The sequence below is a fragment of the Roseitranquillus sediminis genome (assembly GCF_016918935.1).
Taxonomy (GTDB): domain Bacteria; phylum Pseudomonadota; class Alphaproteobacteria; order Rhodobacterales; family Rhodobacteraceae; genus Roseitranquillus; species Roseitranquillus sediminis.
Map to the genome: position 1 here is coordinate 8,237 of NZ_JAFFOB010000025.1, position 55,638 is coordinate 63,874.

53 protein-coding genes and 2 pseudogenes (1 of these 55 running past the window's edge) are annotated in these 55,638 nt (G+C 67.1%); 18 read left to right on the forward strand and 37 right to left on the reverse strand.

Annotation, left to right across the window (positions count from 1 at the left end; genetic code table 11):
• Positions 1-137: 137 nt before the first annotated feature.
• Positions 138-449, forward strand: coding sequence for a cytochrome c oxidase subunit II (locus JM664_RS16210; RefSeq protein ID WP_319637552.1), 312 nt, complete (start codon positions 138-140; stop codon positions 447-449).
• On the opposite strand, the pseudogene JM664_RS19070 reads toward JM664_RS16210, so the two are convergent.
• Positions 344-813, reverse strand: a pseudogene (locus JM664_RS19070) (transporter substrate-binding protein); the annotation flags it as partial. The gene JM664_RS16210 and the pseudogene JM664_RS19070 sit on opposite strands and share 106 nt — an antisense overlap.
• 121 nt (positions 814-934) lie before the next feature.
• Positions 935-1,372, reverse strand: a pseudogene (locus JM664_RS19075) (transporter substrate-binding protein); the annotation flags it as partial.
• A gap of 243 nt (positions 1,373-1,615) precedes the next feature.
• Between JM664_RS19075 and JM664_RS16220 the strand changes: the two are divergent.
• The gene (locus JM664_RS16220; RefSeq protein WP_227420972.1) at positions 1,616-2,011 is read left to right on the forward strand and encodes a (R)-mandelonitrile lyase; all 396 of its coding nucleotides are present in this window, start codon (positions 1,616-1,618) and stop codon (positions 2,009-2,011) included.
• Between the two features lie 373 nt (positions 2,012-2,384).
• On the opposite strand, the gene JM664_RS16225 is transcribed toward JM664_RS16220, so the two are convergent.
• Positions 2,385-2,693: a hypothetical protein gene (locus JM664_RS16225; RefSeq protein ID WP_227420973.1), complete on the reverse strand. Its 309-nt coding sequence runs from the start codon at positions 2,691-2,693 to the stop codon at positions 2,385-2,387.
• A gap of 212 nt (positions 2,694-2,905) precedes the next feature.
• On the opposite strand from JM664_RS16225, the gene JM664_RS16230 reads away from it, so the two are divergent.
• The 6 genes from JM664_RS16230 to JM664_RS16255 all read left to right on the forward strand — a co-directional run bounded on the left by JM664_RS16230 (position 2,906) and on the right by JM664_RS16255 (position 8,850).
• Positions 2,906-3,871: a 2-hydroxyacid dehydrogenase gene (locus JM664_RS16230; protein WP_227420974.1), complete on the forward strand. Its 966-nt coding sequence runs from the start codon at positions 2,906-2,908 to the stop codon at positions 3,869-3,871.
• A 220-nt stretch (positions 3,872-4,091) separates the two neighbouring features.
• Entirely contained in the window at positions 4,092-5,234 is a 1,143-nt protein-coding gene (locus JM664_RS16235; RefSeq protein WP_227420975.1) for a TRAP transporter substrate-binding protein, read from the forward strand.
• A gap of 63 nt (positions 5,235-5,297) precedes the next feature.
• Complete coding sequence (locus JM664_RS16240) at positions 5,298-5,882, forward strand: TRAP transporter small permease subunit (RefSeq protein ID WP_227420976.1); 585 nt, start codon at positions 5,298-5,300, stop codon at positions 5,880-5,882.
• Positions 5,883-5,925: 43 nt separating this feature from the next.
• A complete protein-coding gene (locus JM664_RS16245; RefSeq protein ID WP_227420977.1) occupies positions 5,926-7,344 on the forward strand; it encodes a TRAP transporter large permease in 1,419 nt (472 codons plus the stop codon).
• 1 nt (position 7,345) lies between these two features.
• Entirely contained in the window at positions 7,346-8,695 is a 1,350-nt protein-coding gene (locus tag JM664_RS16250; RefSeq protein WP_227420978.1) for an amidase, read from the forward strand.
• A complete protein-coding gene (locus tag JM664_RS16255) occupies positions 8,692-8,850 on the forward strand; it encodes a hypothetical protein (protein WP_227420979.1) in 159 nt (52 codons plus the stop codon). Before JM664_RS16250 ends, JM664_RS16255 begins: the two co-directional genes overlap by 4 nt.
• An 8-nt stretch (positions 8,851-8,858) precedes the next feature.
• Here JM664_RS16255 and JM664_RS16260 read toward each other — a convergent pair whose 3' ends face one another.
• The 12 genes from JM664_RS16260 to JM664_RS16315 all read right to left on the reverse strand — a co-directional run bounded on the left by JM664_RS16260 (position 8,859) and on the right by JM664_RS16315 (position 19,755).
• Entirely contained in the window at positions 8,859-10,067 is a 1,209-nt protein-coding gene (locus tag JM664_RS16260; protein ID WP_264465765.1) for a glycerate kinase type-2 family protein, read from the reverse strand.
• Positions 10,068-10,154: 87 nt separating this feature from the next.
• On the reverse strand, positions 10,155-11,093 hold the full coding sequence (locus JM664_RS16265; RefSeq protein ID WP_227420980.1) for a 2-hydroxy-3-oxopropionate reductase: 939 nt from the start codon (positions 11,091-11,093) through the stop codon (positions 10,155-10,157).
• Positions 11,094-11,975: an HpcH/HpaI aldolase family protein gene (locus tag JM664_RS16270; protein ID WP_227420981.1), complete on the reverse strand. Its 882-nt coding sequence runs from the start codon at positions 11,973-11,975 to the stop codon at positions 11,094-11,096.
• Positions 11,976-12,066: 91 nt separating this feature from the next.
• On the reverse strand, positions 12,067-12,363 hold the full coding sequence (locus JM664_RS16275; RefSeq protein WP_227420982.1) for a putative quinol monooxygenase: 297 nt from the start codon (positions 12,361-12,363) through the stop codon (positions 12,067-12,069).
• Between the two features lie 131 nt (positions 12,364-12,494).
• Positions 12,495-13,343: a FadR/GntR family transcriptional regulator gene (locus JM664_RS16280; RefSeq protein ID WP_227420983.1), complete on the reverse strand. Its 849-nt coding sequence runs from the start codon at positions 13,341-13,343 to the stop codon at positions 12,495-12,497.
• A gap of 107 nt (positions 13,344-13,450) precedes the next feature.
• A complete protein-coding gene (locus JM664_RS16285) occupies positions 13,451-14,347 on the reverse strand; it encodes a metal ABC transporter substrate-binding protein (protein ID WP_227420984.1) in 897 nt (298 codons plus the stop codon).
• Positions 14,344-14,718 carry a hypothetical protein gene (locus tag JM664_RS16290; RefSeq protein ID WP_227420985.1) on the reverse strand — a complete coding sequence of 125 codons (375 nt, stop codon included), beginning with the start codon at positions 14,716-14,718 and terminating at the stop codon, positions 14,344-14,346. The genes JM664_RS16285 and JM664_RS16290 overlap by 4 nt, the downstream gene beginning before the upstream one ends.
• A 3-nt stretch (positions 14,719-14,721) precedes the next feature.
• Positions 14,722-15,465 carry a DUF4198 domain-containing protein gene (locus tag JM664_RS16295; RefSeq protein WP_227420986.1) on the reverse strand — a complete coding sequence of 248 codons (744 nt, stop codon included), beginning with the start codon at positions 15,463-15,465 and terminating at the stop codon, positions 14,722-14,724.
• 26 nt (positions 15,466-15,491) lie between these two features.
• Positions 15,492-16,670 carry an ABC transporter permease gene (locus JM664_RS16300; protein WP_227420987.1) on the reverse strand — a complete coding sequence of 393 codons (1,179 nt, stop codon included), beginning with the start codon at positions 16,668-16,670 and terminating at the stop codon, positions 15,492-15,494.
• Positions 16,667-17,335 carry an ABC transporter ATP-binding protein gene (locus JM664_RS16305; RefSeq protein WP_227420988.1) on the reverse strand — a complete coding sequence of 223 codons (669 nt, stop codon included), beginning with the start codon at positions 17,333-17,335 and terminating at the stop codon, positions 16,667-16,669. Before JM664_RS16305 ends, JM664_RS16300 begins: the two co-directional genes overlap by 4 nt.
• Positions 17,332-18,414, reverse strand: a complete 1,083-nt coding sequence (locus JM664_RS16310) for a hypothetical protein (protein WP_227420989.1) — start codon at positions 18,412-18,414, stop codon at positions 17,332-17,334. Before JM664_RS16310 ends, JM664_RS16305 begins: the two co-directional genes overlap by 4 nt.
• Positions 18,415-18,429: 15 nt before the next feature.
• On the reverse strand, positions 18,430-19,755 hold the full coding sequence (locus JM664_RS16315; protein ID WP_227420990.1) for a HupE/UreJ family protein: 1,326 nt from the start codon (positions 19,753-19,755) through the stop codon (positions 18,430-18,432).
• Positions 19,756-19,922: 167 nt separating this feature from the next.
• Between JM664_RS16315 and JM664_RS16320 the strand changes: the two genes are divergently transcribed.
• The gene (locus JM664_RS16320; RefSeq protein WP_227420991.1) at positions 19,923-21,242 is read left to right on the forward strand and encodes an NHL repeat-containing protein; all 1,320 of its coding nucleotides are present in this window, start codon (positions 19,923-19,925) and stop codon (positions 21,240-21,242) included.
• Positions 21,243-21,406: 164 nt separating this feature from the next.
• Here the strand turns inward: JM664_RS16320 and JM664_RS16325 are convergent, their stop codons facing one another.
• Entirely contained in the window at positions 21,407-23,329 is a 1,923-nt protein-coding gene (locus tag JM664_RS16325; RefSeq protein ID WP_227420992.1) for a glycoside hydrolase family 15 protein, read from the reverse strand.
• Positions 23,330-23,440: 111 nt separating this feature from the next.
• Positions 23,441-24,415, reverse strand: coding sequence for a calcium/sodium antiporter (locus JM664_RS16330; protein ID WP_227420993.1), 975 nt, complete (start codon positions 24,413-24,415; stop codon positions 23,441-23,443).
• A gap of 207 nt (positions 24,416-24,622) precedes the next feature.
• Between JM664_RS16330 and JM664_RS16335 the strand changes: the two genes are divergently transcribed.
• Positions 24,623-25,624 carry a 2-hydroxyacid dehydrogenase gene (locus tag JM664_RS16335; protein ID WP_227420994.1) on the forward strand — a complete coding sequence of 334 codons (1,002 nt, stop codon included), beginning with the start codon at positions 24,623-24,625 and terminating at the stop codon, positions 25,622-25,624.
• Between the two features lie 5 nt (positions 25,625-25,629).
• The gene (locus JM664_RS16340) at positions 25,630-27,111 is read left to right on the forward strand and encodes an L-lactate permease (protein ID WP_227420995.1); all 1,482 of its coding nucleotides are present in this window, start codon (positions 25,630-25,632) and stop codon (positions 27,109-27,111) included.
• Between the two features lie 164 nt (positions 27,112-27,275).
• On the opposite strand, the gene JM664_RS16345 is transcribed toward JM664_RS16340, so the two are convergent.
• Complete coding sequence (locus tag JM664_RS16345; protein ID WP_227420996.1) at positions 27,276-28,775, reverse strand: CoA-acylating methylmalonate-semialdehyde dehydrogenase; 1,500 nt, start codon at positions 28,773-28,775, stop codon at positions 27,276-27,278.
• A gap of 131 nt (positions 28,776-28,906) precedes the next feature.
• Between JM664_RS16345 and JM664_RS16350 the strand changes: the two genes are divergently transcribed.
• Both JM664_RS16350 and coaD read left to right on the forward strand, forming a co-directional pair.
• The gene (locus JM664_RS16350) at positions 28,907-29,341 is read left to right on the forward strand and encodes a CBS domain-containing protein (RefSeq protein WP_227420997.1); all 435 of its coding nucleotides are present in this window, start codon (positions 28,907-28,909) and stop codon (positions 29,339-29,341) included.
• A gap of 59 nt (positions 29,342-29,400) precedes the next feature.
• Positions 29,401-29,901, forward strand: a complete 501-nt coding sequence (gene coaD / locus JM664_RS16355) for a pantetheine-phosphate adenylyltransferase (RefSeq protein ID WP_227420998.1) — start codon at positions 29,401-29,403, stop codon at positions 29,899-29,901.
• Here the strand turns inward: coaD and JM664_RS16360 are convergent.
• The 3 genes from JM664_RS16360 to tkt form a co-directional block, all read right to left on the reverse strand.
• Positions 29,889-30,053 (reverse strand): hypothetical protein, encoded by a 165-nt coding sequence (locus JM664_RS16360; protein ID WP_227420999.1) that lies wholly within the window; start codon positions 30,051-30,053, stop codon positions 29,889-29,891. The two genes, coaD and JM664_RS16360, sit on opposite strands and share 13 nt — an antisense overlap.
• Before the next feature lie 163 nt (positions 30,054-30,216).
• Entirely contained in the window at positions 30,217-31,218 is a 1,002-nt protein-coding gene (gene gap, locus JM664_RS16365) for a type I glyceraldehyde-3-phosphate dehydrogenase (RefSeq protein WP_227421000.1), read from the reverse strand.
• Between the two features lie 94 nt (positions 31,219-31,312).
• On the reverse strand, positions 31,313-33,331 hold the full coding sequence (gene tkt / locus JM664_RS16370) for a transketolase (protein WP_227421001.1): 2,019 nt from the start codon (positions 33,329-33,331) through the stop codon (positions 31,313-31,315).
• A 163-nt stretch (positions 33,332-33,494) separates the two neighbouring features.
• On the opposite strand from tkt, the gene JM664_RS16375 reads away from it, so the two are divergent.
• Positions 33,495-33,965: a hypothetical protein gene (locus tag JM664_RS16375; protein WP_227421003.1), complete on the forward strand. Its 471-nt coding sequence runs from the start codon at positions 33,495-33,497 to the stop codon at positions 33,963-33,965.
• Positions 33,958-34,335 carry a cell division protein ZapA gene (zapA, locus tag JM664_RS16380; protein ID WP_227421004.1) on the forward strand — a complete coding sequence of 126 codons (378 nt, stop codon included), beginning with the start codon at positions 33,958-33,960 and terminating at the stop codon, positions 34,333-34,335. The genes JM664_RS16375 and zapA overlap by 8 nt, the downstream gene beginning before the upstream one ends.
• A gap of 17 nt (positions 34,336-34,352) precedes the next feature.
• On the opposite strand, the gene grxD is transcribed toward zapA, so the two are convergent.
• Genes grxD through purL form a run of 3 tightly spaced genes read right to left on the reverse strand, consistent with a single transcriptional unit; the run spans position 34,353 to position 37,187 of the window.
• Entirely contained in the window at positions 34,353-34,718 is a 366-nt protein-coding gene (grxD, locus tag JM664_RS16385; RefSeq protein ID WP_227421005.1) for a Grx4 family monothiol glutaredoxin, read from the reverse strand.
• Positions 34,715-34,975, reverse strand: a complete 261-nt coding sequence (locus JM664_RS16390) for a BolA/IbaG family iron-sulfur metabolism protein (protein WP_227421006.1) — start codon at positions 34,973-34,975, stop codon at positions 34,715-34,717. Before JM664_RS16390 ends, grxD begins: the two co-directional genes overlap by 4 nt.
• A gap of 31 nt (positions 34,976-35,006) precedes the next feature.
• The gene (gene purL / locus JM664_RS16395; RefSeq protein WP_227421007.1) at positions 35,007-37,187 is read right to left on the reverse strand and encodes a phosphoribosylformylglycinamidine synthase subunit PurL; all 2,181 of its coding nucleotides are present in this window, start codon (positions 37,185-37,187) and stop codon (positions 35,007-35,009) included.
• 827 nt (positions 37,188-38,014) lie between these two features.
• On the opposite strand from purL, the gene JM664_RS16400 reads away from it, so the two are divergent.
• Entirely contained in the window at positions 38,015-38,173 is a 159-nt protein-coding gene (locus tag JM664_RS16400) for a hypothetical protein (RefSeq protein ID WP_227421008.1), read from the forward strand.
• A 4-nt stretch (positions 38,174-38,177) separates the two neighbouring features.
• On the opposite strand, the gene JM664_RS16405 is transcribed toward JM664_RS16400, so the two are convergent.
• A complete protein-coding gene (locus JM664_RS16405; RefSeq protein WP_227421010.1) occupies positions 38,178-38,606 on the reverse strand; it encodes an FKBP-type peptidyl-prolyl cis-trans isomerase in 429 nt (142 codons plus the stop codon).
• Positions 38,607-38,863: 257 nt separating this feature from the next.
• Here JM664_RS16405 and JM664_RS16410 point away from each other — a divergent pair, with 257 nt between their 5' ends.
• The gene (locus JM664_RS16410; RefSeq protein ID WP_227421011.1) at positions 38,864-39,349 is read left to right on the forward strand and encodes a COG4315 family predicted lipoprotein; all 486 of its coding nucleotides are present in this window, start codon (positions 38,864-38,866) and stop codon (positions 39,347-39,349) included.
• Between the two features lie 47 nt (positions 39,350-39,396).
• Here JM664_RS16410 and JM664_RS16415 read toward each other — a convergent pair whose 3' ends face one another.
• The 7 genes from JM664_RS16415 to JM664_RS16445 form a co-directional block, all read right to left on the reverse strand.
• The gene (locus JM664_RS16415; RefSeq protein ID WP_227421012.1) at positions 39,397-40,662 is read right to left on the reverse strand and encodes an autotransporter outer membrane beta-barrel domain-containing protein; all 1,266 of its coding nucleotides are present in this window, start codon (positions 40,660-40,662) and stop codon (positions 39,397-39,399) included.
• 134 nt (positions 40,663-40,796) lie between these two features.
• Positions 40,797-42,581, reverse strand: a complete 1,785-nt coding sequence (locus JM664_RS16420) for a gamma-glutamyltransferase family protein (protein ID WP_227421013.1) — start codon at positions 42,579-42,581, stop codon at positions 40,797-40,799.
• Positions 42,582-42,602: 21 nt separating this feature from the next.
• A complete protein-coding gene (locus JM664_RS16425; RefSeq protein ID WP_227421014.1) occupies positions 42,603-43,484 on the reverse strand; it encodes an ABC transporter permease in 882 nt (293 codons plus the stop codon).
• On the reverse strand, positions 43,484-44,428 hold the full coding sequence (locus JM664_RS16430; RefSeq protein ID WP_227421015.1) for an ABC transporter permease: 945 nt from the start codon (positions 44,426-44,428) through the stop codon (positions 43,484-43,486). The genes JM664_RS16425 and JM664_RS16430 overlap by 1 nt, the downstream gene beginning before the upstream one ends.
• 53 nt (positions 44,429-44,481) lie before the next feature.
• The gene (locus JM664_RS16435) at positions 44,482-45,990 is read right to left on the reverse strand and encodes an ABC transporter substrate-binding protein (protein WP_227421016.1); all 1,509 of its coding nucleotides are present in this window, start codon (positions 45,988-45,990) and stop codon (positions 44,482-44,484) included.
• Positions 45,991-45,993: 3 nt separating this feature from the next.
• A complete protein-coding gene (locus JM664_RS16440) occupies positions 45,994-47,115 on the reverse strand; it encodes an ABC transporter ATP-binding protein (protein ID WP_227421017.1) in 1,122 nt (373 codons plus the stop codon).
• Complete coding sequence (locus JM664_RS16445) at positions 47,112-48,119, reverse strand: ABC transporter ATP-binding protein (RefSeq protein ID WP_227421018.1); 1,008 nt, start codon at positions 48,117-48,119, stop codon at positions 47,112-47,114. The genes JM664_RS16440 and JM664_RS16445 overlap by 4 nt, the downstream gene beginning before the upstream one ends.
• A 375-nt stretch (positions 48,120-48,494) precedes the next feature.
• Between JM664_RS16445 and JM664_RS16450 the strand changes: the two genes are divergently transcribed.
• A complete protein-coding gene (locus tag JM664_RS16450; RefSeq protein WP_227421019.1) occupies positions 48,495-49,715 on the forward strand; it encodes a DEAD/DEAH box helicase in 1,221 nt (406 codons plus the stop codon).
• Between the two features lie 16 nt (positions 49,716-49,731).
• On the opposite strand, the gene JM664_RS16455 is transcribed toward JM664_RS16450, so the two are convergent.
• The 5 genes from JM664_RS16455 to JM664_RS16475 form a co-directional block, all read right to left on the reverse strand.
• Positions 49,732-51,138 (reverse strand): 3'-5' exonuclease, encoded by a 1,407-nt coding sequence (locus JM664_RS16455; RefSeq protein WP_227421020.1) that lies wholly within the window; start codon positions 51,136-51,138, stop codon positions 49,732-49,734.
• Between the two features lie 2 nt (positions 51,139-51,140).
• Positions 51,141-51,659 carry a hypothetical protein gene (locus tag JM664_RS16460; protein ID WP_227421021.1) on the reverse strand — a complete coding sequence of 173 codons (519 nt, stop codon included), beginning with the start codon at positions 51,657-51,659 and terminating at the stop codon, positions 51,141-51,143.
• A gap of 26 nt (positions 51,660-51,685) precedes the next feature.
• Positions 51,686-53,494, reverse strand: a complete 1,809-nt coding sequence (locus tag JM664_RS16465) for a DUF294 nucleotidyltransferase-like domain-containing protein (protein ID WP_227421022.1) — start codon at positions 53,492-53,494, stop codon at positions 51,686-51,688.
• Between the two features lie 91 nt (positions 53,495-53,585).
• Positions 53,586-55,355, reverse strand: a complete 1,770-nt coding sequence (locus JM664_RS16470) for a sodium:solute symporter family protein (RefSeq protein WP_227421023.1) — start codon at positions 55,353-55,355, stop codon at positions 53,586-53,588.
• 6 nt (positions 55,356-55,361) lie between these two features.
• Positions 55,362-55,638: the 3' portion of a DUF4212 domain-containing protein gene (locus tag JM664_RS16475; RefSeq protein ID WP_227421024.1), read on the reverse strand. Its footprint extends 20 nt past the window's final position; 277 of the gene's 297 nt are visible here — the last part of the coding sequence; its start codon lies off the right edge, out of view; its stop codon occupies positions 55,362-55,364.

Consider the following 55,638-nt stretch of genomic DNA (forward strand, 5'->3'; position numbering starts at 1 on the left):
CCTTCCGGGCGAGGACGAGCGCCTCGGCCAGTCGGATGAGCGGCCGGGAACCCGCTGGGAATCAACCCGTACGACCGCTTCGGTCAGAATGACGTCATTGTCGAGTTCGCGGACCTCTACCTGCCGGACGACAACCGGTGAAGGTGGTGCTGCGGTCGATCAACGTGCTGCACGAATTCTACGTGCTCGAGTTCCGCGCCAAGATGGACATGGTGCCGGGCACGGTGACCTATTTCTGGTTCACTCCGACCCGGACGGGCGAGTCCGAATATCTTTGCGCCGAACTCTGCGGTACCGGCCACGCCTACATGCGTGGCTTTGTCCAGGTCGTGGAGGAGGTCGATTACCAGGTCTGGCTGCAGGAGCAACAGGCGCTTGTCGAGCTGGCGAAGAACAACGGATTCCCTCGGGATACTGGAATAGCGAAGAAGGCCTCTCGGCCGAAATGAACATCGATCACCTGCGCGTTCGAGGTGACGTGGTCGATGAACGCGTGCCAGGTGGCGATGAACGACTCGTTCTCGGGAATGTCGGCGGTCTTGAAGTAGTTCCACGCCGCGAGTTGCCCGGCGAGATTGCTGGTATCGAGACCCGACAGCTCCCTCTTCGCCCGCCGAGAAGGCGACGACGGGGATGTCGGCGGCGTCGATCCTGCGCCGCCAGCTCCTTGCAGAAACCGACATTGGCGTCGCCGTTGATGGTCGAGATCACGCCCACCTGCTTGCCCCGAACGCCCAGCGCCACGACGGCCGAGACGTTCTTGAACCAGTCGCTGTGCCCGAAGGGCGTGTAGTTGACGAAGATGTCCTCTTCCGGGCCGCCCGCATCCTTGAGGTACTGCTCGAGGGTGTTGTTCGTCGTCCGCGGGTAGACGTCCGAGCAGCGCGAAGCTCTCTAGCCCGATCTCCTCGAGGAAGTAATCGACTGCCGGGACCGCCTGCTGGTTCGGCGCGGCGCCAGCGTAGAACACTTTCCTCTAGCTCTCCTCGCCCTGGTAGTGAACGGGGTGGAATTGCAGGCCGTCCAGCTCCTCAAGCACCGGCAGCACGGAGTTGCGGGAGGCGCTGGTCCAGTTGCCGAAGCTGACGTCTACCTCGTGGACCGTCAGCAGCTCCCGCGCCTTGTCGGCGAAGAGCGGCCAGTCCGACGCCGGGTCGACCACCACCGCTTCCAGCTCGCAGCCGAGGAGGCCGCCCGTCTCGTTCTGCTGCTCCACAAGCATCAGCACGGTATCCTTCAGCGTCGTCTCCGAAATTGCCATCGTGCCGCTCAGCGAGTGCAGGACCTCGATCTTGATCGGATAGTCTGCCTCTTGGGCACCAGCCGTAGTCGCGGCCATCCGGCCTGCCGCGGCCGCCATAGCTGTTTTCATGATCCTACCCCTCGCTTGGCTGGTCGCTTCAACCCATCTGACGGTCGCACTGCCGCTACCGCCCGAGCAGACAGAACTCGGACCACTCGCACCTTGGGAGAGGCGAGAGCCTGCTGCGACCAGCGGCTGCTGCGGCCTTGGCCATGTCGTCGCCGTTCTTGTCCACAGCCTAGCCAGGCGGTCCGCGGTCGACGTACCGTTCTGGCAGTTTGCGTGGCTAATCCGCGCGCCAAGGAGGAAATGATGAAGATCACCCGCTCAGGCACCAACTCGTCCAATTCGGGCTCCGAGGAGTACTTCACCGGCACCGTCCGGCTCGACCCGCTGTTCCAGGCCGAGGAGCCCGGCCGCGCGCGTGCCGCCCACGTAACATTCGAGCCCGGCGCCCGCACCGCATGGCACACCCATCCGGCAGGCCAGGCGCTGATCGTCACCTTCGGCCGTGGCCGGGCCCAGCGCGAAAATGGCCCGGTCGAGGAGATCAGCCAGGGCGACGTCGTCTGGATCCCGGCCGGCGAAAAGCATTGGCACGGCGCCGCGTCCGACACGGCGATGAGCCATATCGCCATCCAGGAGAGCGTCGACGGCACGCACATTACCTGGATGGAGAAGGTCTCCGATGAAGATTACGGGGGCTGAAACTCCCGCGGGCCGGGTGCCGATGGTGCCTGGCCGCACTGGTAGAACACTCGGCGATCACCGACGGCGGTAGCGAGATCGCCGGCCCTGGCGCCGATCCGCTTGGGACATGCGAACGCGAGACGCAAAGCCCGCACATCGTCCGGCAAGTGATCAATGCGCTTCACGGGCGGCTCGTTATTGAGCGCCGGCCCTTTGTGCAAGCGACGCTCCTCGATCCTGGTCGACCCTGGCTCATGGCAGTGAGCAAGGTCGCCTCATCCTCGGTGACAGAAAAAGCCGCCGGTACAGTCCGGGTTGGAGCCTTCCTGCGCCAGGCCACGCACGGCCGATACCGAGGCGCAGGAAGAGTGGCTGGGGCAGGGTGGAGCGGCTAGATCTCGCCCAGCGCGACACCCGACTCGGTCACGATCTCGCGGATGTCCTCGGCCTGGTTGGGATTGTCCTCCATCACCCCCGCGAGCGTCTCGCGGATGGGTTCCAGTTCCTCGTCCGACATCCCCTCGGCTTCCGCCAGCGCGCGGCGCAGAGCCGAGAAGCAGTCGGCCTCGTATTCGATCCGTCCGCATTGCGAGTCGATGCGACCTGCGAGCGTCGAGCCGGAGACCTCCTGCGCGACGGCGGGCGCTGCGGTAAGTGCGAGGGCAGCGACGGGCGCTGCGAGGATGGCCAATGGTCTCATTCAATCCCTCCCTGGGTTATCAGGCTCATCGGGCACGGCCAGCAACAATGACGAGTGCCGACCCCCGACAGCGCAACCATGTTGCGTTTCTCGCTCGCGCTCCGCAAGGGCAAGCTCATCCGGCCCTTGCCGGCGGGGCGAGGTGGCCATAGAAACGGCACTCGAGACCGCTCCGCCGAAGAGCGGCGCGAACAAAGTGGACGGGAAAGGGTATGGGCGCACAACGCGCGCTATTGGTGACGCGGCGCCTGACGGATGCAGTCCAGGCGAGGGCGCAGCGCGATTACGATGCCGTGCTCAACGACGCGGACCGCGTCTTCACCAGCGAGGAGCTGGTTGAGCGGTGCCAGGACGTGGACGCGGTCCTGCCCTGCCACTCGGAACGCTTCACGGCAGAGGTGATCGCCGCGCTGCCCGACCGGTTGAAGGTCATCGCCAACCACTCCGTCGGGGTGGACCATGTCGACCTCGACGCGGCGCGCGAGAAGGGGATCATAGTCACCAACACACCGGACGTCCTGTCGGATGCCACGGCGGAGATCGCAATCCTCTGCATGTTGGGCGCGGCGCGACGCGGTGCCGAGGGCAACCGAATGATCCGCGAGGGCAAGTGGGATTTCTGGTCGCCGGCGTTCATGGTTGGGCGACAGGTTACCGGCAAGCGCTTCGGCATCCTCGGCATGGGACGGGTCGGGCAGGTGACGGCCGAGCGCGCACGTGGCTTCGGGATGGAGGTGCACTATCACAACCGCCGCCGGTTACCGCCCGAGGCGGAGAGGGGCGCCGTCTATCACGAGCGGTTCGAGGACCTGCTGCGGAACTCCGACGTGCTGTCGCTGCACTGCCCTGCGTCAACGGCCACGCGGAATGCCATCAATGCCGAGACGCTGGCCCTGCTGCCCGAGGGGGCGATCCTGGTGAACACGGCGCGCGGCGATCTCGTGGACGAGGATGCGCTGATCGCGGCGCTCCAGAGCGGCCGGCTCTTTGCCGCGGGGCTGGATGTGTTCCGGACCGAACCAGGTGGCAACCCGGCGCTCGCGGCGCTCGAGAACGTGTTCCTGCTGCCGCACATCGGCTCGGCGACGCAGGAGACGCGAGACGCCATGGGATTCCGCGCGCTCGACAACCTGGACGCGGTCTTTGCCGGCCGCGAGCCGCGGGACCGCGTCGCTTGACGGGTGCGGAGCGGACGATCGGCGGCGGAATGGACGCGCTCCGTAGCGGCGCGGGATCGGGCGAACGGTCCGGGTGCCGGTCGCGGGTCAGGCGCAGATTCGTCGGAGAAATGCGTACTGAAGGCTTCGGAACCTTGCTTTTCCGGAACGGCTCATGAACGCTAGCGAAGCCGTCGCGCCGGCAACCAAGATCCGCGTGCGACACAATGGGAGGAAGGCAATGAATTCTGAGAAGAAGACCAGCGGAGCCGTGACTCGGCGCTCGTTCCTGCGCAAGGGCGCGGTGGCTGGCGGAGTCGCCGCAACCGGAGCGCTTGCAGCTCCTGCGGTTCTGGCGCAGAGCCCGATCGCGGTGCGGATGCAGACGTCGTGGCCGGCTTCGGATATCTGGCAGGAGTTTGCGCAGAACTACGCCAACAGCGTGCAGGAGATGTCGGGCGGACGTCTCGAGATCGACGTGCTGCCGGCTGGCGCCGTGGTGGGCGCTTTCCAGGTGCTCGACGGGGTCAACGACGGCTTGATCGACATCGGCCATGACGTGCCGGTCTACTGGTACGGCAAGAACAAGGCGGCTTCGCTCTTCGGCACCGGCCCGGTGTTCGGCGGTTCGGCCACGACCATGCTCGCCTGGTTCTACAACGGCGGGGGTCAGGAGCTCTACAACGAGCTCACCCAGGAGATCATGGGCCTCGACGTCATCGGGCTCTACGGCTTCCCGATGCCGGCGCAGCCCTTCGGCTGGTTCAAGAACGAGGTGAACTCGGTCGAGGACATCAGCGGCCTGAAATATCGGACCGTCGGTCTGGCGGCGGACCTGCTGCAGTCGATGGGCATGAGCGTGGCCCAGCTCCCTGGCGGCGAGATCGTCCCGGCGATGGAGCGCGGCGTCATCGACGCGTTCGAGTTCAACAACCCGACGTCGGACATGCGCTTCGGGGCGCAGGACGTGGCCTCGAACTACTACCTGTCATCCTACCACCAGGCGTCGGAAGCCTTCGAGTTCCTGTTCAACCGCAGCTTCTTCGAGGATCTCGACCCTGACCTGCAGGCGATTCTGCGCTATGCTGTACCGGCCTCGGCAACGCTCGATCACGCCTCGGCGCTCGACAACTACTCGGCGGACCTGCAGACGCTGATCAACGAGGGTGGCGTCACCGTGCACCGGACGTCGGACGACATCCTGGCGGCGCAACTCGACGCTTGGGACCAGCTCATCCCCGAGTTGGAGGCAGACGAGTATATGAAGCGCGTTCTCGACAGCCAGCGCGCCTGGGTAGAGCGGGTCACGTTCTACGAACTGATGAACTCGCCCAACTACGAGCTCGCCTACCAGCACTATTTCCCGGGCAAGCTCTCGCTCTGATGCATTTACCGGGCGTCCCCGGCGGTCCATGATCGCCGGGGACGCGTGCTTGCGGGAGAGGTGATGACGGGTTTCATCAAGTTCGCCGACACGCTTTCGGCCGCGTTCGGCAAGGCCTTCGCATGGCTGATCCTGCTGATGACCTTCGGCGTCAGCTACGAGGTCTTCGTGCGCTACGTGCTGAACGCGCCGACTCCGTGGTCACTGGACGTATCCTTCATCATGTACGGCACGTTGTTCATGATGGGCGGCGCCTACACGCTGTCGCGCAACGGCCATGTTCGCGGCGACTTCCTCTATCGCCTGTGGCCGGCCCGAGTGCAGGCCAGCGTGGACCTGGTGCTCTACTTCTTCTTCTTCTTTCCTGGTGTGCTGGCGCTTGTCTTAGCGGGGTGGAAGTACGCGGCCCGATCGTGGTCATACGGTGAGGTCAGCGTGAACAGCCCGGCCGGAATCCCCGTCTACCAGTTCAAGACGGTCATCGTCGCCGCGGGCCTGCTGCTGCTGGTCCAGGGCGTCGCACAGGTGATGCGCTGCATCCTCTGCATCCGCCAAGGCTACTGGATGGCGGCCGAGGACGACGTCGAGGAGACGGAGCAGCTGATGATGAAGAACGCGCCGTCCCAAGACCACCCTGACATGCGCTGATGGGCCACTATCACGCGATCCCGACAAATCGGAGCGAGCTGACGTGACCGACCCGCAAGTGGCCCTGCTCATGCTGGGCATCTTCATCTGCCTTGTCTTCCTGGGGTTCCCGATCGCCTTCACCCTGATGGCGCTCGGCATCGCTTTCGGATACTTTGCGTATTACGACCCGAGCCGGATGTGGCGCGGATACGAGCGGCTGGACGAGACGGCCAGCTGGTGGGACTCCACGTCGCTCTGGGTCGAGGGGTTCTTCAACAGCCGTATCTTCGACCTCTTCGTCAATCAGTCCTACACGGTGATGGCGAACGAGGTGCTGACGGCGGTGCCCCTGTTCCTGTTCATGGGCTACATCGTCGAGCGGGCGAACATCGTCGACCGGCTGTTCACGACGCTCAACATCGCCTCGAAGAACGTGCCTGGGTCCATGGGTGTCGCGGCGCTGATCACCTGCACGCTCTTCGCCACGGCGACCGGCATCGTTGGCGCGGTAGTGACACTGATGGGCCTGCTGGCGCTGCCGGCGATGCTGAAGGCGCGCTACGACCCGAGTTTTGCGAGCGGGATCATCTGTGCCGGCGGTACGCTGGGAATTCTGATTCCGCCATCGATCATGCTGATCGTCTACGCCGCAGCATCGGGCGTCTCGATCGTCCGCCTCTATGCGGGCGCGCTCTTTCCCGGACTGGTGCTGGTCGGTCTTTACCTGGTCTACGTCGTCGGTCGCTCGATCCTGCAACCGCGTGTGGCGCCGCGTCCGACCAGCGAAGAGGTGCCGGACGTTCCCTTTCTGCGCCTCGTCTGGATGCTGGGGACGTCGTTCCTGCCGCTGGCGTTGCTAATCATGGCCGTGCTGGGCTCGATCCTCTTCGGCCTCGCCACCCCGACTGAGGCCGCGGCCATTGGGGCGCTGGGTGGCATGGTGCTTGCCGTCGCGTACCGGGCGATGACCTACCAGCGCCTGCGAGAGAGCGTCTACCTGACCGTCCGGACCACGGCGATGGTGTGCTGGCTCTTCATCGGCTCCTACACCTTCTCCTCGGTCTTTTCGTACCTCGGGGGCGAAGAACTCATATCGCACTTCGTCAGTGGCCTCGATCTGACGCCGCTGCAGTTCCTGCTCCTGGCGCAGCTGATCATCTTTCTCCTGGGCTGGCCGCTGGAATGGTCGGAGATCATCATCATCTTCGTCCCGATCTTCTTGCCGCTCTTGCCCATGTTCGGCGTCGATCCCCTGTTCTTCGGGATTCTCGTGGCGCTGAACCTGCAGACCTCGTTCCTGACTCCGCCGATGGCAATGTCGGCATACTACCTCAAGGGGATCGCCCCGCCCGAGGTGCGCCTGACCCAGATCTTTTCCGGCGTGATGCCATTCCTCGTGATGGTCTTCATGGCGATGGCGTTGGTCTACATCTTCCCCAACCTGGTCTTCGGGCTGCCGCAGATGATTTATGGGCGCTAGCATGATCCACACCAAGGTGCCGATCGTCAGCCTGACCGCGCTCGAGCTGCGCGATCGGCTGGCGCGGGGATCGCTCTCGGCGGTCGACCTTGCTCAGGCCTGCCTCGAGCAGATCGCTGCGCGCGAGCCCGAGGTCCAGGCGTGGGCCTGGCTCGAGAGCGAGCACGTTCTCGACCAGGCGAGGACGCTGGACCGCTACCGCCAGACGGGCCGGCCGCTGGGCCCACTGCACGGGCTGCCCGTGGCACTCAAGGACATCATCGACACCCGGCGGATTCCCACCGAGAACGGCACATCCATCGACGCTGGGAGGGTGCCGGCGAAGGACGCCACCGTGGTCGACCGCCTGCGCGCCGCGGGTGCCGTGATCGCTGGCAAGACCGTGACCACGGAGCTTGCCTTCCTGCATCCGGGCAAGACCAGGAATCCGGCCAATGGCGGACACACCCCCGGTGGCTCGTCGTCCGGTTCGGCGGCAGCGGTCGCGGCGGGGATGGTGCCGCTTGCGGTGGGAACCCAGACTGGCGGATCGGTGATCCGGCCGGCGGCCTACTGCGGCGTCGTAGGCTTCAAGCCGACCTTCGGATCAATCCCGCGCACGGGGATCCTGTCGCAGAGCCCCAGCCTCGACACCGTCGGCGTCTTTGCCCGGACAGTGGAGGATGCGGCGCTCCTCTCGGACGCACTCTTCGGCTACGATGCGGGCGACAGGTCCACTAACGCGATGCCGCCGCCACGGCTCCTGACGACGGCGCGATCCGAGGCACACGTGCGGCCCACCTTCGCATTCGTACGGCCGCCGGGCTGGGAAGAGGCAAGCGAGGAGGTGGTTCTTGCCATGCGGGAGCTGTCCGACGCGCTCGGCGAGTACTGCTTTGAGGCGGTGCTGCCCAAGGCCTTCGAGGAAGCCGTGGCGGTTCGAGAGCGCATCAACTTCGCAGAGATGGCAAAATGCTATCACCACTACGAACGGCGCGGCGGCGACCAGCTGTCAGAGGTTCTGCGCGCGGCGATGCAGACGGGAAGCAATATGCCGGCGCGCGACTACATCGCTGCGCTCGACTGGCCCGAGATCCTGAATGCCGGTCTCGCCGAGATTTTCCAGCGCTGCGACGCGATCCTGACTCCGGCAACTCCGTCTCCGGCGCCAGCAGGCCTTGGATCGACGGGAAGTTCCATCTTCAACGGCCTCTGGACGCTCTGCGGGACGCCCGCCGTGACGCTGCCGCTGCTGGAGTCTGAGGCCGGCCTGCCAATGGGCGTGCAGCTGGTCGGGCCGCAGGGCGAGGATGCGCGCCTGCTGCGCACCGCGCGCTGGCTGGCAACATTCACCGAAGGGATGACCGCATGAGAAAGCACATCCTGCCTGTCTTCGCCATCCTCGTACTCCTGGGGTTCCTCGGGATCCTGGTGTGGGAAGTGCCGCGTCTCGACCTTGGCGCAGTCGTGGCGGTAACCCTCTTGTTCGCGATCTGGGACCTGCTCGCCCCCCACGACGAGCACTAAAGGATCCGTCAGCGGATCAGGATCGCGCGGAAGTCGTTCACGTTGGTGAGGGTCGGACGCGTGACCACGAGTCGATCTCGCGACTGGAAGTAGCCGTAAGCGTCGTTGCGCTGCAGGTATGCGCGCTGCGCGCTCCAGTCCCGCCCGTCAAGGATGCTGTCATCGAGCCAAGCGCCCGCATTGTTTTCCGATCCGTCGATTCCGTCGGTATCGCAGGCGAGTGCAGCGATTGCACGTTGCTTCTTGAGGGCGATCGCAAGCGCGAGCAGGAACTCGGCGTTGCGCCCGCCACGGCCGTCCCCATGCACGGTGACGGTAGTCTCGCCGCCGCTGAGCAGGACGCAAGGCGGTGCGATCGGATCCGAATACCGGCGGACCGAGCTCGCTATGCCCGCCATCACGAGAGCTGCCTCTCGCGCTTCGCCCTCGATCGCATCGCCGAGGATGAGCGGTGCGATCCCGCGTTTGCGCGCCGTCTCCGCCGCGGCGACGAGCGCCATCCGCGGGGTCGCGATCAGGTGGGTCTCACCCGACGGCGCGTCGGCGGCTTCACCTGAGTTGCAGCGCATCAGCTTTTCGACGCGTTCGGAAATCGGGATGTCATAGCGGTTCAGGATCGCGAGAGCTTCCTCGACCCGCGGTGCCTGCACGACGCTGGGACCGGAGCCGATATCGGCCGGGTCATCGCTCGGCACGTCCGAGATGATGTAGGTCACCACCCGCGCTGGCGCGGCGGCGAGCGCGAGACGGCCGCCCTTGATCCCGGACAGCGCCTTGCGGACGCAGTTCATGGCGGAAATGGAAGCGCCGCTGCGCAGGAGGCTTCGCGTGATGTCCTGCTTCTCGTCCAGCGACAAGCCGTCGAGCGGCATTGTCAGGAGCGCCGACGCGCCACCGGAGATGAGCACGACGACGAGGTCGTCCGTGCCCGCCGTGCGCGCTAGGTCGAGGATGCGCCTCGAGGCGTGCAGCCCTGCCTCATCGGGAACCGGATGACCGGCTTCCACCACCTCGATCCAGCGCGTGGGTGTGCCGTGGTCGTATCGGGTGATGACGAGACCTTCGCATGCCTGACCCCAGGCCTTCTCGAATGCGGCGGCCATGCTTGCGGCGGCCTTGCCAGCGCCGAGGACGATGGTGCGCCCCGCAGGCTTTGACGGCAGGCGCCCTTCGAACTTTCCCTCGGGCAAACTGGCGGCGAGCGCCGCGTGGAACAAGGAATGCAGGATGTCTCTGTCGGAACCGGCAGGTGCGGCAGCATCACGGACCCGGCCCACGGACGTCACCGTTCCCACTTTCGCAGGTCAGGCGATTTCATGACGGCCGACCAGCTCGATCGCCCGGACCAGGGCCGAGTGATCCCATCCTGCGCCACCTTGCGCGGCACAGCTGTTGAAGAGCTGCTGGCAGAGCGCTGTCGCGGGCAGCGCCATCTGAAGCAATCTGGCTGAAGAGAGCGCGTTTTCGAGGTCCTTCTGGTGCAACTCGATGCGAAACCCGGGCTTGAACGTGCGCTCGAGCATTCGCTTGCCGTGGACCTCCAGTATCCGGGAGCCGGCGAAGCCGCCCATCAGGGCCTCGCGCACCTTGGCGGGATCTGCGCCGGCCTTGGCTGCGAACACGAGGGCCTCGGCGACCGCGCCGATCGTCAGGCCCACAACGATCTGGTTGGCGACCTTGGCAGTCTGCCCGTCGCCCGCGGCGCCGACATGCGTGACGTTCTTGCCCATCAGATCGAAGAGCGGGCGCACGCGCTCGAACGCTTCGGCGGTGCCGCCGACCATGATCGCGAGCGTCGCCTCCTTGGCGCCGACCTCGCCGCCCGAGACGGGGGCGTCGAGATAGTCGCATCCTAGCTCGGTGATGCGCGCTGCGAACGCCTTCGTCGCAATGGGCGAGATGGAGCTCATGTCGACGAGGATCTTGCCCTCCGAGAGCCCGGCGGCAACACCGGCCTCGGCGAAGAGCACCTCCTCGACCTCTGGCGTGTTGGGCAGCATGAGGATCACAATGTCGGATCCCTCGGCGACCTCGGCGGGCGAGGCGCAGAACGTCGCGGCCTCAAAGCCTTCGGGCCGTCGGTTCCGGACGTAGAGAAAGAGCTCGTGTCCGGCGTCGCGGAGGTGCCCGGCCATGGGCGCACCCATGATGCCGAGGCCGATGAAGCCAACTCGCATGGAACAGATTCTCCGGGAGGCAGGGCAGGGGGCTGACGCCGCTCGCGCGACGCCAGCTTCTCGCATCTACTGGGCGGGGCGCGCCGTCGCTTCGGCTTCGGCCTGGACGCCGCGGCGAATCACCGACGCTTCAGTGCCGGCCTGAAAGCAGGTGAAGCCCTCGCGCTCGGACCGCCAGCGCAGCGGCCCGCAGAGCGCCTTGCCGCCGGCCTCCGCCGCGTCGGCGATCATTGTCACCAACTGCTCGTACTGCTCGTCACCTTCGCTGTAGCCCGAGAAGTTGCCGAGATCGCCGCTCGCCACCATCAGCGCGTCGTAGCCATCGAGCGCAGCGATCTCCTCGACATCCTCGACGCCCTCGAGCGTCTCGATCATCAGGATCAGGACCACATTGTCGTTGAAGGTCTCGCGGTAGCCGCCCTCCACGTTCCGGTAGATTTCGGACGGCCCCTGGCCGCCACCGGCGCTGTGCCGGCCCAACGGTGGGAAACGAACCCACGAGATTGCCTCCTCCGCCTCTTCGACCGAGTCGATGGTGGGATAGACGATGACCATCGCGCCCGCGTCGAGGGCATGCTGCGCCTCGCGCTCGCTAGTCTCGGCCAGGCGCACGCCGTGAACGGCATCCGCGTTGGGGCAGGCGGCATACATCCGCGCCACCTGTTCCCAGTCGGTCTGCTCGTGCTGCATCTCGACCCAGGTGAAGTCGTAGCCAGCATTGGCCATGGCGCAGTAGGTCCGCGGATCGGTCGCCCTGATGGTGCCGCCGACGAGGTCCTCGCCATTCATGATCTTCTGCTTGGCGGTGCTCCAGACGGGCACCTCGCCTTCAACATCGAAGCGCGGCCCATACTCCCAGTCGGCTGCCGAGAAACCGCCATCTTGTGCGAAGGCGGCAGCTCCGCCAAGGATAGCCGCGATTGCCGCGAATGCAGTCGTTATTTTCATCTTTTCTCCTCCTCGCGCCCTTTTTGGCGCATCCTTTATGAACGGACAGCGCTGAGCTTTTCTCTTGAACGCGCCGATTCTCCCTCTGGTGTCATGTATCGAGCGCCGGATCGAAGAATTCTCGAGCCCTGTTTTTCAGGTTCGGGACGATACGCCCTTCGACGATCTCCTTGAAATGCGCAGTCTCGCGGTGTGCGTCGACGCCGGCCTGGTCGGCGTAGACTTCGTGCAGCACAAGCACGTCCGGGTCGTCCTGCGACTGCCACACGTCGTAGGCCAGGCATGCAGGCTCGGTCTCCTCGACTCGCGCCTTCATCTCTCGGATTTGCCCGACCACCTCGTCGCGTTTTCCGTCGGCGATGTGATATCTGGCAAGTAGAAGGATCATCGGCCTATTCCGCTGCTTCCAAAAAAGGTTACGTTTGGCCGATCGGTGATGTCAAATCAATCCGCGTAACGGAGAATGTTTCCCTTACAAAGCTATTATATGAGTATTGAGGCAGGTGAAACGGCTTCGCACTAATGGGGCTTCACGGCGCCTATTCGCAGCGGCAGCGTTATGGTCGTGGGTGAAGTCGCAAGCTGGAAGTGCGCGTTCTCGATGCCCTCGACAATGACTTGGGACATCGCCGCGCTGGCGGCTGCGGCGTCGCCTCGTGTGACCGCCTCGAGCACGGCGTGGTGCCGCGCGATCGAGGCCGCGAGGCGCTCGCCGCTGTCGACGGGAGCGCTCACCTTGAAGGCGCGGAAGATCGACGCCTCGATGATGCTGCTGAAGGACAGCATGAAGGGATTGCCCGACGCGAACAGGATCTCTTGGTGGAAATGCAGGTCCCACTCGCCATAGCTGTCACGGGTGTGCGCCGGGCGTGCCATCGCCATCAGGAAGAGGCGCATCCGGCGCAGGTTCTCGTTGGTGCGACGGATCGCAGCCATCGCCGCTGCCGCCGGTTCGAGCGCCTGGCGCACCTCGAACACCTTGATGAGAAACTCCGAGTCCATGCCGGCGTCGATATGCCAGCTCAGCACCTGCGGGTCGTACATGTTCCAGCAGGCTTCTGGCAGCACCTTGGTGCCGATCTTCGTCTTCGCGACGATCATCCCTTTGGCGGCCAGCGTCTTCAGGGCCTCGCGCAGGACGGTACGCGATACGCCGAACTCCTCGATCAGCTGGCTCTCGTTCGGCAGGATACCGTCGGGCGGATAGACGCCCTTCATCACGCGGATGGCGATCTCCCGCGTGATCAGTGCGTGCGCAGAGCGGACCCTCGAATCGAGTGATAGCCGCGGAAGCTCGGCCAGGTGCATGGCTGTTCCGGCAGACCTGGTCTTGCGTTCCTCACGTGTCTCTTGCTCCCCTATCGTCATCACCTTCTCCTCCCTGGCGCAACTTTGGAACTCTCGCACAGCTTCGGCGCGACGCAAAGTTGCACTGTTCCCGCGGCGCGAACAGGCGAATTGCCGCGACCCCCCGCTCACCCGGCGACGATTGCGGCGCGCAAACTCGCGAGGCTGTCGCGGAACGAAGTGACGAAGTCCCCATCGGCGGGTCGATTGGCGAGGGCCGGAAAGACGACGCTGGTGATGCCGAGGTTCATCAGCACTTGTCGCGTGTCGGCGCCTGGATCGGCGTCCCAGAGCATGATCGTGGCCGGATGTTTCTCAAGAAGCGCATCCAGGGCGTCGAGTTGCTCCGGGCCAGGCGGCTTGTCTGCCTCCCACTCGACGCTTTCCAGCGCGAGACCGTAGCGACGCGCGAGATACTGATACCGCGGGTGCGAGGCGAGGAGAGGTCGTCCGGCAGCCAGTGCGCCAACCTCCTCGGCTACGGCATCGAGCGTCGCGAGATCGGCAGCGAGTGCCTTGAGGTTCGCTTCGAAGAGCGCGGCCTCGCCAGGCAGGCGACGGGCGAGCGCTTCGGCCACCGCTTCGGCCTGCAGCGTCGCCAGGTCAAGGTCCAGCCAGGTGAAGGGCGCGACGCCCGCGTGGGAGTGGTCACCTTCGGGACCGTGGCTGTGGGTGACGCCCTCGGTCTCGATGAGGGCGTCCGCGTAGGCTGTGGACGTATCGATCGTGCGCGAGCGGGGCAGGGAGGTCCGCGTCGTCCAATCGGCGAGCCCGGCGCCGGTGAGGAGAACAAGATCGGCCTGCTGGAACGTGGCGATTTCGGCGATGGGCGGCACCCAGTGCGCCGGATCAACGTCGGCCGGCACCGGCAGGACGACCTCGGCAGTGTCGCCGGCGATGCGCTCGGCGAAGTAGGCGACGGGGTACGAGTCGGTGCGAACGTCCAGCGTCTCGGCACGGGCCGTCCCCGCGCCAAATGTAAGCAGAGCGACCGCGGCCAGGTCGAGGGGCCGACGGCCGATCACGATTGTGTCTCTGCGTCGACGGATGCGCGCGCCATGTCCTGCGGCGTCAGTATCCAGTAGTTCGAGTGCCCATCACCGGCGCTGACCTCGATCCGCAGTCCGCCCTCGTTGGCGAGACGCGGCAGTCGAACCGATCCGTCCGCGCCGAGACGTGTCTCGTGGATGAGCGCATCGGCGGCGTCATAGACGGTGACGACGCCTTCACGCGCCACGCGGCCGCTGGAGAACTTGGCCTCAACCACGATCGCTCCCTCCTCGATGAACGCGAAGACGTTCAATTGGTGAGCATGGGCTGGTCCGCTCGGGGCGAAGAGGAGCGCCAGGAGCGCGCCTACGACCTTGGTGGGTGCGTTGAAGGGCGGCGTCCGCATCTCCTACTCCGGCCACGGCTCGAAGCGGACCCACAGGACGGCGCCGAGCTCGACGTCCTTCTCGACCCCCTCGTGCGGCAGCTGGTAGTCCGCCGTCGTCAGGGCGGCAAAGCCCCACCAGCCGGGCCGGGGCGGGGCGTAGGTAAAGACGCCGTTGGCGTCGGCCTTGACCACCTGCGTGATCATCAGGTCGCTTGGCACCTCGATGGCGCCGTCGGCGTTGTAGCGCTCGACCTCGACCTCGGCATAGGGGACCGGCTCGCCGCCGGCCTTGACGATGCCCTGAAAGACGTTCCCGCTCCAGAGCCCGAACGGGCGGGACAGCGGCACGATCTCGGTTTCCAGCCCGAGCTCGGCGTCCCAATCCGCGTTATCACCGAAAGCCGAGACGTAGGTCTTGGTGTAGTGGACGATGAAGACGTCCTCGGACGGCTCCCAGTACGGCTGGGGCTCCATGTGGAAGACATACGTTCCCGGCCTCTCGGGCGTGAAGCTGCCGGCCCAGGCGGCGCCATCTAGCACCCTCGCTTCGCTCAGCGTGTCGAGAAGGTCCGTGCTTTCGCCATTATGCAGGACGCCGAAAGCCTTCGGGCGGGCGAGGTCCATTCCAGTGGCCTCGAACGGATGCGAGAAAGAGAGCTCGAGGTCGATCGTGCGCATATCCTGCTGCGACACCATCGGATCGGAGGGGATAAGCATGCCGAAGTGGCCGAAGGCCGGTCCGGCGACAACGGCCGCCGATGTCATCGAACAGAGCGCCAACGCTGGCCGCGTCATTCCCAGCTGCCGAGCAGCCATAGGGCAAGATCCTCCCGTCCCGCCGCAATTGCCGATACGACAACCGCCGCAAAAACTATACCGGCACCCAGCAGGATCGCAATCTCCGCCCCGATTAGTCGGAGAATTGTCGACCGGCGGCAGCCGAGCCTGAACACGGTCTCGATCTCGCCGCGGCGAAGCTCGAGCGACATGTAGAAAACGAGTGCGATCGCGAGAACCGCAGCCAGGGCAATGGTCGCCACCACGGTGTCGATAAGTCGCCCGATCCGGAACATGGTCGCGAGCAGCCCATCGACGACGTCCTGCGGCACGACGATCTGCAGCGGCTCCTCGCGGTCCAGATACCGCCCCCTGAGGATCACGCCCGACCGCTCGTCGTTCGGGACGGCGATCACGGCGGTAACCGAGTAGCTGTCGGAACTGCCATGGAAATGAAAGCTGTCGATGTTCTCCGGCGTGATCTCGGCAAAAGTCGGCAGCGCTGGTCCCGCCACGACGTTCCGTTCAGTCCGCGCGAGGAGGTCGTCCGCCTCCGCTGCCTCGCCGTGGCCATGGCCGATGCCTTCGATCACCCAAGCCGTCTTCAGATCGACGAAGACGGCGCGGTCGTCGGGGCCGCCGGTGGCGGCCAGCACCCCCACCACCGGCATCCGAAGCGGGTACGTTCCGCCGAGGTCGAAGAGGTTTTCCGGGGAGGAAACGAGACTGTCACCCGGCGCCAGGCCAAGGTCCCGCGCCACCGTGGCGCCGAGCACCGCCTCTCCGAGGACGGCAAGATCGCGGCCGTCGGCTACTTCGAGTCCGCGGAACTCGAAATAGTCGAGCGTGGTGCCGACGATAGGCGCGCCTTGCGCCTCGAACCGGGCGTAGAGCGGGATGGCTGCGGCAAGCCCGCTCGCCCAGACTTCTTCCGAGGCCGCGACCGAGGTCAGCGGCGGCCGGTCACCGGTGAAGTAGAGGCTGTTCAGCACGAGGTCGAGCGTGCTGCCCCGCGCGCCGACGACGAGCGGGGTCGACGCGGCGCGGGCGGTCATCTGGCGCTCGCTCGCGTCGAGGAGGAGGTGGATCACCGCCGGCACCGCGATGATCAAAGCCACGGCGAGGACGACGATCGCGCTCCGGGCCGCGTGGAAGCGGAGGTACTGGACGGCAAGGTAGAGCGTGCTGGTCACGCCGGCATCGTCTGGCGAAAGCTGCGGAAGTCCACCACGCGGTCGAACCGGTCGAGCAGGTCGTGGTCGTGGGTCACCGCGAGGACGGTGGCGTTCTCGGCCTCCGCGCAGGAGAAGAGGAGGTCGAGGATCACGCCCTTGGTCTCGGGGTCGAGGTTCCCCGTCGCCTCGTCGGCGAGCACGACCGGCGGCCGTGTCAGGAGGGCGCGGCAGATCGCGACGCGCTGCTTCTCGCCGTGGGAGAGTGCGCCGGGGCGGTGGCCGAGCTTGGCTCCGATCCCGGCACGCCAGGCAAGATCCTCGGCGCGCTTGCGGGTCGCTCCGTCTAGGGTGAGCGCGCCGCTGATCCGGTAGGGGTGCAGGATGTTGTCGCGGGCGCTGAGATACTCGACCAGCCCGAAGTCCTGGAAGACGGAACCGATGGTGCGGGCGCGAAAGTCACGTCGAGCGACATCCCCGAGGGTGTGGACTTCGACGTCACCGACGCGGACGCTGCCCGAGAAGGGCACGAGGATTCCGGCAACGAGACTGAGGAGTGTCGTCTTGCCCGAGCCGCTCGGCCCAACGACGGCAAGTCGCTCGCCACTGGCGGCTGCGAGGCGCGGGATCTCGAGGCGGAAGCCGGCTGAGGGATATGCGAAGCTGATGTCCTGAAGCGAAATCATCGCGGCGGATCGTCCCGCACGACGTCGATGAGGTCGAAGGCGCCGATCTTCCACGCGCCGTCCACCGGCACGATCGCAAGATCGGCCTCGTAGCGGTTCACGCGGTCGTGGACGTGGCTCCAGTGTATGACCGAGCCGCGCACGCTCCAGACCCCGTGAACGCGATATCCCTCGGCGCCGGGCAGCGGATCCGCTTCCGTGCGTTCGAGTTCGACGGACTGGACGTCCGAGCGCCGCCCGTCCTCCTGCAGAGAGAGCGCGGCGCGCTTCTGCAGGTAGAGGTCCGCGAGCACGTCGTCCGCTGCCACCGCGGCAAGCGCGTCGTAGATCTCATCCTCGTCCTGCTGCTCGAAGGCGAAGTAGACCTGCTCGAGAAGGGCGCCGACGAGGCCGGGGATCTCTTCGTCGCTGAGCACGCGGCTGCCGGCCCTCAGATCGGCTGCGGAGCCGCGCTCTGCCTGGCGCTCAAGCGTGGCATTCACGAGGACGAGGGCGGCGACAACCGCAATCCACGCGCCGAGGCCACGGACCATGCCCTCGCGGCGCTGGCGCAGCGTCCGGCCGAGGGCGGCGCCAAGTGCGGTCACGGCGATGGCGCCGCCGACGGCCGCCAAGGCGTAGGCCGCGAGCGAGATCCACGACGCGTCGCCAATGCGGAGGATGGACCCGATCCCGAGGCCGAAGAGGGCCGCGACGGCGGCCAGGCACAGGTTCACAGCGCCAGCGGTCCGGACGCCGATGGCCATCAGCGCGGCGATCGCGGCCGCTGCGCCCGCAATAAGCGCTTCAAGGTAGTAGGGGGCGCCGAAGGCGAACCCAGCGGCAACGCCGACGCAGAGAGCGGCAGGTCCCGACGTTACTGAGTACGCCTTGGCCGGAACGCGCGCGGCGCCAAGGAGCGCACCGACGGCGAGGAGGGCGAGCCCGTTCTCCGGCGTTACGACGGCGCCGGCGCCGAAGACCAGCGCCTGGCCCAGACCCGCATCGGGAACGACAGCGTGGCCCGAGGAGGGTAGCAGCGCAGTTCCTGTGACCAGTGCTGCGAAGACGCGCTTGCCTTGATGTGCTCGGCTGATCATCCGCGCCGTGCGCGCCTAGAAGCGCTGCGCAAGCGAGTTGCGGTCGGCGCCGTCCTCTGGATCGGCGCTCAAGCCGGAGAAGATCCAGAGCAGCATCGCGGAGGCGATGATGGCGATCAGCCAGGACATCGCACCCGACGCGACCAGCGCCTCCAGCGGCGGCCACGGAAACTGGCCCAGGAGCGCTGCCCGCTCGACCGCCATGTGCCAAGCCGAATGCGCTACGAAGGCCGAGAGCACGATAGTGCCGACCCGCGCCGGCACGACGAAACGGAATGCCACTTGCAGGGCAGCTATCGCGAGGGCCAAGGCGGCTAGCGCGGCCAGTCCCGCGCCCGCGTCGAACGCGATGATTGCCGTCAAGAGGTGGGCGCCCGCGAACTGGACGTTTTCGGCGAAGGGCGCCGACAGGGCAAAGCCGATCGGCAGACCGAGAAACGGAGAAACTCGCCAGCGGCGTCGGTAAGTGGCGCCGACGATATTCTCGACCGATAGATAAATGATCGAGGCGGCAATGAGGAATGAAACCAGATATGGGAACCAGAGGGTATTGGGCGTGAGGCCCCATCCCGATGCCATCAGGCCGGCGGTCTGCCCTAGAAGGAAGGCCCCGCCGGTTATCAGGAGCTGCCTTGAGCCGATCAGCGGCATCGCCATTGCCAGGAGCAGAAGGAGGTACTCGGATCTGGCCGAGATTTCGCGGAAGCCTCTTTCCGAATAGAGCCACACGGTTTGCCACCAGCTCGGGTCGAGGTGTACCTGCCCGACGTCGGCATGCACGTCATACACCCGGTCGGTGCCGTCCGCGCCGAGGTATCGCATCACGACGTTGACCTGCAGGCCGAGCCGCGCGAGCGCCGGCTCGATGGAAAAGCTCGAATTTTCCGAAGAAATCGGATATCCATAGGCGATCTGCAGCAGGCCCTGCTCCCACAAGATCTTCGTGTCCGCTGGCAGGTCCGCCTGCGTCGTATGGGCAAGCGCCGCGTCGTATCCTTCGGTGAACGTGTCGTCAGATGGCAGCGACACGCGCGCATCCAGTACTTCAGGCTGCGGCAACGGTTCGCCGTTCTCGTAGACTTCGATGACGTCGCGGACCCAGATCTGCGCCGCGCCTTCGAGCGAGGTGCGAATGTTCGGCAGGTCAAGATAGCCTTCGCTGTCTGTCGCGATGTCGACATCCCGCAGGGAGTCCATCGGCAGCCGCAGCAGGAGGGTCAGGGTGTCTCCCTCGGGCTTGACGTAGGTGAGGACCGTCACTTCGTTCGGGACCTCGTGCGCGGTCGCGGTGCCGGCGCCGCCCACGGCCGCCAGCGCGAGCGTGAGGTGGAGCAACAACATGTTGCGGATTCCGCAAAGGCGGCCCATTTCTCTGATGAATAGCGAAAAGCCGGTCATTTCTCTGACAATTGCAAGGGGTGATCTCAATTATCTCGACAGTTGTGACGCCGCTTGTCTAGTCTTTTTCTACCGAGGCCGCGAATGGCCGATCAGAGGAGGAGGAAAGCATGCGGTGGTTTCCATCAAGGCGCAAGGCGCTCGCGGGTGGCAGCGTGCTCGCGCTTGTCGCGGTCGTGGGTGCCGGGCAGTTCGCGTTCGAGGGCGCGTCGGCGCAGGACGCAAGCGCTTCGGCCCAAGAGGCGCCGCGCTTCGAGGTTGATCCGTTCTGGCCAAAGCCGATGCCGAACAACTGGGCGCTGGGGCAGGCGATCGGTGTCGCGGTCGACAAGGACGACAACATCTGGATCATCCATCGCGGATGGGATCCGGCTGCATTCGATCCCACCGATCTCGCAGTTCCGCCGGAAGGCAGCAGGAATGCCGGGCAAGTGGTCGGGGAGTGCTGCAATCCGTCGCCCCCGGTCATGCAGTTCGACCAGGAGGGCAACCTTCTGCAGGCGTGGGGCGGACCGACGGATACCGGCGAGTATGAGTGGCCAGCCTCTAACCACGGCATCGCTGTCGACGATGAGGGCCACGTCTACATCGGCGGCAACGGGGGTTCCGACGCGCACGTCCTGAAGTTCACGTCAGACGGAGAATTTGTGGCGCAGTGGGGCGCTTCGCACGCGCGCATGGTCGACGCGGACGGCGCGTCTGTCGAGCCCGACCCGTTGACGGGTTATGCCGGCCTCGCTCCGGGCGGAGAGGTCCCTGAAGGTTTCTCCTTCCAAGCCAATTCAATGGACATGGAAAACTTCGGCCGGGTGGCCAAGGTCGACCTCGATCAGGAGGCCAACGAGGCGTACCTGTCGGACGGCTACGGCAACCACCGCGTGGCCGTTGTCGACATGGACAGCGGCGAGATCAAGCGGTTCTGGGGTGCCTATGGCGAGCCCCCGACGGACGAGGATCTTGGCCCCTATGATCCGTCCGCACCGCCGGCACGGCAGTTCCGCAATCCGGTTCACTGCGCGAACGTATCGGACGATGGGCTGGTCTATGTCTGCGACCGTCCCAACAACCGCGTCCAGATCTTCCAAGAGGACGGCACGTTCGTGCAGGAGGTCTTCGTGGCGCCCGAGACCCTCTACGACGGCTCGGTCTGGGACATCGACTTCTCGGCGGACCCGGAGCAGCGCTACCTCTACATGGCCGACGGCCAGAACGAGCACCTCCGGGTGTTCGATCGCGAGACCATGCAGGAGCTCTACAACTTCGGGACCGGCGGTCGTCAGCCGGGCATGTGGATGGGCTTGCACAGCATCGCCGTGGACTCGCAGGGCAATCTGTACACTACCGAGACCTACACCGGTAAGCGTCTGCAGAAGTTCGTGAACATGGGCATGGCGCCCGCCGCACCGATGCAGGTTGCCTGGCCGGGCTAGTACGCGGCAACGCGTTCCAGCCGCAGCCAGCAAGAGCAGAACCTCCGCCCGCCGGTTCCAGCGGCGGGCGGAGGGCCTTTTGGAGCCGTGCTTTCGAAGTCCTGATTCCGTGGAGGGCGCAGAAGCCGGTGAACATCACTGACCGCGGGGACCGGTGCCGGTCTTCAGGTCAGCGACAGGACCGACTTGCGCGACGACCGCAGGCGGACACTCTGATTCCGGATCAGCGCGAACACCAGAGCACTGGCGCCTTCGGTGGCGCCGGCGATCCGCTTCGCCCGGTCGGCGTTGGTTCCCTGCAGCGCCTCCGGTCCTTTTCGCGCGTGAAGTTCCAGGAGCGATGCGCTCGAGATCAGCGAGAGGTGCGTGAAGGCCTGCGGGATGTTGCCCAGAAACGCGCCGGTCCGCACGTCGACCTCCTCGGCGTAGAGCCCGACGTCGTTCGCGCGTGACAGGAGCCGCTCGAAGAGCTCGCGCGCCTCGTCCGCCCGACCCACCGTCAGAAGGGCTTCGACCAGCCAGAAGCTCGTGATGAAGAACGCGCCCTCGCCGCCCTCGAGGCCATCGTCGCCCCGGTAGCGGTGGACGAGATCCCGGGTGCGGAGCTCGCGCTCGACCTCCTCCACCGTGCGCGCGACGAGGTCCGGGTCGAGTGGCAGGCCGAGCAGCGGCACCTGCAGGAGCGATGCATCCGTCGTATCGGCTCCATACGACTGCACCAGGTGCGCCGGATCGCCTGCCACTCCCTTCTCGAGCACCTCGCGCAGGATCTTGTCGCGCGTGTCGCGCCAGAGGGGCTTCTCGCCGAAGAGGCGGATGGCGCGGTCGAGCGTGACCCACGCCATCGCCTTGCCCTGCGTGAAGTGCCGTGGCTCGCAGCGCATCTCCCAGATGCCGTGGTCCGGCACCTGCCACGTCTCGCAGACATGGTCCGCCACTCCGCGCAGCAGCGCCTTCTCGTCGGCGCTGAGGCGCGAGCCGAGGGCGGCGCGGAGTTCGGCCCAGTCGAGCAGCTCGCCGAAGACGTCGAGCTGGCGCTGCTCCGCCGCCCCGTTGCCGACGCGAACCGGGCGGCTGTCGCGGTAGCCGGAGAGGTGGTCGTGGCAGTGCTCCCTCAGGTACGGCTCGCCGTCGATCCCGTACATGATCCTCAGCGTCGAGCCTTCGCGCAGGCAGTGCCGCGACAGGAAGGTGGAGAATCGGCTAGCCTCGGCGCTGTAGCCCAGCACCGACAGGGAGAAGAGCGCGAATGTCGCGTCGCGGATCCAGCAGAAGCGATAGTCCCAGTTCCGGCTGCCGCCGATCTCCTCGGGCAGCGATGTCGTGGGCGCCGCCACGATCGCCCCGCTCGGTGCATACGTCAGAAGCTTCAGCGCCAGCGCGCTCCGCCGCACCGCATCCTCGTAGGGGCCGCGGTATCGGGAGTAGTCGGTCCACTCCTGCCAGAAGGCGCAGGTGACGTCGTAGAGCTGGTCGGCGCGCTCGCGCGGATCGAAGAGCGGCGCGATGCTGGTCATGACGCAGGTCTGCGCTTCGCCGTCGCCGAGGACGATGCGCACCGCCGCGCCGTCATCCTCGCGCCGGGCCTCGCCGGCGCACCAGAGGGTGATCCCGCCCTCGCAGTCGATGCGCCCGTCGCCGATGTGCATTTCCAGCGGTCTGGTGGAGAATTCGTGACCGCGGGGCCGAAAGCGGGTTTTCAGTGTGGCATGGCCGGAGGTGCAGCGCATCCGGCGAACCACCCAGCCCGGTGCGTTCAGCGTCACGTAGTCGTGAACCCGTGCGCCGCGCGTCCGCCCGACCGGCATGAAGTCGATCAGCTCGAGCGTGCCCGTCTCGGTCTCGAACAGGGTCCGCAGGATGTTCGTCCGCTCGACATAGGCACGCGAGATGCGCCTCGTGCCCTCGGGCTCGACGCTCCACGACCCGCCGCCGCCCGCGTCGAGCAGCTGGAAGAAGACCGGGTCGCCGTCGAACCGCCGCGGTGTGCACCAGTCGATGCTTCCGGCGGCCGAGACCAGCGCGGCACCGTGGCAATCGCCGATCAGCGCATAGTCCTCGATCGGCGGCTGGCGGTTGCTCGTCATCACGCACTCATTCCCGATCCCACAGGCGACGGTACGGCCCCGCCGCACGCAGACCCGACCTTGCGCATCTATCTGCTGCACGGCCGCGACCGCCGGAAACCGTTTGCCGAATCAAGGCCAGAGCCAGGCGACGTATATCGCGTAGCCAAGTACCAGCGCGGCGCCTTCCGCGCGCGAGATGATGCGGCCGGTCCAGGCCAGCGCGATGACCAGCACAGAAGCCACGAGCATGACGTAGTTGTCGAAGCCGAGGATCTCGGCCGGTACCTGGGTCGGCGCGATCACTGCGGTTGTGCCGCCGATCCCGAGGATGTTGTAGATGTTCGACCCGACGATGTTGCCGAAGGCAACTTCGGCTTCCTTCCGTATAGCGGCCATGACCGAGGTGATGAGTTCCGGCATCGATGTTCCGACAGCCACGATGGTCAGGCCGATCACGGTTTCAGAGATGCCGAAGGATCGCGCGAGGCTAACCGCGCCGCTCACCAGGAAGACGCCGCCGAGCACCACGAGAGCCAGCCCTACGCCGGCGATCAGGAGCGGCACCGCGAGCGATCCGGCTGCCGCAGGAACGGGTGCCAGCGCCGGGTCTGCCTCCTGCGTCGCGGCCGCCTTGTCGTAGAGGGCACCGTGAGCTGCCCCGCGACTCTCCTGGCGGAAGGCGGTGTATACGTAGGACGCGAGCGCCAGCAGGAACAGGAGGCCGACGATGCGGCCGAGCGGCATGGAAAGGCCCAGCACAATGAAGATAGCGGCGACCGCTATCATCACGGCTCCGTCGCGCTTCAGCGCGCCTGAGGCGACTGCCACCGGCGTGATCAGTGCCGACGCCCCAAGGATGAGCAGGATGTTGGCGATGTTGGAGCCCACGATGTTGCCGTAGGCGATCCCTGGAGAGTCGGCGAGCGCCGCCTGAACCGAGGTCACGAGCTCTGGCGTCGACGTGCCGAAGCCGACGAGCGTCAGCCCGATGACCAGTGGCGACACGCCAAGCCGGCTCGCCACCCCGACCGCCCCGCGCACCAGCAACTCGCCACCGAGCACGAGCAGGGCGAGCCCTGCGATCAAAGGTAGCCAGGTCTCCATGCGCTCCTCCACTAGGTTTGCGACTGGTCTCGCGCCAGCGCGCCAGGTCATGATGACAACCATCCGATCAGCTTGTCCACGAACCGACCGAACCTGCTTGGCTTGGGAGGGTGCAGTTGCGCTTGGGAGGTTCAAGGTGCAACCGTCGGTCAGGGCCGGACGGCTGGCAGCGCCGTCACAGGATGCGGGAGCAGTCGAGGTAACAAGATGCGGATCGCCGTCTTCAGCACCAAGCCATACGACGCAAGATACCTGGAGATGGCCAACCGCGCCGGGCACGAGCTGGTCTTCCTCGAGGCACGCCTGTCTGCCGAGACAGCTTCTCTCGCCGGAGACGCCGACGCCGTTTGCGCTTTCGTCAACGACGACCTCGGCGCGGGGGTGGTCTCTGCGCTGGCCGATGGCGGCGTCCGGCTGATCGCGCTGCGCTCCGCCGGCTTCAACCATGTCGACCTCGCAGCCGCAGAGGCGGCCGGGATCGCCGTTGCCCGCGTGCCAGCCTATTCGCCGCACGCGGTTGCCGAGCACACCGTCGCGCTGATCCTGACGCTGAACCGCAAGACGCACCGCGCCTACAACAGAGTGCGCGAGGGCAACTTCGCGCTCGACGGGCTGCTGGGCTTCGACCTCGACGGCAAGACGGTGGGAATCGTCGGGACCGGCAAGATCGGCGAGGTCGTGGCCCGTATCCTCGGCGGCTTCGGCTGCACGCTTCTCGCCCACGACCCGGTGGAGAGCTCGATCTGCACCGCACTCGGCGTCCGCTACGTGGAGTTCGACGAGCTTCTCGGCGCGAGCGACATCATAACGCTCCAGTGCCCGCTCACGCCCGAGACCTTCCATCTTATCGACGCGGCGGCGCTCGCCAGGGTCAAGCCGGGCGTCATGCTGATCAACACCAGCCGCGGCGCGGTCGTCGACACGCGGGCACTGATCCAGGGCCTGAAGAGCGGCGCGGTCGGCAGCGTCGGCCTGGATGTCTACGAAGAGGAGGCGGATCTCTTCTTCGAGGACTTTTCGGACAAGTTCATCCCCGACGACGTCTTCGCGCGGCTTTTGACCTTCCCGAACGTTCTCATCACCGGACACCAGGCGTTTTTCACCGAGGAGGCTCTGACCGCTATCGCCGAGACGACGATCGCCAACGTATCTGCCTTCGAGCGCGACGGCGTGCCGATCTACCCGGTGCGGGCGGCGACGGGCGGCTGAACACCATGTCGGTGCTGCTTGCCGCCACGCCGCTTGCGGTGATCCTGGTCGGGATGGGCTGGCTGCGGCGCTCGGCGGTCGTGGCCGGGTCCGCTGGGCTGGCGGTCGCGCTCATTCTTGCGGCGACGGCATTCAGGCCCGGAGAGGCCGGCGAGGCCGGATTGCGCGTCGGCTTCGGCGCGTTGGCCGAGGCGGTCCACGCGACGGCGACGATCCTCTGGATCATCCTGCCGGCGCTCGCGATCTTCGAGTTCCAGCGTCGCGCCGGCGCCATCGAACGCATCCGTGACACGCTGGCCGCACTGGCTGACGACCGGCGCATCCAGGCGATCCTCATCGCCTGGTTCTTCGGCCTCTTCATGGAGGGTGCCGCCGGCTTCGGCACGCCCGTGGCGCTGGCCGCGCCGCTGCTCGTCGGGCTCGGCTACAATCCGGTGAGGGCCGTGGCGCTGGCGCTGCTCGGCCATGCTGCCGGCGTTTCCTTCGGCGCAGTCGGCACGCCCGTCCTGGCGCAGGTCGAGGTCGCGGGCCTCGCCGCCGACGAAATCGCGCCGAGGGTGGCGGCATTGCATGCCCTCGCCGGGCCCGTCCTGCTCCTCCTGATGGTCCGCCTCGCGGGCGACGCGCCGCTCTCGAGGTCAGACCTGGCGTGGTCTGGCCTGGCTGCGCTCTGCTTCTTCGGACCATCGCTCGCACTGGCCTATCTGACGGGGCCTGAGCTGCCAACGCTCGGCGGCGCCCTCGTCGGCACGTTCCTTTTCGTGCTCGTCCTCCGCCGGCATCGCCCGTCTCCGGGCCTCAGCCTGCGTCGGTTGCTGCCGGACCTGGCGCCCTACCTTCTGATCCTGCTTCTGGTGCTGGCAACGCGGCTGATCCCACCGCTTCAGCTGATGGCGAGCGGCGTGGTGGCGAGCTGGAGCTTTGCGGACACCTTCAGCGGGTCTTTTCAGCCGCTCTATCATCCGGGCACGATGCTGTTCCTCGGCTTCTTCGGCGCGGCGCTGGTCACCGGCCGCGGGGCGCTCATCGGGGAGTCCATCCTCGCGGCGCTGCGCCGCCTGCTTCCCGTGGCGGCGGCGCTTCTCGTCATGCTGGCGCTGTCGCGGCTCATGGTCCACGCGGGGATGATCGCCACGCTGGCCTCCGCCGCTTCCGGCATCGGTCCCGCGTGGCCCCTGATCGCGCCGCTGATCGGGGTGCTCGGCACCTTCATCTCCGGCTCGGCGACCGCCTCGAACATCCTCTTCACCGAGCTCCAGCTTGAGACCGCCCAGGACCTTTCGCTGCCCCCGACATTCATGGCGGCGGCGCAGGCCTTCGGTTCGGCAATCGGCAACGTGATCGCGCCTCACAACATCATCGCCGGCAGCGCCACCGTGGGCCTGATCGGGCGCGAGGGAGACGTCATGGCACACACGGCGCGCCCCTGCGCCCTCTACGTCGGCATCGGCGGCGCCGTCGTTTTCGGCGTCGTCTCCTGGATTTGAGAGATGCACGCCTAGGGCAGGGGAGGGAGTGCCCGGATCACTTCAAGAACAGAGCGGCGCTTCCGCATTGCATCGTCCTGCCTGCCGGGCAACGGCCTCGAATGCGATGGGACCCGGCGCGACGGCGGGGTTTCGAGCCGATCGAGACCCCGCCGTCGCAAACGTCAGTCCATGGCACGGAAATAGAACTCGCCGCCTTCCTTCAGACCCGACGGCCAGCGCGAGGTGACAGTCTTGGTTCGGGTGTAGAAGCGGAAGGAGTCGGTGCCGTGCTGGTTCAGGTCGCCGAAGCCCGACTTCTTCCAGCCGCCGAACGTGTGATACGCCAGCGGCACCGGGATTGGCACGTTGACCCCGATCATCCCGACGTTGACCCGGTGCGCGAAGTCACGCGCGGTGTCGCCATCGCGCGTGAAGATCGCGACGCCGTTTCCGTACTCGTTGTCCATCGCCACCCGCAGCGCGTCCTCATAGCTCCCGGCGCGCACCTGGCTCAGCACGGGGCCGAAGATCTCCTGCCGGTAGATGTCCATCTCGGTCGTCACCCGGTCGAACAGATGCGGCCCGACGAAGAAGCCCTGCTCGTAGCCCTGAAGATTGAAGTTACGCCCGTCGACGACTAGCTCGGCGCCCTGGTCGATGCCCGACTGCACGAGGCTCAGCACCCGCTCCTTGGCCTGCGGCGTCACGAGCGGGCCATAGTCGACGTCGTTCCCGTCGGTGTAGGGGCCGACCTTCAGCTTCTCGATACGCGGAACGAGCTTTTCGATCAGCGCATCCGCCGTCTTGTCGCCGACCGGAACTGCCACACTGATGGCCATGCATCGTTCGCCCGCCGCGCCGTAACCGGCGCCCACCAGCGCGTCGGCCGCCTGGTCCATGTCGGCATCCGGCATGACGATCATGTGGTTCTTGGCGCCGCCGAAGCACTGCACCCGCTTGCCGTTCGCGCAGCCGCGGGAATAGATGTACTCCGCGATCGGCGTCGAACCGACGAAGCCCACCGCCATGACGGTGCGGTTGTCGAGGATCGCGTCGACCACCTCCTTGTCGCCGTTGACGACCTGCAGCACGCCGTCCGGCAGGCCGGCCTCCTGCAGCAGCTCGGCCAGCATCAGCGGGACGGAGGGGTCACGCTCGCTCGGCTTGAGGATGAAGGCGTTGCCGCAGGCGAGGGCAGGGGCCATCTTCCACATCGGGATCATCGCCGGAAAGTTGAACGGCGTGATCCCCGCTACGACACCCAGCGGCTGGCGCATCGAGTACATGTCGATGCCGGGGCCGGCGCTGTCGGTGAACTCGCCCTTGAGGAGATGCGGCGCGCCGATGCAGAACTCGACGACCTCGAGCCCCCGCTGGATGTCGCCCTTGGCGTCCGGCAGGGTCTTGCCGTGCTCGCGGCTCAGGGCCTCGGCCAGCTTTTCCATGTCGCGGTTGATGAGGCGCACGAACTCCATCATCACCCGCGCGCGGCGCTGCGGGTTGGTCGCGCCCCAGCGCGGCTGCGCTTCCGCGGCGGCAGCCACCGCGGCGTCGAGCTCATCCTTGGATGCCAGCGGTACCTTCGCCTGAACCTCGCCGGTCGCGGGGTTCCAGACATCGGCGAAGCGGCCCGATTTGCCGGCGACGCGCTTGCCGCCGATGAAGTGACTCAGTTCCTGCACGATGGTCCTCCTTCGCGATCCGGCGGCACACTAAGGCGCGCGCAACGCGGTGGGAAGGCCGGTCGGCTTGACAGCAAGGTCGCGCCCCGGCGACGCTGCGTAAAGGGGACCAGGCGTCAAGGAGGCAACCTATGCGTGTCCATCAGATACTCAGGCAGAAGGGAGACAACGCCGTCGTGACGGTGCGCTCCGGCTCCAGCGTCGCGGAGGCGGCGCGCCTGCTGTCGGAGCGCAGGATCGGCGCGGTCATTGTGTCGGATGATGGCGAGCGGCCGGAGGGGATCCTGTCGGAACGCGACATCGTGCGCGAGCTCGGCCGGCGCGGAGCCGAGTGCATGAGCGACAAGGTCGACGCCATGATGACCGGCAAGCTCGTCACCTGCTCGAAGGACGACGCGACCGACGACATCCTCACCAAGATGACCGAAGGTCGCTTCCGCCACATCCCAGTCATGGAGGACGGTCACATGATCGGCCTCATCTCGATCGGCGACGTCGTCAAGGCGCGGCTGAGCGAGCTGAGCATGGAGCGCGATGCTCTGCAGGACATGGTGATGGGCCACTGATTACTTGATCTTCCACGCATGATCGGTTTGCTTGCGCCGCAGGACGGAAGGAACGTGTCATGCGGGTCGGGCTCTATCCGGGGACATTCGACCCGGTCACGCTGGGACATCTCGATATCATCCGCCGCGCTGCCGCGCTGGTGGACCGGCTGGTCATTGGCGTGGCCATCAATCGCGACAAGGGGCCGCTCTTCAATCTGGAGGAGCGGGTCGCGATGATTGAGCGTGACTGCGAGGGGATCCTCCGGTCAACCGGGACCGAGATCGTGGTCTACCCATTCGAGAACCTGCTGATCGACTGCGCACGCGACGTGGGCGCCCGCGTGATCATCCGCGGACTGCGTGCCGTCGCCGACTTCGAGTACGAGTATCAGATGGTCGGGATGAACCGGCAGCTCGACGATCAGATCGAGACGGTGTTCCTGATGGCGGAGGCGCAGCATCAGGCGATCGCGTCGAAGCTGGTGAAAGAGATCGCGCGGCTCGGGGGTGACGTCTCGAAGTTCGTCACCCCCGCCGTGTGTCGGGCGCTTGGGGAGCGCTTTCCTCAGCGTCCATAGACGGCATCGCGCGCGATGCGGTCTGCGTCACCTTGGTAGATATCGAGGTCGAGCGCCACGTCGAGCGGCATCCGGCGGATCTCGTCGACGGTCCGGCGGTATTCGCTGCGCGCGCGAACCGCGTCCTGCATCTGCTTCAATAGAGTCATCATGTCCGTTCCCTTTCGTACGCATTGGTGCCGTACCGGTTGAATGTGAGCGCCAACATCGCGCCCTGCAAGACGCGGCGACGCGATGCTGCCATGCAGCATACGCATCGCCCGAAAGGGAACCTTAACGGCATCCCGCGACCCCGAGACGCCGCGGGACGGTAGATCAGAGCCGACCCAGCGCGACGGCCGTGTCGGCCATGCGGTTCGAGAATCCCCACTCGTTGTCGTACCAGGTCAAGACCCGGCAGAGCTTGCCGCCCTCCATCACCTTCGTCTGGTCGGTGTGGAAGATGGACGAGTGGATGTCGTGGTTGAAGTCGCTCGAGACGAGCTTCTCGTCGGTGAAGCCCAGGATGCCCTTCATCGGTCCCTGCGCCGCGTCCCGGACCGCGTCGTTGATTTCCTCGACGGTGGTCTCACGTGCGGCCGAGAAGGTGAGGTCCACGACCGACACGTTCGGCGTCGGCACGCGGATCGCCACGCCATCGAGCTTGCCGTCGAGTTCCGGCAGCACCAGCCCCACCGCCTTCGCGGCGCCGGTCGAGGTCGGAATCATCGACAACGCCGCAGCGCGGGCGCGGTAGAGGTCCTTGTGCATCGTGTCGAGCGAGGGCTGGTCGCCGGTGTAGGAGTGGATTGTGGTCATGAACCCCCGCGAGATCCCGATCGCGTCGTTCAGGACCTTCGCTACCGGCGCAAGACAGTTCGTGGTGCACGACGCGTTCGAGACGACCTTGTCCTCGGCCGTGAGCGTCTCGTGGTTGACGCCGTAGACCACCGTCTTGTCCGCGCCGGCACCGGGCGCCGAGATCAGCACGCGCTTAGAGCCGTTCTCGAGGTGCATCGCGGCCTTGTCGCGCGCGGTGAAGATGCCGGTGCACTCCAGCGCGATGTCGACGTCGCTCCAAGGCAGTTCTTTCGGATCGCGCATCGCGGTGACGCGGATCGGTCCGCGACCGGCGTCGATCGTGTCCTCCGAACTGCGCACCTCGCCGGGAAAGCGGCCATGTACGCTGTCGTAGCGCAAGAGGTGGGCGTTTGTCTCGACCGGGCCGAGGTCGTTGATCGCCACCACCTCGATGTCGTCGCGGCCGGACTCGATGATGCCGCGGAGGATGTTGCGCCCGATGCGCCCGAACCCGTTGATAGCGACCTTGACTGCCATTCGAACCACCTTCCCTTCTCAATGCCTGCAAGCGCGCGGCTGCAGGTTCGGCATCTTCATTACGGTGCCCGGTCGGCCTTGGCCAGACACGGTTTCAGAGCAGGTCGCGCACCTTTCCGGCGACTGCCTCGGCGGTGATGCCGAAATGTGCATAGACGTCGTCAATGGCGCCGGAGGCGCCGAAGCTCTCCATGCCGACGAAACCCGCCTTCGGCTCGCGCCCGCGCTCGCCCAGCAGCCACCGGTCCCAGCCCTGGCGGACGCCCGCCTCGACCGCGACCCGGACCGGGCCGGCCGGCAGCACGCGACGGCGGTAGCCCTCGTCCTGCGCCGCGAAGAGCTCCATGCACGGAACGGAGACGACGCGCGTGCCGATACCTTCGGACTGCAGCGCCTCGCGCGCGGCGAGCGCGATTTCGACCTCGCTTCCGGTCGCCATCAGGATCGCGCGGCGGCGGCCTTCCGCCTCGGCCAGCACGTAGGCGCCCTGGGCGCTCAGGTTCTTCGTCTTGTGGTCCAGCCGCACGGTCGGCAGGTTCTGCCGCGACAGCGCCAGCACCGACGGCGTACGCTCGGCAGTGAGCGCCAGCTCCCACGCCTCGGCCGTCTCGACCAGGTCGGCGGGGCGGAAGGTCCAGAGGTTTGGCGTCGCCCGACACATCGCCAGATGCTCCACCGGCTGGTGCGTTGGCCCGTCCTCGCCGAGGCCGATCGAGTCGTGCGTCATCACGTAGACCGCCGGCGCCCCCATCAGTGCCGAGAGGCGCACCGCGCCGCGGGCATAGTCGGTGAAGCACAGGAAGGTGCCGCCATAGGGCCGGACGCCGCCATGCAGCACCAGACCGTTCATGGCAGCCGCCATGCCGTGCTCGCGGATCCCGTAATGGATGTAGCGGCCCTTGCGGTTGTCCGGCGTGAACTTGCCGAGATCCGCGGTCAGCGTGTTGTTCGAGCCGGTAAGGTCGGCCGAGCCGCCGATCGTCTCCGGCATCACCGGGTTCACCACCTCCAGCACCATTTCCGAGGCCTTGCGGGTGGCCACCTTCGGCCGGTTCTCGCTTGCCTGCTTCTTCAGCGCGCGGATCGTGCTGGCCAGGCGCTTCGGCGCGTCACCGGCCACGGTACGGTTGATTTCAGCGCGGCGGGACTGCGACAGCTCGTCGAACCGCTCCTCCCACGCCTCGCGCTCGGTGCGGCCGCGGCTTCCGAACTCGCGCCACGCGCTCAGGATCTCGTCCGGGATCTCGAACGGCCCGTGGACCCAGCCGTAAGCGTCCCGGACCGCGCGGATCTCCTCGTCGCCCAGCGGCGAGCCGTGCGCCTTCGCGGTATCCTGCTTGGTCGGCGCGCCGAAGCCGATATGCGTCTTGCAGGCGATCATCGTCGGGCGGTCCGATGCTTTTGCCTCGGTCAGCGCCGCGTCGATGGCGTCGGGGTCGTGGCCGTCGATGGCGATGGTGTGCCAGCCCGCCGCCTGGAACCGCGCCACCTGGTCGGTCGCGTCCGAAAGGCTGATCTTGCCGTCGATCGAGATATCGTTGTCGTCCCAGAGGACGATCAGCCTCGAGAGCTTCTGCATCCCTGCCAGCCCGATGGCCTCGTGGCTGATCCCCTCCATCAGGCAGCCGTCTCCGGCAAGGACGTAGGTGTAGTGGTCGAATAGCTTCTTGCCGAAGCGCGCCCTCAGCGCCTCCTCCGCAATGGCGAAGCCGACGGAGTTGGCGAGGCCCTGTCCCAGCGGGCCCGTCGTCGTCTCGATGCCCTTGGCGTGCCCGTATTCCGGGTGTCCCGCCGTGCGCGAGCCGAGCTGGCGGAAGTTCCGCAGCTCGTCCATCGTCATGTCCTCGTAGCCGGTCAGGTGCAGCAGGCCGTAGAGCAGCATTGAGCCGTGCCCGGTCGAGAGGATGAAACGGTCGCGGTCCGGCCAGTCCGGCGCGCCGGCGTCGAACTTCAGGTGCTTGCCAAATAGCACCGTCGCGACATCGGCCATGCCCATCGGCATCCCCGGATGGCCCGAATTCGCCTTCTGCACGGCGTCGATCGCCAGCATCCGCAGCGCGGCGGCCCGCATCCAATGGTCTGGGTGGCGGTCTCTGAGTTCGGCGATATCCACGGCGATGCTTCCTTTGGCGACGGATTTGCGGTTGATAGCAGTCGAGCGCTCAAGTTCAAGCGGCGGCGGGGGCTGCATCCGCAACCCGAACCGATAGGATGTGCGCGAATAACAGCGATTCCCGCCGCAGGTCGGAGGGCGGGACAGCAAGCGGGGCAAGTGAATGGCTGAGATCGACGAACTCCAGGCGCGCATCGCCGCGGCGCTGGATCAGGCCTCGAAGACGGTCGAGAGGCTGGGCGGCCCGGACGAGAGCGCGCTGGAGTCGCTTCGCGCCGAGCTCGAGGCCGAGCGGGCGGCGACGAAGCAGCTCGAGGAGCGGGTGCGCGCTTTGCGGTCGGAGAACGAGGCGGGCCAGAAGAAGCTGCAGGACGAGGTCGAGGCGATGCGCGACGCACTCGCGGCGCAAAGTTCGGCGGCCGAGCGGCTCAAGCGCGTGAACGGCGAGCTGACGGCCACGATGAAGGTGCTGCGCGAGGCGCAGACGGCAGACCTCGTGGACGCCCACCTGATCGACAAGGCGATGAAGAAGGAGCTAGACGCCCTGCACGCCGCTCAGGAGGCCGACCGCGCCGAGATGGCCGCGATCCTTTCGGCGCTGGAACCGATGATGCAGGAGAGCCAGGATGCCTAACATCACCATCACCATCGGCGGCCGCGACTTCGAGGTGGCCTGCCAGGAGGGCGAGGAGCACTTCCTGCAGTCGGCGGCGAAGCTGCTAGACGACGAGGCGTCGGTCCTCGTGCAGCAGATTGGCCGGATCCCCGAGGGGCGGATGCTGCTGATGTCGGGGCTGATGCTGGCCGACAAGACCGCCGGAATGCAGGATCAGATCGCCAAGAGCCAGGCCGACCTCGAGCGCCTTCAGCGAGAGATCGACCGGTTGAAGTCCGAGACCTCATCCGCCGAATCCCGGCAGGGCGCGTCGCTGCAGAAACTGTCGGTGCTGGCCGACCGGGCCGAGGCGCTGGCGGCGAAGATCGAGGAGAAGGCGGCGAGCTGATCGCCGCCTTCGGGCGCTCAGGCGTTGGCTTCGCGGATCTTGTCGGCGGCAGCCTTGTCGTACGTCACGCCCTTCTGATCGAAGAGCTGGTCGAGTTCGCCCGAGAGCGTCATCTCGGTAAAGATGTCGCAGCCGCCGACGAACTCGCCCTTGACGTAGAGCTGCGGGATCGTTGGCCAGTCGGAATAATCCTTAATCCCCTGACGGATGTCCTCATCGGCGAGGACATTAACGTCGGTGTAGGTCACGCCCATGAAGTTCAGCACCCCCGCGACGCGGGACGAGAACCCGCACTGCGGCATCTCCTTGGTGCCCTTCATGAAGAGCACCACGTCGCTCGCCTTCACGGTTTCGTCGATGCGGGTTTTGGTGTCGGCGGTCATGCTTGATCCTTTCCAGTATCCGGGGCCTTGGTCGTCAGCGCGAGGGCATGGAGCTCGCCTTGGCTGCCGGCCATTTTGGCCTTGAGGGCGGCATAGACCGCGCGCTGCTGCTGCACGCGATTCTTGCCGCGAAAGCTCTCGTCGATGACCTCGGCCGCATAGTGGTTGCCGTCGCCGGCGAGGTCCGTGATCGTGATCTGCGCGTCCGGAAAGCTCTGCCGCAACAGGGTCTCGATCTCGTGGGCCTGCATCGCCATGCGCGCGTCCTTTCGTTCAAGCGGCTTTGACTTAAGCCGCGCCGGATCGGGGCGCAAGGTCGGCCACCGCGGCCTCGAAGGCGGTAAGGTAAAGGCGCGACAGCGCTTCGAGCGGCGCCTCGACGCTGCCGAAGCGTACGACGCTCCTCCCGAACCTGCCGACCAAGGCGACCGCAACGCCCTCGGCACGGCCAGCTGCCAGCAGCGCCTCCGGGTCGGCAGTCGCGACGAGATAGCGTCCCTGATCCTCGCCGAAGAGCGTCGGGATGTCTTCGACCTCGATCTCCACCCCGATGCCGCCGGCCTGCGCCATCTCGAACGCGGCGAGGGCGAGGCCGCCGTCGCTTAGGTCGGTGGCGGCCCGGATGCTGGCGCGTTGACCGTGGAGGAAGTGGCCCGCACGCAGCTCGGCATCGAGATCGACCGGCGGCGGCGGCCCGTCCTCGCGCCCAAACGCCTCCGCCAGCAGCGCCGACTGGCCAAGGTGCCCCGCCGTCGCGCCGATCACCAGCACCGCGTCGCCCGCCTGCGGCACCGCGCCGATCAGCTCGTCCGCCGAAGCAAGCAGCCCGACCGCGCCGATCGTCGGCGTCGGCAGGATCGCGCTGCCGTCGGTCTCGTTGTAGAGGGAGACGTTGCCCGACACGATCGGCATGTCGAGCGCGCGGCACGCTTCGCCGACCCCCCGGATCGCCCCGACCAGCTGTCCCATGACCTGCGGCTTCTCAGGGTTGCCGAAGTTGAGGTTGTCCGTCGCGGCAAGTGGCGTCGCCCCCACCGCCATCAGGTTGCGCCATGCCTCCGCCACCGCCTGCCGGCCGCCCTCCACCGGGTCGGCCGCGACGTAGCGGGGCGTCACGTCCGACGTAAAGGCCAGCAGCTTCGACGTGCCATGCACCCGCACCACGCCAGGTCCCATGCCCGGGGCGCGGACCGTATCGGCCAGCACCATGTGATCGTACTGCTCCCACACCCAGTGCTTGCTGGCATAGTTCGGCGAGCCGATCAGCGCCTTCAGGCCCTCGATCGGGTCGATCGCCGGCACGTCGTCCAGCGGTTGCGGTGCAGGCGTCGGGCGGTGCGGCCGATCGTATTCCGGCGCCGTCCCAGATAGCGCCGCCAGCGGCAGGTCCGCCTTCACCTCGCCGCCGTGGACGATAACGAAGCGGTCCTCGGCGATCGTCTCGCCCACCACGGCGAAATCCAGGTCCCACTTGGCAAAGATCGCGCGGGCCGCGCCCTCCTTCTCCGGGCGCAGTACCATGAGCATCCGCTCCTGGCTCTCGCTTAGCATCATCTCATAGGCAGTCATCTGCGACTCGCGTACCGGCACCCGGTCGAGGTTGAGCCGGATGCCCAGCCGCCCCTTGTCCCCCATCTCGACCGCCGAGCAGGTGAGGCCGGCCGCGCCCATGTCCTGGATCGAGATCACGGCTCCGCTCGCCATCAGCTCGAGGCACGCCTCGAGCAGACGCTTTTCAGTGAAGGGGTCGCCCACCTGCACCGTCGGGCGCTTTTCCTCGATGCTGTCGTCGAACTCCGCCGACGCCATTGTCGCCCCGCCGACACCGTCGCGCCCGGTCTTGGCGCCGAGATAGACGACAGGCATGCGCACGCCCGAGGCCGCCGAGTAGAACACCGCGTCCGCATTCGCGATGCCCGCGGCGAAGGCGTTGACGAGGCAGTTGCCGTCGTAGGCCCTGTGGAAGCGCACCTCGCCACCAATGGTAGGCACGCCGAACGCATTGCCGTAGCCGCCGATGCCGGCCACCACGCCCGATACGAGGCTGCGGGTCCGAGGATGCTCCGGCCGCCCGAAGCTCAGGCTGTTCATCGCCGCGATCGGCCGCGCACCCATGGTAAAGACGTCGCGCAGGATGCCGCCCACGCCGGTCGCCGCGCCCTGATGGGGCTCGATGTAGCTCGGGTGATTGTGGCTCTCCATCTTGAAGACCACCACCTGGCCGTCGCCGATGTCGACAACGCCCGCATTCTCGCCCGGCCCGCAGATCACGCGCGCGCCTTGGGTCGGCAACGTCCTCAGCCACTTCTTAGACGACTTGTAGGAGCAGTGCTCGTTCCACATGGCCGAGAAGATACCAAGCTCGGTGAACGTCGGCGTCCGGCCAAGGATGTCGAGGATCCGCCGGTACTCGTCCGGCTTCAATCCGTGCGCCTCGACGAGGTCATCGGTTATCTTGGGCTCGATCATGGCGGCCTCGCATAGCGTCCGTGGCTGCGCATACAGCAGAGTTGTGTCGCGATGGAAGACCCCGGCATCTGACGAACCAGCCGCCGATACCGGCATCGATCTGCGGTATAATTCTTGCTTCGCGCACAATCGGAGTTGATCTGCACTTCACGCAAAATCTGACATTCGCTTCATCCGAAGGCGGGCGTTCCCGCAAATTTGCGCCCTGAGGGTGAAATGTAGGAAGGACGTGCACTTTCTCGTAGAGCTCATAACCGACGGAAGGTCTTGACAAATATTCCTCATCTCAGAGTGTGGGGATGCGTAAACGGTTATTGTCTGGAGGTGTCCCTATGGGTGCCGAGATTGCTACTGGTTCGTCGCATCCCGATCGGCAGATCTCGGATGAGGGAATTCAAACGCGGAGATTCAGGGGTCGGACATCTTCCGATTCGCACTTTTGTGGTGAATGCGAGAATGAATCTCATGGCAGAATCGCCCGCGGCGCGGTGCTGCACCCCAGCTTGCGCGGTCCCGGTGGCGCGCAGCCTCGATCAGAAATCGAAAGCTCGCCGCGAGCCGACGTCACAATGCCTCCGTCTCCGGGCCGCCAGACGGTCTTGCTAGCCGACGCCGTCGAGCCCAGAGCGCAGCGGCTTCGCACACTCGGCCTGATGCTGATGGTTGCCGCTGGAGCGCTCTGGCTTTGGCTTGTTGACGACGAGGGCGACCTCGATTGATCGCGATCGCTTTGGGCGCGGGATGTCCGCCCGCACCTCAAGCAATCTGGTCAACAGGAACGATAGGCCTTTCGGTCGGTTGACCGTCCTCTACTCGAGGAGGACATCATGCCGAGCGAGAACAATCCCGATCAGGTTCCCCCCGAATCGCCGAGCGCGGGCGAGGACGTCTGCCGCCGCTGCGACGGCACCGGCAAGATCGACGGCGACGAATGCCCCGACTGCAAGGGCACCGGTAAGGTGACTACGCCGATCGGCGGCGGCTGAGGCGTCAGTCGATCTCGACCAGCTTGACGTCGAAAGTCAGGTCCTTGCCTGCGAGCGGATGGTTTGCGTCGAGCGTGACCTCGCTCTCCGTCCGCTCCGTCACGACGACCGGAATACGATGGCCTGCAGGCGTCTGGAGCTCGAGTTGGGTGCCCGGATCAGTCGGAACCTCCGGCGGCACCTGTTCGCGCGGGACAGTCTGAACGCGCGATGGGTCGCGAGCGCCATACGCCTCGTCAGCCGGTATGGTCACGGTCTTTTCCTCGCCGGGTTCCATTCCCTCGACGGCGCGTTCGAGGCCGGGGATAATCTCGCCTTGGCCGAGGGTGAACTTGAGCGGCTCGCGCCCTTCCGAGCTGTCAAAGCGGGTGCCGTCGCTGAGGGACCCCGTGTAGTGCATGGCGACGGTATCTCCGGCGTTGGCCTTGGACATGTGTCACTCCTGCATGTTTAGAGATGAATTGGCGAGGCCGGCGTGCGGGTGCTCGCTCTTGGCGCCGCAAGGGTTTCAGGTCGTGCGCCGGATGTAAACAGCTCCGGCGGTCCACCCTCGCGGCGCCCCGCGCTCTTCCACCTAAACGCGTGCGACTCCTCCCGATATCGCTGCAGGAGGCATCACGGTAATGCCGGTGAACCGCTGCCCCGCGCGGCGCGTTTCCAAGTGGACGCCGAGCAACATTGGAGAATCAGATGCGGGACAAACATTTTGCCTCCGCCTCCGCGGCCGCACTGCTGGGGCTCACAGCCGCAGCGTCAGCCCAGGAGGCAGCGCCACCTTTCAATGTGCAGGAGAACGCTGTCATTGCCGCCGCCGTGCACGAGGAGTTCGGGCCATACCTTGTCGATGATGCGGGGCGGAGCCTCTACATGTTCACCGCCGACACCCAAGGCGAGGGCACGGCCGATGCTGAGGTAGCGTGCGTCGACCTGTGCCTTGAGGATTGGCCGCCGTTCCACTCCGAAGCCGAGCCCCGCGCGGCTGAAGGGGCGGACGTTTCCCTCCTCGGCACGGTGCAGCACGAGGATCATCCCGTGGTCACCTACAACGGATGGCCGCTCTACTTCTTCGTCGAGGACAAGGTGGAAGGCCACGCGATGGGGCAGGGCGTAGAGAATTTCGGCGGCACCTGGTTTCTCGTCGCGCCGGACGGCACGCCGATTACGGAGCAGCGCTAGGGGGAGGGGCGCCCGCTATCCCGCCCGCCGAACCTTATGCAGACGGATCAGAATCGCCACCTGACGGCCGCAGCCACCGTCTGCTGCTCCAAGTCGTCGTATCCGACGAGTGTGCCGTATTCGATCGACACGCTCCAGTTGCCACGCATCGGCCGTGCCTCCAGGCCGAGGCCAAGTTCGAAGTAGTCGCGATCGCGATCTTCGCCCGGAAGTGACACCGCGATCGGGATCCCGCTGCGCGAGACGGTGTCGGCGGCAACGGCCCGAACGGGCGAGGCATCGTCCGCGAACTGGTGCAGGTAGACTGCCCGAAATGACGGCACGAGCACGGCCGCCCGCACCGGGAACGCCCGAGCGACTTCGACCTCCAGTCGGGACAGAAGGGACTCGTGGTCCCTGTCGTCATAGCTGAATGCGAGCTCACCCTCGGCGATGTCGTCGACAAAGCCGGCGTCCGGAAAGGCGCGGTCCTCCGTGAACTCCTCGTCGTATGCGTCGATGCTCTCGTGCCGGTAAGCAAGCGAGGCCGTCGTCCCGACGTACCATCCGCCCCCAAGCACAGTAGCGTGACCGATCCCGGCGAGGAGTTCGTAGCTCCGGCCGTCGGTCTCGCCCCCGGCATCGGCAGTGCCGAGGAAGTCGCCTTCCTCGAAGAAGCTCACCGTCCGCTCGGTCTCGAGGTCGAGCGCCGCGTAGCGGAACCCGCCGAAGGCGAACAGCCCGTTGCCGATTGCGTGGGCGCCGCCGATGCTCAGCCCGATCTCGTCCCATTCGGTGGAGCCGCCGTCGAAATCGCTCTCTTCGTTCACGACGTCGAGCGCGAGTGCGAAGGCAAAGGGCGCACCGCCGTATTCGAGGCCGAAGGTCCCCACCCAGCGGTCCGTGTCAGAGCCGGCCTGGCGCTCGGTTTCGTCCCGCTCCTCGCGCACGCCGAGGCTCTGGACGAAGGCGGTCGGAGGCGTCACCAGTAGGCCCGGTGGCGCAGAGAAGTTGAGTAGGCCGGTGCCGCCGAGGGCTCGCGTCACGGCGCCGGCCCCGACGGTGGCCGGATCCTCGTCCTGCCGCTCCTCGACGAGGTTGTAGAGTTGCTGCGGCCGGATGATGCGCGAGCCCGGCGAGAAGACCTGCGACGTCGTCGTGCCGTTGGTGCCGCAATCGACCACACCCGGCGGCTGTCCTTGTTGTTCAGTCCGGCACTGCGCATAGACCTCTTGCGGCACGATCAGCGTCGCCAGCGGCAGCGCCGCCGTCAGGGCGAGAGTGCGAAGTCGGCTAGGCCTCGTTGCGGTGCCTTTAGCGGCGTGAAATACCATTGCCCGTCTCCTGGGAATGCATCGATTGGACCTGCACCCGGAGGCTACCACGGCTCCGCGCAAACGCGTAGGACATTGCATTACGTCGGGTTATGCCGCCAGACGCCTCGAGCCGCGGCCACACCGCTCTCTCGTCACCGGCCGATGGCGTAGGCTTGCATCAGGCGCGGCGTTGCGGCGGCGCGTAGCCTTCCGTCGGCCTCGCGCATCGCGGCGGTAAGGCGGCCGATCGACCACGGCTCGCTGACATGCACGACATGGCCGCGAGCGCGCAGATCCTCGATTGTCGCCTCGCCGACGTTCGGCTCGATCATCATCTCGCCGGGCTTCGCGGCGCGGGGATAGAACGACGACTGGAAGTGCTGCGAGTGGAAGAGCGGCGCATCGATTGCCTGCTGCAGTCCCGGTCCGTGATGCACGAAGCGCAGGAAGAAGATCAGCTGCCATTGGTCCTGCTGGTCGCCGCCCGGCGTGCCGAAGACGAGGCTTGCGCCGTCCTTATGCGCGATGCTTGGCGTCAATGTCGTCCGCGGCCGCCGTCCGGGCGCGAGCGAGGTCGGCAGGCCCTCGTCGAGCCAGAACATCTGCGCGCGGGAGTTGAGCGGGAACCCTAGGCCCGGGATCACCGGCGAGGATTGCAGCCAGCCCCCTGACGGCGTGGCGGAGACCATGTTGCCGTCGGCATCGATGATGTCGAGATGGACGGTGTCGCCGCGCCGCTCCGTCAGGTGCGCCATCGTCGGCTCTCCCGCATCAGCACCGGCCGCAACCTGAAAGTCGCGCGCAGCGCGCGCGATCGCAGCGTCCGCCCAGTGCTCGTATCCCTGTAGTCGGCCAGGCCGTTGCTCCATGGAAGCCCGGTCGCCGATCAGCTGCGCACGCTCGGCCCCGTAGGCGTGGGAAATGAGTCTTTCAATCGGGATGTCGGCGTGCGCGGGGTCGCCGTAGTAGGCTTCGCGGTCGGCGTAGGCGAGGTTCATCGCCTCGATGACGGTGTGCACGAACTCCGGCCCGTTTGGGTCCATCGCCGCGAGATCGAACCGCTTGAGGATCTGAAGCGCCTGGAGCAGCACCGGCCCCTGACCCCATGGCCCGGTCTTGCAGACCTGCCAGCCGTGGTAGTCGATCGAAAGCGGCACCTCGTAGCTTGCCTCCCACCCGGCCATGTCCGTGCGCGAGAGGACGCCACGGTGGCGGCTGCCGGAAATATCCATGACCTCGGCCTCCGCCAGGTACGCCTCGATGGCATCGGCCACGAAGCCTTCGGACCAGGCCTCGCGGGCAGCATCGATCCGCGCCTCCCGCGTGTCGCCCTGCGCCGCGTCCGACAGCCGCTGGTATGCCGCCGCGAGGTCTGGGTTGCGGAAGAGCGCGTGCGACTGCGGCGCGCCGTCACGGCACCAGACGGCGGCGGAGGTCGGCCATTCCGCCGCGAAGTGGTCGGCCAGCCCCTCGATGGTCGCGGCGACGCGGGGCAGCATCGGATGTCCGTCACGAGCATAGCCAATGGCCGGCGCGATGACTTCGGCCAGCTCCATCGTGCCGTGGTCGCGCAGCATCAGCATCCATCCGTCCCACGCCCCCGGTACGACCGTCGCCAGAAGGCCCGAACTCGGCACGAGCTCCAGCCCCAGCGAACGGTAGTGCTCGATCGTCGCCCCCTGCGGCGCGACGCCCTGCGCGCAGAGCACTTCGGTGCTCCCGGTGCGGGCGGAGCGGAAGATGGCCGGCAGGTCCCCTGCCGGCCCGTTGAGATGCGGCTCAACGATCTGGAGCGTCAGCCCGGTCGCCACCGCTGCGTCGAAGGCATTGCCGCCGCGCTCCAGGATGCTCATGCCCACGGCCGAGGCGATCCAGTGCGTCGAGGCGACGACGCCGAAGGTGCCGCGGATCTCCGGGCGGGTGGTGAAAGCCTGCATCCGCTGTCCCTCGCCTGTGGTTCAGTGCTCGCGCGGGTCGAGCGCGTCGCGCAGCCCGTCGCCGAGCAGGTTGAAGCCGAGCACCACCAGAAAGATCGCGATGCCGGGCCACAGCGCCATCCACGGCGCCTGACCGAGGAAGTTCTTGGCGACATTCAGCATCGAGCCCCAGGACGGCGCCGGCGGCTGCTGCCCGAGGCCGAGAAAGCTGAGCGAGGCCTCGGCGATGATGGCTGTGGCGATCGTCAGCGTCGCCTGCACCAGCACCGGCGGCAGCACGTTCGGAAAGATGTAGCGGGTCAGGATCCGCGGCGTCGAGAGGCCGATGGCGCGGGCGCCGTCGACGTAGTCCTCGGCCTTGACCGAAATGACCTGGCCGCGGGTGAGGCGGATGAAGATCGGCGTCGCCGAGAGGCCGATGGCGATCATCGCGTTGGTGAGCGAAGGTCCAAGGAACGCGGCGAGCGCGATGGCCAGGATGAGGAACGGCGCCGCCAGCAGCGCCTCGGTGCAGCGCGAGATCACCGCGTCGGTCCAGCCGCCGAAATAGCCCGCGAGGATGCCGAGCGGCACGCCCGCTGCGACCGCGATCACCACCGACACCACCCCGGCCAGGAGCGACGCCTGCGCCCCCCAGATCAGCCGCGAGAGCACGTCGCGACCGATCTCGTCGGTGCCGAGCGGGTGCGCGGCCGAAGGCGCCTGCCGCACCGCCCCCCAGTCGGTGGCAATGGGATCGGCGATCGGCAGCACCGGCGCCAGCAGCGCGCCGAGCACGAAGAACGTCACGATGGCGCCGCCCAGCATGGCGCTGCGGTGGCTGCGGAACTTCTTCCAGACCCGGTTCTCGGGCTTGGCGGAGAGGACGGGATCGGCTGTGGCGGGGTCGCTGACATGCGCCATCACTGCTTCCTCAGCCTGGGGTTGAGCACGAAGTAGAGCGCGTCTGCAATGATGTTCATCACGATGAAACCGACGGCGGTGCAGAGCACGATGCCCTGGACGACCGCATAATCGCGGTTGAAGACGGCATCGACCACCAGCTTGCCGAAACCGGGGATGGTGAAGATCTGCTCGGTCAGCACGGCGCCCGCGATCAACTCGCCGAAGAGCAGGGCAGTCAGCGTGACGATGGGCGTCAGCGCGTTCCTCAGCGCGTGCTTGAGAATCACTTTGCGCTCGGCCAGCCCCTTGGCCCGCGCCGTCCGCACGTAGTCCGAGGTCAGGACGCCCAGCATGGCAGAGCGCGTGTGGCGCATCAGCGTCGCGGCGAGGGCCGTCCCCAGGACGAAGGCCGGCATCAGCATGGTCTCGATCGACCGCACCGGGTCCTCGGAGAGCGGCACGTAGCCCGAGGCGGGCAGAAGCTGCCATCGCACCGAGACGAGCAGGATCAGCATGATGCCCAGCCAGAAGTTCGGCACGGAAAGCCCTGACAAGGCTACGACATTGGCGGCGTAATCCGTCACCGTCCCCTTCTTCACCGCCGACAGGATGCCCGCCGGGATGCCGATCACCAGCGCGAAGATCATCGCCATCACCGCGAGCTGGATCGTGACCGGCAGCTTCTGCCCGATTAGCACCAGCACCGGCTGGTTGGTCCTGAGCGACATGCCGAGATCACCGGTCAGCACGCCGCGGATCCAGGTCAGGTACTGCACCGGAACCGGGTCGTTCAGCCGGTATTTCTCGCGCAGGTAGGCGATCACCTCGGGATCGCGCTCCTCGCCCGCCATGGCCAGCACCGGATCGCCCGGCAGAAGCTTCTGCAGGGCGAACACGAAGACCGAGATCAGGATCACAGTGGGGATCGCGATCAGGATGCGGCGGGCAAGGAACTGGAGCATGAGGCTTACCCTCGTGAACGGCCGCGCCCGTCACCGGGGCGCGGCCGAAGGTGTCATTCAGACATCGTCACGCCTTCGAGGCGGATCATCCCGTCGGGATATGCGGTGAAGCCGTCGATCGCGTCGTCGTAGGCCCAGATCCACACTGGGTGATAGAGGTAGACGATCGGCAGTTCCTCGTTGAGGATGTCGCGCGCGGCATCGTAGCTCTCCTTGCGGGTCGCCTGGTCGTTCGAGACCCGCGCCTCGTCAAGCAGCCGGTCGACCTCGGGGTCCGAGAACTTCGAGTCGTTGATCCCGCCCTCGGTGGTCACGAACTGGTGCAGGTTCCCGTCAGGGTCGACGCGGCCCGACCAGCCGACCTGGCTCGCCTGATAGGCGCCGGCGGTCTGATCGGCGAGCAGCGTCGCGAACTCCTTGGCCTGCAGCTCGATATTGATGCCGGCCTCGGCGGTCATCGCCTGGATGACCTGCATCACCTGCATCTGCACCGGGTTGTTGGCGACCTGCACCTCGATCGTCACGCCGTCGGAAAAGCCGGCCTCCTCTAGCAGGGCGCGGGCGGCCTCCACATCACGCTCCGGGATCGGGTGGTCCTGGTCGTACCAGGGCGAGTCCGGCGGGAACGGCTGGTTGCCCGGCGCAAAGGCGCCCTCGAACACGACCTGGTTCAGCGCGTTGCGGTCGATCGCCATTGACAGCGCCCGCCGCACCGCCGCGTTCTCGCCCAGCGGATTGGCGGCTCGCTCGCCGTTGCCGACGTTGATCGTCATGCCCTGATAGCCGAGCGAGGTCGCCGTCGCCACCTCGACGCCTTCGGCCTCACGCGCGGCGGCGAGGTCGGTCGCAGCCAGCCGCTCGACCATGTCGAGGTCGCCCGAGCGCAGGTTCGCGAACCGCACCGTCGTGTCCGGGATCGGCAGGAACGTGACTGTCTCAAAGGCATAGGCGTCGGCGTTCCAGTAGTCGTCGAACTTGTTCAGCACGATCCGGTCCTGCTGCACCCGCTCGCCGAACTGGTAGGGGCCGGAGCAGACGGGGTTGTTGCCGAAGTCGACGCCCATCTCCTCGGCGGCGGTCGGCGAGATCATCATCCCGGCGCGGTCGGCGAGCTGCGACAGCAGCGTCGCGTCCGGCTGGGTCAGGGTGAAGCGGACCGTGTGCTCGTCCACCGCCTCGACGCTCGCGACGGAGGTCAGCTCGGACTTGCGGCGGCTCTCCTCGAGGTTCTGGCTGCGGTCGATGTTCGCGACCACTGCTTCGGCGTTGAAGGGCGTGCCGTCGTGGAACGTGGCGCCCTCGCGCAGCTGCATCGTCAGTTCGATGCCGTCCTCGGACCACGACCAGTCGGTCGCGAGCTGTGGCACGATGTCGAGCTGGGGGCTGATGTCCACCAGCTTGTCGCAGAGCGACGTGTAGACGATCCGCCCGACGAAGGTGCGCGACTGGTCGGGGTCGAGCACGTCGGCGTCGTCCTGCAGGCCGATCCGCAGTTCCTGCGCACCGGCGGCCATGGCGGTGGTAGCCAGCAGCGCGGCGATCATCGTTGTCCTTGCGATCATTTCTTACCTCTCCTCTCGTTGGATTTCTCTTGTTTCCGCTCGTCGCGTGACCTGCGCCCCGGCGAGGGCCGCCTCGTAGAGCGCGAAGCGCTGCGCCACCTCCGGCGCCGGTCGGGGCGGCGGCGGGGGTGACGCCACGGGACCCTCGGCGGCGATCTCCTCCCAGTAGTGGCAGGCGGCCAGCTGGTCCGGCCCCGCGCTCCGCAGCTCCGGCACCCGGCTGGCGCAGTCGGGGCGGGCGAAGGGGCAGCGCGTGTGAAAGCGGCATCCGGGCGGCGGGTTCGCCGGGCTCGGCGTCTCGCCCTCGAGCGGCAGGCGCCGGGTGGCGCGGCTGTAGTAGGGCTCGGGGATCGCCGAGAGCAGGACCATCGTGTAGGGGTGCCGCGGCGCCGCGAAGACCTGCTCCGCCGGCCCGCTCTCGACGATCCGGCCGAGATACATGACTGCGACGCGGTCGCTCATGTGGCGGATGACCGCCAGGTCATGCGCGATGATGACGAGCGTGAGGCCCAGCTCGTCGCGCAGGTCATGGAGCAGGTTGATGACCTGCGCCTGCACGCTGACGTCGAGCGCCGAGACCGGCTCGTCCCCGATCAGCAGCCGCGGCCCCGAGGCGAGGGCCCGGGCGATGCCGATGCGCTGCCGCTGGCCGCCCGAGAACTCGTGCGGATAGCGGTCCGCATGCTCGGGCCTGAGCCCTACGGTGCGCAAGAGCTCAGCCACCTTCGCGCGCCGCTCGTCGGCGGGCATCTCCGGCGCGTGGGTCTCGAGCGGCTCTCCCACCAGCCGCCCGACGCTCATGCGCGGGTTGAGCGACGAGAACGGGTCCTGGAACACGAACTGCATGTCCCGCCGCAACCCGGCGAGGTGGCGCCCCGTCAGGCCCGCCACGTCTCGCCCGTCGAAGCGGACGCTGCCGGAGGTCGGCTCGATCAGCCGCATTAGCAGCCGGGCGAGGGTGGACTTGCCGCAGCCGCTCTCGCCGACGATTGCAAAGGTCTCCCCGCGCCGCACCTGGAGCGACACGCCGTCCACCGCCTGCACGGTCGCCCTCTGGCGCAGGAGGCCGCCGCCGACGTGGAAGTGCTTCTTGAGGTCGACTGCCTCCAGCACGATCTCGCTCACGCGCTGAGCTCCAGCGTCCGGTCGAGCGGCGCAAAGTGGCACGCGGCGCGGTGACCGGGACCGACCTCCGCGAGCGGCGGGCGCTCCGCGCAGACGGGGGCAGCGAAGGGGCAGCGGCTGGAGAAGCGGCAGCCGGACGGCATGGTGCCGATGGTCGGCACCATGCCAGGCACCGTCGTCAGGCGCTGGCGCGGCCCGGTCAGCCGCGGCACCGAGCTCATCAGGCCGATCGTGTAGGGGTGCTGTGGGTCGCCGAAGACGTCGGCCGCGCTGCCGTATTCCGCGATGTGTCCTGCGTACATGACGGCCACGTCCGTCGCGATCTCCGCCACCACGCCCAGGTCGTGCGTGATGAGGATGATGCCCATCCCCGTGTCCGCCTGCAGCTCGGCCATGAGATCCAGGATCTGCGCCTGCACCGTCACGTCGAGCGCGGTCGTCGGCTCGTCGGCAATGAGCACCGACGGCTCGTTGGCAAGCGCCATGGCGATCATCACCCGCTGGCGCATCCCGCCCGAGAGCTGGTGCGGATACTCGTCCAGCCGCTGCTCCGCCGCCGGGATGTGGACCCGCTGCAGCATCTCGAGCGCCCGCGCCCGCGCCTCGGCCCGGCCGCAGCGCCGGTGGCGCTCGACAGCCTCTGCGATCTGGTCGCCGATGCGGAATGCCGGATTGAGCGATGTCATCGGCTCCTGAAAGATCATCGCCATCTCGCCGCCGCGAAAGCGCGCCACGCGGTCGAAGTCGTTCACCGGATAGCGCTCACCCCGGAACTCGACGGTGCCGCTTCGGATGCGCACGGCATTGCGGGGCAGCAGGCCCATCAGCGCGAGCGCTGTCACGCTCTTGCCGCAGCCGCTCTCTCCGACGACGCAGAGCGTCTCGCCCCGCCGAAGCACAAAGCCCACGTCCTCCACCACGTCCTGCGTCTGACCGCGAAAGCGGAAGGTCAGGTCGCGGACCGAAAGAAGCGTGGACGCGTGCGATGGCGGCTTTGGGCTCAAGTGCGCGCGGGACCTCGAAGTCAGAGGAAGAACGCATCCACTCTTGCGACACTTCGGAAGCCGGTCAACCGGCGCGCGACGACGCCCCGCATCTCGTCCAAGCCAATCAAGATGATTGACAAGCGACGCGCGATACCCCACTTGCCCGTAACGCCAGCGCAATGCCGCGTGAGCGGCCTCACACCGGCCGACCAGGCAGCTGACGACAGGTTTCCCATCATCACGCGTAGGGGGACGTCGCCGTGGATCCACGAGGGCAATCGGCCTTCGTGGGCGTCACCCCGGCGCAACCCACCCGGTGCTCCCGCGCGGACAGGCGCGGTGCGCCTCCGTCCGGTTCGAACCCCGAGGGGCGGCCGGCGAAAGGAATTCTCGATGGACTTCGACATGCTGGGCTTCTCGCCTCGCCTTACTGCCCGCCTGGCCCAACTCGGCCTGAACGATCCGACCCCGATCCAGACGAAGGCGATCCCGCACGCGATGAACGGCCGCGACGTGCTGGGCCTTGCCCAGACCGGCACCGGCAAGACCGCCGCCTTCGGCCTCCCGCTGATCCACGCGCTCAGCCGCGACCGTCTGCCGGCCGCGCCCAAGACCGTCAAGTCGCTGATCCTCGCCCCCACGCGCGAGCTTGCGCGGCAGATCATGGACAGCCTGCGCAGCTTTTCCGGCGACGCGCTGAGCATCGGCCTCGTCGTGGGCGGTGCCTCGCCGAACAATCAGGTGCGGATGCTGCACCGCGGGCTCGACATCCTCGTGGCGACGCCGGGGCGGCTGATCGACATGCTCGACCGCAAGGCCGTGAGCCTCGGGCAGACGCACTACCTCGTGCTCGATGAGGCCGACCAGATGCTGGACCTGGGCTTTATCCACGCGCTACGCCGGATCGCGCCGCTCCTGCCGAAGGACCGGCAGACGATGCTATTCTCGGCTACGATGCCCAAGCAGATGGCCGAGCTTTCGCAGGACTACCTGACCGACCCGGTGCGGATCGACGTCTCGCCTCCGGGCCGCGCCGCCGAGAAGGTCGCGCAGTCGGTGCACTTCGTGGCGCAGTCGGAAAAGGTCGCGCTGATCATCGAGCTGCTCGACGCCCACCGCGACGAGCGTGCGCTGGTCTTCGCGCGCACCAAGCACGGGGCGGAGCGGCTGATGAAGCAGCTCACGCACGCCGGCTTCTCCGCCGCCTCGATCCACGGCAACAAGAGCCAGAACCAGCGCGACCGCGCGCTACTCGCCTTCCGGCAGAACGAGACGCGGGTGCTGGTGGCCACCGACGTAGCGGCACGCGGCATCGACATCCCAGGCGTCGGCTTCGTCTACAACTTCGACCTGCCGAACGTGCCGGAGAACTACGTCCACCGCATCGGCCGCACCGCGCGGGCCGGAGCGTCGGGCCGCGCCGTGGCGCTCTGCTCGGCCGACGAGATGGGCGAACTGCGCGCGATCGAGAAGGTGCTGGGCGAGCGTGTGCGCATCGCCGGCGGCACCGAGTGGGCGCCCGCGCGGCCCGACCGTGACGCGGCGCGCAAGCCGAACGGCGGCCGCCGTCGCAGGCCGCAGCAGGGCAGGGCGCGCAAGGCCCGCGTCGCCTGAAGTCCGGCGCCCGGCCTCAGCCGTTGAGGTCGGGCAGCAGCCTCTGGTGGTGGCGCATCGCCGCCACCGCATCGCCGAAGCTGCGGATGCCGGCCGCCTCCAGCACCGGAATCAGGTGCAGGAGCACGTCGGCCGTCGCCACAGCGTCGCCGGTGGCGGTGTGACGCAGCGCCGGATCGAGCCGCACCCCCAGCCGCTCCGCAATTGCGTCGAGCGTGTGCGGCACGCCTTCGCCCCAGACCGCGGCCGAGAGCAGCACAGTGTCTAGCACCGGGTTGTCGAACCGCGCCCCGATTTTCGCTTCGTGCCGCCGCAGGAAGCCCAGGTCGAATGGCGCATTGTGCGCCACGAGGACCGAGTCGCCGACGAAGCGGTGAAACGCCCGTCCCGAATGCGCAATGTCCGGCGCTCCGGCGACTGCCGCGTCGTCGATGCCGTGCACGCGGGTCGACGACGGCGGGATCGGGCGGCCTGGGTTTACCAGCGTCTCGAACACCTCGGCCTCGATCCGGCGTCCGTTCAGCACCCGCACCGCGCCGATCTGCACGATCTCGTCGGTCTCGGGGGAAAGGCCTGTGGTCTCGGTATCGAAGACGACGCAGCAAAGGCCCGAGAGCGGGGTGTCGGCAACCTGCCGGTCCGCCGGCCGGTCGATCAGGTCGAAGTCAAAGACCAGCGGCCGCTCGGCGATGGGATCGCTCTCGATCTCCATCGCCAGCAGGTAGCCGCCCTCTCCGCCGATCGGCCGGATGCGCGCCCGCACGGCGCCGCTGCCGTCCGCCATCGGAAGCTCCGCATCCTCGAACCGCGCGCCGCCGGTGGCGAGCGCCGCCATCGCCTTGGTCAGCGCCGCGCGGTCGAGGTAGTTGAAGACCGAGCGGTTGAGGCCGAGCGGCGCGACCCCGCCCAGCAGGTGGACGCATTGCCGGTCGTAGAGCGTGATGCGGTGCGTAGGCCCCACCGCCAAGATGCCGACCGGGATCTCCGACAGGATGGCCGAGAGCTGCGCCTTCTCGGCGGCTAGGCGCGCGGTCGCCCGAGCCACCACGCCATCCGCTTCCCCACGCGCCCGCGCCAGCCGCTCCGCCAGCGCGGCGGCGGCCGGCCCTAGATCGCCCAGGTGCCGCACCGGCTCGGGGTCGAGCGGCGCGGTCACGTCGCCATGCGCGCGGGTCCGCATCTCGCCAGCGAGCGAGACGAGGGGGCGCGCCACGTTCTCGTCGAACAGCAGCCAGATCAGTGCGGTAAGCCCGAGCGTGCCGAAGCCGGCGATGGCGCCGGCGACGATCAGCGGCGACAGCGCGTCCGCCCCATCCAGGCGCCCGTGGGCAACCAAGAGGCCCAGCGCCGCCGCCGCCATGGCGCCGAGCGCCAGCGCCGCGAAGAAGGCCGCCATGCGAAGGCGCAGGCCGAGGCGGCGCATGCTCACGCCCCCGCGCAGGCCGCCCGCGTGACCGGATCGTCGAGGCCGGTCTCGACCCAGCTCGCGCCCTGCACCGCGCCGTCCTCCGCGAACGTCACGCCCTCCACGACGTCGGCGCGGCGCCCGCCGGCGCAGTCGAAGATGGCAGGCACGCGCCTGACCGGCACCCACCGCCCGAAGACCAGCAGATCCACCAGCCGCTGATCCGGCGCCGCCTCGTTCGTGCGCACCGATCCGGTGTCCACCGCGACGAAGCCGTCGATGTAGGGCGCTACGTACGTCCATGGCCGAAAGGGCGCCTGGTTCTCGCGCGTCACCACCACCTCCATCCGGTCAGGCAGTCCGGCGACCGTCCGCCCGTACCAGCCGTACTCCAGCGCGATCGCGGTCGTGAACATGGCCGCTCCCGCGGCGATCGGCACCAGCCACCGCGGAAGCGACCGCACCGTCCGCACCAGCAGCAACGCCACGCCGGCGCCTGCCATGCCGGCGACCACCACCGCGATCAGTTCGATCCCCATCTCGCCCCTCCCAGTCTCTTCCCTCGTCAGACCACCCCGCGTCCCTGCGTCGCCGCCGACTGCATCCTGCGTACCACGACAAAGGCGTCGCGGAGATGGCTACGCTCGAATTCCGAGAGCGCGCCCGGCCTGAGATAGTTGTTCGGCATCCCTCCCTCGCGCACCTGTCGCGCCTGGTGCTCGAGCCGTGTCTGCGCGATCAGGTCGTAGGCGTCGAGCAGGTCGCGGCCGCCGCTCTCGCTGATGATCCCTGTCGCCCGCGCCGCGTCGAGCCGCGCACGGGTGTTCACAGCCGTCAGTTCGCCTCGCAGGGCATAGACGCGGCCGAGGTCCACCACCGGGACGACGCCGCTCATCTTGAGGTCGATGTGGTTCCGGTGCTCGCCAGACCGCAGCGTTGCGAGGCCGCGCAGCAGCCCCAGCGGCGGCGCGTGCTTGAGCGAGTTCGACACCATGTGCGCCACGAAGATCGAGTTCCGTGCCGCCGCCGCCAGGGTCTCGGCCTGCAGCCCCGCATGTAGCGAATAGTCGCCGCCGATCGGGCGCAGGTCGAACATGACGGAGGCCAGCATCTGCGCCATCGGATCGGGCCGCGCGACCCAGCCTGCGAAGTACTGCCGCCAAACCCGCACCGGCTGCCGCCAGCGCGGATTGGTGGCCATCATGTCACCGGGGCAAAACACATAGCCGCAGCGGTCGAGGCCTTCGCTGACGAAGCGAGCCAGCTCCGCGAACCAGCCATCGTGCTCCGGCCGGACGTCGTCGGAGAGAAACAGGCAGTTGTCCTGGTCCGACACGCCGGTCTGCTCCTGCCGTCCCTGGCTCCCGCAGGCGAGCCAGAGATAGGGTACCGGCGGCGCCCCCAGCTGCGCCTCGCCCAGGGCCAGCAGGCGTCGCGTCACCGCGTCGGCGATGTCCGTGACGAGGCGCGTGACAACCTCGTGCCGGTTGCCCGTGCCCACGAGCTGTGCCAGCAGTCGCGGGATGCGCTCCGTCACGAGCGCGAGCGCCGCCACGTCGGGCGCCGAGGCCACGTCGCCCACAAGGAGCGCAGAGCTGTCGGCTTGGAACCGTGTCAGGTCCGTCTGCGTGACGATGCCAAGGAGGCCTTCGGTGCCGACGATCGGGACGTGACCGATGCCCCTCTCCATCATCGCGTGCAGCACATCCGAGCCGATCGCGTCCGGCGGCAGCGACACCGGGTCCGGCGTCATCGCGGCAGTCACCGGTTGGCCCAGGTCGACATCATCCGCCACGACGCGGCTCGTGATGTCGCGGATCGTGATGATGCCCATGAGGCCGGCCTCGCCCACGACCATGATCGAGCTGATCCGGCGGTCGCGCATCATTCGCGCAGCCTCGGCCACCGTCGTCTCCGGTGGACAGGTCGCCGGAGATCTGGACATCAGAGTGGCAACGCGGGTCTCCGCCAGGCTCGGCGGGCGCGAACCCTTCTGTGGGCGGGCGCGGGCGAAGAAGCCGCGCAGCCCCTCGTCGGCGTCGATTAGCGCACGAAAGCGGCCGGCGGGCAGCAGCAGGAGCGTCGTCTCGGCGGTCGCCGTGGCCGTGGTGGCGGCGCGGCCGTCCCGCATCAGACCGCGCTCGCCGAAGGTGTTCTGCGGCCCGAGGGTGGAGAGCGGCGCGCCCGCCTCGTCGACCACCTGCACACGCCCCGAGCGAATAACGTAGAGACCGTCGAGCCGGTCGCCGAAGGTGTAGATGCGCTGGCCGCTCTGGAAGTTGCAGGTCTCGAAGGCCGAGGTGAGCGCGGCGAGATCCTCGGGCGGCAGCGCGTCCCAGGGAGGCACGGTCGAGAGAAAGTCGAGATCGTTCATCGCCGGCCCCTTGAAGAGGGCGCGTCCCGCCCGCGGCTGCGGACGGGACGCGGGAAGCGAGTGCGGGCGCACGAGGCGCCCGCGCTGATGGTCAGTGCCCGGCGGTCGCGACGCCGGCGCCGCGTGGCACGCGGACGCTCTCGACCAGCGCCTTGATGTGCTCGGGCGTCTCCTCCGTCGACTTCGCCACGAAGTAGGCGACCACGAAGTTGAGCAGCGCACCGACCGCGCCGATCGCCGTCGACTGGATGCCGAAAAGCGAGCCCGCGATCGTGTCCTCGAACTGGTTGGTGCCGGGGACAAAGAACCAGCCCTTGTGCAGGAAGATGTAGACGACCGTGAAGATCAGGCCCGTGACCATCCCCCATACCGCGCCCTTGTTGTTGATGCGCTTCATGAAGATGCCCATCATCAATGCCGGGAAAATTGTCGCCGCCGCAATCCCGAAGGCGAGCGCCACGGTCTGCGCCGCGAAGCCCGGCGGGTTGAGGCCCAGCCAGGTCGCCACGGCGATCGAAACCGCCATCGCGATCCGGGCCGCCAGAAGCTCACCCTTCTCACTAATATTCGGGTTGAACCGGCCCTTGATGAGGTCGTGGCTGACGGCGCCGGATATGGCCAGCAAGAGGCCCGCCGCCGTTGAGAGCGCCGCCGCGAGCCCGCCTGCGGCGACCAGCGCGATGACCCAGCCGGGCAGGTTGGCGATCTCTGGGTTCGCCAGGACGAGGATGTCGTTGTTGACGGTCAGCTCGTTGCCTTGCCAGCCGCGCTCCTCGGCGATCGCCGCGCCATCGCTGTAGTACTGGATCAGCCCATCTTCGTTCAGATCCTCGTACTGGATCAGGCCCGTCACCTCCCAATTGCGGATCCAGTCCGGCCGGTTCTCGTAGGCGATCGGTTCCTCGTTAGTGCCCTGCGGGTAGATCGTGTCGAGCAGGTTCAGCCGCGCCATTGCGCCTACGGCAGGGGCCGTGAGGTAGAGCAGCGCGATGAATACGAGCGCCCAACCGGCAGACCACCGGGCGTCCGCGACGCGGGGCACGGTGAAGAACCGGATGATGACGTGCGGCAGGCCCGCGGTCCCGATCATCAGCGACAGCGTGAAGAGCGTCATGTTGATGACAGAGCCGGGCGACGGGTCCTGGTTGGTGTACTGCTGGAAGCCCAGGTCCGTCACCACCTCGTTCAGTCGGGCCAGCAGCGGCTCGCCCGTCGGCGTGTAGTCCGAAAAGAGGCCGAGGCCCGGAACGGGGTTGCCCGTCAGTTGCAGCGAGATGAAGATCGCCGGGATCGTGTAGGCGGTGATAAGAACGACGTACTGCGCCACCTGCGTGTAGGTGATGCCCTTCATGCCGCCGAGCACCGCGTACATGAACACGACCGCCGCGCCGATGAAGAGGCCGGTCGAGACCTCGACCTCGAGGAAGCGCGAGAACGCGACGCCCACCCCGGTCATCTGCCCGATCACGTAGGTCACCGACGCCACGATGAGGCAGATCACAGCAACGAGCCGCGCCGTCGGGCTGTAGAACCGGTCGCCGATGAACTCGGGCACGGTGAACTTGCCGAACTTGCGCAGGTAGGGCGCGAGCAGCAGCGCCAGAAGCACGTAGCCGCCGGTCCAGCCCATCAGGTAAGAGGAGCCGTTGTAGCCGAGGACGGCGATGAGGCCTGCCATCGAGATGAAGGAGGCGGCCGACATCCAGTCAGCGGCGGTCGCCATGCCGTTGGTGACGGGATGAACGCCGCGGTTGGCGGCGTAAAACTCGGCCGTCGAGCCCGCACGGGCCCAGATGGCGATGCCGATATAGAGCGCGAAGGTGGCGCCCACGATCAGCAGGTTCAGGGTATACTGATCCATTTCCGCTTACTCCTCGTCGACGCCGTACTGACGGTCGAGCTTGTTCATGCGCCACGCGTAGAAGAAGATCAGCGCCAGGAAGACCAGGATCGATCCCTGCTGCGCGAACCAGAAGCCGAGGTCGGTGCCGCCGACCTCCCACCATTGCAGCAGCGGGCGCAGCAGGATGCCAAAGCCGAAGCTGACGATGAACCAGACGATGAGGCACCCGATGATCAAGCGGACGTTGGCGCGCCAGTAGCCCGCCCCGTCGCTCGCGGCGCGGTGCGTCGCCGCCGTCGTG

Excerpts from the sequence above, each read along its gene's own strand:
- JM664_RS16375 (WP_227421003.1), top strand. The coding sequence starts at position 33,495 with ATGGCTGAGATCGACGAACTCCAGGCGCGCATCGCCGCGGCGCTGGAT.
- zapA (WP_227421004.1), top strand. The coding sequence starts at position 33,958 with ATGCCTAACATCACCATCACCATCGGCGGCCGCGACTTCGAGGTGGCC.
- JM664_RS16275 (WP_227420982.1), bottom strand. The coding sequence starts at position 12,363 with ATGATCCTTCTACTTGCCAGATATCACATCGCCGACGGAAAACGCGAC.
- JM664_RS16280 (WP_227420983.1), bottom strand. The coding sequence starts at position 13,343 with ATGACGATAGGGGAGCAAGAGACACGTGAGGAACGCAAGACCAGGTCT.
- grxD (WP_227421005.1), bottom strand. The coding sequence starts at position 34,718 with ATGACCGCCGACACCAAAACCCGCATCGACGAAACCGTGAAGGCGAGC.
- JM664_RS16240 (WP_227420976.1), top strand. The coding sequence starts at position 5,298 with ATGACGGGTTTCATCAAGTTCGCCGACACGCTTTCGGCCGCGTTCGGC.
- JM664_RS16265 (WP_227420980.1), bottom strand. The coding sequence starts at position 11,093 with ATGCGAGAAGCTGGCGTCGCGCGAGCGGCGTCAGCCCCCTGCCCTGCC.
- JM664_RS16335 (WP_227420994.1), top strand. The coding sequence starts at position 24,623 with ATGCGGATCGCCGTCTTCAGCACCAAGCCATACGACGCAAGATACCTG.
- JM664_RS16225 (WP_227420973.1), bottom strand. The coding sequence starts at position 2,693 with ATGAGACCATTGGCCATCCTCGCAGCGCCCGTCGCTGCCCTCGCACTT.
- JM664_RS16330 (WP_227420993.1), bottom strand. The coding sequence starts at position 24,415 with ATGGAGACCTGGCTACCTTTGATCGCAGGGCTCGCCCTGCTCGTGCTC.
- gap (WP_227421000.1), bottom strand. The coding sequence starts at position 31,218 with ATGGCAGTCAAGGTCGCTATCAACGGGTTCGGGCGCATCGGGCGCAAC.
- JM664_RS16400 (WP_227421008.1), top strand. The coding sequence starts at position 38,015 with ATGCCGAGCGAGAACAATCCCGATCAGGTTCCCCCCGAATCGCCGAGC.
- JM664_RS16455 (WP_227421020.1), bottom strand. The coding sequence starts at position 51,138 with ATGCGCCGCCTCGGCCTGCGCCTTCGCATGGCGGCCTTCTTCGCGGCG.
- JM664_RS16305 (WP_227420988.1), bottom strand. The coding sequence starts at position 17,335 with ATGATTTCGCTTCAGGACATCAGCTTCGCATATCCCTCAGCCGGCTTC.
- JM664_RS16450 (WP_227421019.1), top strand. The coding sequence starts at position 48,495 with ATGGACTTCGACATGCTGGGCTTCTCGCCTCGCCTTACTGCCCGCCTG.
- JM664_RS16410 (WP_227421011.1), top strand. The coding sequence starts at position 38,864 with ATGCGGGACAAACATTTTGCCTCCGCCTCCGCGGCCGCACTGCTGGGG.
- JM664_RS16310 (WP_227420989.1), bottom strand. The coding sequence starts at position 18,414 with ATGATCAGCCGAGCACATCAAGGCAAGCGCGTCTTCGCAGCACTGGTC.
- JM664_RS16295 (WP_227420986.1), bottom strand. The coding sequence starts at position 15,465 with ATGACATCGGCGGCCGTTGTCGCCGGACCGGCCTTCGGCCACTTCGGC.
- JM664_RS16430 (WP_227421015.1), bottom strand. The coding sequence starts at position 44,428 with ATGCTCCAGTTCCTTGCCCGCCGCATCCTGATCGCGATCCCCACTGTG.
- JM664_RS16435 (WP_227421016.1), bottom strand. The coding sequence starts at position 45,990 with ATGATCGCAAGGACAACGATGATCGCCGCGCTGCTGGCTACCACCGCC.
- JM664_RS16350 (WP_227420997.1), top strand. The coding sequence starts at position 28,907 with ATGCGTGTCCATCAGATACTCAGGCAGAAGGGAGACAACGCCGTCGTG.
- JM664_RS16315 (WP_227420990.1), bottom strand. The coding sequence starts at position 19,755 with ATGTTGTTGCTCCACCTCACGCTCGCGCTGGCGGCCGTGGGCGGCGCC.
- JM664_RS16235 (WP_227420975.1), top strand. The coding sequence starts at position 4,092 with ATGAATTCTGAGAAGAAGACCAGCGGAGCCGTGACTCGGCGCTCGTTC.
- JM664_RS16390 (WP_227421006.1), bottom strand. The coding sequence starts at position 34,975 with ATGGCGATGCAGGCCCACGAGATCGAGACCCTGTTGCGGCAGAGCTTT.
- JM664_RS16325 (WP_227420992.1), bottom strand. The coding sequence starts at position 23,329 with ATGACGAGCAACCGCCAGCCGCCGATCGAGGACTATGCGCTGATCGGC.
- purL (WP_227421007.1), bottom strand. The coding sequence starts at position 37,187 with ATGATCGAGCCCAAGATAACCGATGACCTCGTCGAGGCGCACGGATTG.
- JM664_RS16415 (WP_227421012.1), bottom strand. The coding sequence starts at position 40,662 with ATGGTATTTCACGCCGCTAAAGGCACCGCAACGAGGCCTAGCCGACTT.
- JM664_RS16425 (WP_227421014.1), bottom strand. The coding sequence starts at position 43,484 with ATGGCGCATGTCAGCGACCCCGCCACAGCCGATCCCGTCCTCTCCGCC.
- JM664_RS16360 (WP_227420999.1), bottom strand. The coding sequence starts at position 30,053 with ATGATGACTCTATTGAAGCAGATGCAGGACGCGGTTCGCGCGCGCAGC.
- JM664_RS16250 (WP_227420978.1), top strand. The coding sequence starts at position 7,346 with ATGATCCACACCAAGGTGCCGATCGTCAGCCTGACCGCGCTCGAGCTG.
- JM664_RS16290 (WP_227420985.1), bottom strand. The coding sequence starts at position 14,718 with ATGCGGACGCCGCCCTTCAACGCACCCACCAAGGTCGTAGGCGCGCTC.
- JM664_RS16220 (WP_227420972.1), top strand. The coding sequence starts at position 1,616 with ATGAAGATCACCCGCTCAGGCACCAACTCGTCCAATTCGGGCTCCGAG.
- JM664_RS16255 (WP_227420979.1), top strand. The coding sequence starts at position 8,692 with ATGAGAAAGCACATCCTGCCTGTCTTCGCCATCCTCGTACTCCTGGGG.
- JM664_RS16420 (WP_227421013.1), bottom strand. The coding sequence starts at position 42,581 with ATGCAGGCTTTCACCACCCGCCCGGAGATCCGCGGCACCTTCGGCGTC.
- coaD (WP_227420998.1), top strand. The coding sequence starts at position 29,401 with ATGCGGGTCGGGCTCTATCCGGGGACATTCGACCCGGTCACGCTGGGA.
- JM664_RS16470 (WP_227421023.1), bottom strand. The coding sequence starts at position 55,355 with ATGGATCAGTATACCCTGAACCTGCTGATCGTGGGCGCCACCTTCGCG.
- JM664_RS16340 (WP_227420995.1), top strand. The coding sequence starts at position 25,630 with ATGTCGGTGCTGCTTGCCGCCACGCCGCTTGCGGTGATCCTGGTCGGG.
- JM664_RS16230 (WP_227420974.1), top strand. The coding sequence starts at position 2,906 with ATGGGCGCACAACGCGCGCTATTGGTGACGCGGCGCCTGACGGATGCA.
- JM664_RS16405 (WP_227421010.1), bottom strand. The coding sequence starts at position 38,606 with ATGTCCAAGGCCAACGCCGGAGATACCGTCGCCATGCACTACACGGGG.
- JM664_RS16320 (WP_227420991.1), top strand. The coding sequence starts at position 19,923 with ATGCGGTGGTTTCCATCAAGGCGCAAGGCGCTCGCGGGTGGCAGCGTG.
- JM664_RS16270 (WP_227420981.1), bottom strand. The coding sequence starts at position 11,975 with ATGAAAATAACGACTGCATTCGCGGCAATCGCGGCTATCCTTGGCGGA.
- JM664_RS16460 (WP_227421021.1), bottom strand. The coding sequence starts at position 51,659 with ATGGGGATCGAACTGATCGCGGTGGTGGTCGCCGGCATGGCAGGCGCC.
- JM664_RS16465 (WP_227421022.1), bottom strand. The coding sequence starts at position 53,494 with ATGAACGATCTCGACTTTCTCTCGACCGTGCCTCCCTGGGACGCGCTG.